Source organism: Fodinibius salsisoli, assembly GCF_026229185.1.
GTDB classification, from domain to species: domain Bacteria; phylum Bacteroidota; class Rhodothermia; order Balneolales; family Balneolaceae; genus Fodinibius; species Fodinibius salsisoli.
In genome coordinates, this window is record NZ_JAGGJA010000017.1 from 1 (window position 1) to 57,671 (window position 57,671).

Annotated in this window: 54 protein-coding genes (1 of these 54 running past the window's edge); 35 read left to right on the forward strand and 19 right to left on the reverse strand. The window is 44.2% G+C overall.

Going from position 1 to position 57,671, the window contains the following annotated elements; translation table 11 throughout:
• Window positions 1–204: 204 nt before the first annotated feature.
• Both scpA and J6I44_RS17970 read right to left on the reverse strand, forming a co-directional pair.
• Window positions 205–2,349 (reverse strand): methylmalonyl-CoA mutase, encoded by a 2,145-nt coding sequence (gene scpA, locus J6I44_RS17965; RefSeq protein WP_265767574.1) that lies wholly within the window; start codon window positions 2,347–2,349, stop codon window positions 205–207.
• 57 nt (window positions 2,350–2,406) lie between these two features.
• Window positions 2,407–4,407 carry a methylmalonyl-CoA mutase family protein gene (locus J6I44_RS17970; protein ID WP_265767575.1) on the reverse strand — a complete coding sequence of 667 codons (2,001 nt, stop codon included), beginning with the start codon at window positions 4,405–4,407 and terminating at the stop codon, window positions 2,407–2,409.
• Between the two features lie 164 nt (window positions 4,408–4,571).
• Here J6I44_RS17970 and J6I44_RS17975 point away from each other — a divergent pair, with 164 nt between their 5' ends.
• The 4 genes from J6I44_RS17975 to J6I44_RS17990 all read left to right on the forward strand — a co-directional run bounded on the left by J6I44_RS17975 (window position 4,572) and on the right by J6I44_RS17990 (window position 7,933).
• On the forward strand, window positions 4,572–5,735 hold the full coding sequence (locus J6I44_RS17975) for an acyl-CoA dehydrogenase (RefSeq protein ID WP_265767576.1): 1,164 nt from the start codon (window positions 4,572–4,574) through the stop codon (window positions 5,733–5,735).
• 203 nt (window positions 5,736–5,938) lie between these two features.
• Window positions 5,939–6,868, forward strand: a complete 930-nt coding sequence (locus tag J6I44_RS17980) for a PAS domain-containing protein (protein ID WP_265767577.1) — start codon at window positions 5,939–5,941, stop codon at window positions 6,866–6,868.
• A 151-nt stretch (window positions 6,869–7,019) separates the two neighbouring features.
• A complete protein-coding gene (locus J6I44_RS17985; protein WP_265767578.1) occupies window positions 7,020–7,304 on the forward strand; it encodes a hypothetical protein in 285 nt (94 codons plus the stop codon).
• 185 nt (window positions 7,305–7,489) lie between these two features.
• Window positions 7,490–7,933, forward strand: a complete 444-nt coding sequence (locus tag J6I44_RS17990; protein WP_265767579.1) for a SufE family protein — start codon at window positions 7,490–7,492, stop codon at window positions 7,931–7,933.
• 67 nt (window positions 7,934–8,000) lie between these two features.
• On the opposite strand, the gene J6I44_RS17995 is transcribed toward J6I44_RS17990, so the two are convergent.
• From J6I44_RS17995 to J6I44_RS18010, 4 genes are all read right to left on the reverse strand, one after another.
• On the reverse strand, window positions 8,001–8,210 hold the full coding sequence (locus J6I44_RS17995) for a cold-shock protein (protein WP_073059899.1): 210 nt from the start codon (window positions 8,208–8,210) through the stop codon (window positions 8,001–8,003).
• A 126-nt stretch (window positions 8,211–8,336) separates the two neighbouring features.
• A complete protein-coding gene (locus J6I44_RS18000; protein ID WP_265767580.1) occupies window positions 8,337–8,804 on the reverse strand; it encodes a cupredoxin domain-containing protein in 468 nt (155 codons plus the stop codon).
• An 87-nt stretch (window positions 8,805–8,891) separates the two neighbouring features.
• On the reverse strand, window positions 8,892–9,866 hold the full coding sequence (locus J6I44_RS18005; protein ID WP_265767581.1) for a hypothetical protein: 975 nt from the start codon (window positions 9,864–9,866) through the stop codon (window positions 8,892–8,894).
• A gap of 45 nt (window positions 9,867–9,911) precedes the next feature.
• Complete coding sequence (locus J6I44_RS18010) at window positions 9,912–10,268, reverse strand: DsrE family protein (RefSeq protein WP_265767582.1); 357 nt, start codon at window positions 10,266–10,268, stop codon at window positions 9,912–9,914.
• Between the two features lie 252 nt (window positions 10,269–10,520).
• On the opposite strand from J6I44_RS18010, the gene J6I44_RS18015 reads away from it, so the two are divergent.
• From J6I44_RS18015 to J6I44_RS18025, 3 genes are all read left to right on the forward strand, one after another.
• Window positions 10,521–11,024 carry a thioredoxin family protein gene (locus J6I44_RS18015; protein ID WP_265767583.1) on the forward strand — a complete coding sequence of 168 codons (504 nt, stop codon included), beginning with the start codon at window positions 10,521–10,523 and terminating at the stop codon, window positions 11,022–11,024.
• A gap of 157 nt (window positions 11,025–11,181) precedes the next feature.
• The gene (locus J6I44_RS18020) at window positions 11,182–11,607 is read left to right on the forward strand and encodes a DoxX family protein (RefSeq protein WP_265767584.1); all 426 of its coding nucleotides are present in this window, start codon (window positions 11,182–11,184) and stop codon (window positions 11,605–11,607) included.
• Between the two features lie 148 nt (window positions 11,608–11,755).
• Window positions 11,756–12,523 (forward strand): YiiX/YebB-like N1pC/P60 family cysteine hydrolase, encoded by a 768-nt coding sequence (locus J6I44_RS18025; protein WP_265767585.1) that lies wholly within the window; start codon window positions 11,756–11,758, stop codon window positions 12,521–12,523.
• Window positions 12,524–12,550: 27 nt separating this feature from the next.
• Here the strand turns inward: J6I44_RS18025 and J6I44_RS18030 are convergent, their stop codons facing one another.
• The 9 genes from J6I44_RS18030 to J6I44_RS18070 form a co-directional block, all read right to left on the reverse strand.
• On the reverse strand, window positions 12,551–13,303 hold the full coding sequence (locus J6I44_RS18030) for a flavodoxin family protein (protein ID WP_265767586.1): 753 nt from the start codon (window positions 13,301–13,303) through the stop codon (window positions 12,551–12,553).
• A 50-nt stretch (window positions 13,304–13,353) separates the two neighbouring features.
• Window positions 13,354–13,914 carry a peroxidase-related enzyme gene (locus tag J6I44_RS18035; protein ID WP_265767587.1) on the reverse strand — a complete coding sequence of 187 codons (561 nt, stop codon included), beginning with the start codon at window positions 13,912–13,914 and terminating at the stop codon, window positions 13,354–13,356.
• Window positions 13,915–14,003: 89 nt separating this feature from the next.
• Window positions 14,004–15,053, reverse strand: a complete 1,050-nt coding sequence (gene arsS, locus J6I44_RS18040; RefSeq protein WP_434084240.1) for an arsenosugar biosynthesis radical SAM (seleno)protein ArsS — start codon at window positions 15,051–15,053, stop codon at window positions 14,004–14,006.
• A 155-nt stretch (window positions 15,054–15,208) separates the two neighbouring features.
• The gene (locus J6I44_RS18045) at window positions 15,209–15,544 is read right to left on the reverse strand and encodes an arsenosugar biosynthesis-associated peroxidase-like protein (protein ID WP_265767558.1); all 336 of its coding nucleotides are present in this window, start codon (window positions 15,542–15,544) and stop codon (window positions 15,209–15,211) included.
• A gap of 66 nt (window positions 15,545–15,610) precedes the next feature.
• Window positions 15,611–16,600, reverse strand: a complete 990-nt coding sequence (locus J6I44_RS18050) for a DUF3179 domain-containing protein (protein WP_265767589.1) — start codon at window positions 16,598–16,600, stop codon at window positions 15,611–15,613.
• Between the two features lie 131 nt (window positions 16,601–16,731).
• Window positions 16,732–17,703, reverse strand: coding sequence for a hypothetical protein (locus tag J6I44_RS18055; RefSeq protein ID WP_265767590.1), 972 nt, complete (start codon window positions 17,701–17,703; stop codon window positions 16,732–16,734).
• An 84-nt stretch (window positions 17,704–17,787) separates the two neighbouring features.
• Entirely contained in the window at window positions 17,788–18,894 is a 1,107-nt protein-coding gene (locus J6I44_RS18060; protein ID WP_265767591.1) for a DUF3179 domain-containing protein, read from the reverse strand.
• 80 nt (window positions 18,895–18,974) lie between these two features.
• Window positions 18,975–19,178 (reverse strand): anti-sigma factor, encoded by a 204-nt coding sequence (locus J6I44_RS18065; RefSeq protein ID WP_265767592.1) that lies wholly within the window; start codon window positions 19,176–19,178, stop codon window positions 18,975–18,977.
• Window positions 19,179–19,268: 90 nt separating this feature from the next.
• Window positions 19,269–19,865 carry an RNA polymerase sigma factor gene (locus J6I44_RS18070; protein ID WP_265767593.1) on the reverse strand — a complete coding sequence of 199 codons (597 nt, stop codon included), beginning with the start codon at window positions 19,863–19,865 and terminating at the stop codon, window positions 19,269–19,271.
• Between the two features lie 174 nt (window positions 19,866–20,039).
• Here J6I44_RS18070 and J6I44_RS18075 point away from each other — a divergent pair, with 174 nt between their 5' ends.
• Complete coding sequence (locus J6I44_RS18075) at window positions 20,040–21,107, forward strand: DUF3179 domain-containing protein (RefSeq protein ID WP_265767594.1); 1,068 nt, start codon at window positions 20,040–20,042, stop codon at window positions 21,105–21,107.
• A gap of 25 nt (window positions 21,108–21,132) precedes the next feature.
• Here the strand turns inward: J6I44_RS18075 and J6I44_RS18080 are convergent, their stop codons facing one another.
• Window positions 21,133–23,793, reverse strand: a complete 2,661-nt coding sequence (locus J6I44_RS18080; protein WP_265767595.1) for a UvrD-helicase domain-containing protein — start codon at window positions 23,791–23,793, stop codon at window positions 21,133–21,135.
• Window positions 23,794–23,861: 68 nt separating this feature from the next.
• On the opposite strand from J6I44_RS18080, the gene J6I44_RS18085 reads away from it, so the two are divergent.
• The 27 genes from J6I44_RS18085 (at window position 23,862) to J6I44_RS18215 (ending at window position 54,881) form a co-directional block, all read left to right on the forward strand.
• Window positions 23,862–24,221, forward strand: coding sequence for a hypothetical protein (locus J6I44_RS18085; RefSeq protein ID WP_265767596.1), 360 nt, complete (start codon window positions 23,862–23,864; stop codon window positions 24,219–24,221).
• Between the two features lie 18 nt (window positions 24,222–24,239).
• Window positions 24,240–24,473: a hypothetical protein gene (locus J6I44_RS18090; RefSeq protein WP_265767597.1), complete on the forward strand. Its 234-nt coding sequence runs from the start codon at window positions 24,240–24,242 to the stop codon at window positions 24,471–24,473.
• Window positions 24,474–24,763: 290 nt separating this feature from the next.
• Window positions 24,764–26,983 (forward strand): carbohydrate binding family 9 domain-containing protein, encoded by a 2,220-nt coding sequence (locus J6I44_RS18095; RefSeq protein WP_265767598.1) that lies wholly within the window; start codon window positions 24,764–24,766, stop codon window positions 26,981–26,983.
• A 110-nt stretch (window positions 26,984–27,093) separates the two neighbouring features.
• On the forward strand, window positions 27,094–27,813 hold the full coding sequence (locus tag J6I44_RS18100) for a hypothetical protein (RefSeq protein WP_265767599.1): 720 nt from the start codon (window positions 27,094–27,096) through the stop codon (window positions 27,811–27,813).
• A gap of 86 nt (window positions 27,814–27,899) precedes the next feature.
• Window positions 27,900–28,496: a hypothetical protein gene (locus J6I44_RS18105; protein WP_265767600.1), complete on the forward strand. Its 597-nt coding sequence runs from the start codon at window positions 27,900–27,902 to the stop codon at window positions 28,494–28,496.
• A gap of 47 nt (window positions 28,497–28,543) precedes the next feature.
• Window positions 28,544–28,966 (forward strand): putative signal transducing protein, encoded by a 423-nt coding sequence (locus J6I44_RS18110; protein ID WP_265767601.1) that lies wholly within the window; start codon window positions 28,544–28,546, stop codon window positions 28,964–28,966.
• A gap of 214 nt (window positions 28,967–29,180) precedes the next feature.
• Window positions 29,181–29,438 carry a hypothetical protein gene (locus tag J6I44_RS18115; protein WP_265767602.1) on the forward strand — a complete coding sequence of 86 codons (258 nt, stop codon included), beginning with the start codon at window positions 29,181–29,183 and terminating at the stop codon, window positions 29,436–29,438.
• A gap of 1,140 nt (window positions 29,439–30,578) precedes the next feature.
• Complete coding sequence (locus J6I44_RS18120; RefSeq protein ID WP_265767603.1) at window positions 30,579–30,908, forward strand: PRC-barrel domain-containing protein; 330 nt, start codon at window positions 30,579–30,581, stop codon at window positions 30,906–30,908.
• Window positions 30,909–31,073: 165 nt separating this feature from the next.
• On the forward strand, window positions 31,074–31,481 hold the full coding sequence (locus J6I44_RS18125; protein WP_265767604.1) for a TraR/DksA family transcriptional regulator: 408 nt from the start codon (window positions 31,074–31,076) through the stop codon (window positions 31,479–31,481).
• Between the two features lie 607 nt (window positions 31,482–32,088).
• Entirely contained in the window at window positions 32,089–33,567 is a 1,479-nt protein-coding gene (locus J6I44_RS18130; RefSeq protein ID WP_265767606.1) for a sensor histidine kinase, read from the forward strand.
• 198 nt (window positions 33,568–33,765) lie between these two features.
• Window positions 33,766–34,278: an RNA polymerase sigma factor gene (locus J6I44_RS18135; RefSeq protein WP_265767607.1), complete on the forward strand. Its 513-nt coding sequence runs from the start codon at window positions 33,766–33,768 to the stop codon at window positions 34,276–34,278.
• A gap of 123 nt (window positions 34,279–34,401) precedes the next feature.
• Complete coding sequence (locus tag J6I44_RS18140) at window positions 34,402–35,427, forward strand: FecR family protein (protein ID WP_265767608.1); 1,026 nt, start codon at window positions 34,402–34,404, stop codon at window positions 35,425–35,427.
• A 120-nt stretch (window positions 35,428–35,547) separates the two neighbouring features.
• Window positions 35,548–39,183 carry a SusC/RagA family TonB-linked outer membrane protein gene (locus J6I44_RS18145; protein WP_265767609.1) on the forward strand — a complete coding sequence of 1,212 codons (3,636 nt, stop codon included), beginning with the start codon at window positions 35,548–35,550 and terminating at the stop codon, window positions 39,181–39,183.
• A gap of 14 nt (window positions 39,184–39,197) precedes the next feature.
• Window positions 39,198–40,874 carry a SusD/RagB family nutrient-binding outer membrane lipoprotein gene (locus J6I44_RS18150; RefSeq protein WP_265767610.1) on the forward strand — a complete coding sequence of 559 codons (1,677 nt, stop codon included), beginning with the start codon at window positions 39,198–39,200 and terminating at the stop codon, window positions 40,872–40,874.
• 215 nt (window positions 40,875–41,089) lie between these two features.
• Window positions 41,090–42,358 (forward strand): purple acid phosphatase family protein, encoded by a 1,269-nt coding sequence (locus J6I44_RS18155; protein ID WP_265767611.1) that lies wholly within the window; start codon window positions 41,090–41,092, stop codon window positions 42,356–42,358.
• Window positions 42,359–42,425: 67 nt separating this feature from the next.
• Entirely contained in the window at window positions 42,426–44,363 is a 1,938-nt protein-coding gene (locus tag J6I44_RS18160; protein ID WP_265767612.1) for a metallophosphoesterase family protein, read from the forward strand.
• Between the two features lie 457 nt (window positions 44,364–44,820).
• Window positions 44,821–45,795: a winged helix-turn-helix domain-containing protein gene (locus J6I44_RS18165; protein ID WP_265767613.1), complete on the forward strand. Its 975-nt coding sequence runs from the start codon at window positions 44,821–44,823 to the stop codon at window positions 45,793–45,795.
• Window positions 45,792–46,328 carry a DUF6036 family nucleotidyltransferase gene (locus J6I44_RS18170; RefSeq protein ID WP_265767614.1) on the forward strand — a complete coding sequence of 179 codons (537 nt, stop codon included), beginning with the start codon at window positions 45,792–45,794 and terminating at the stop codon, window positions 46,326–46,328. The genes J6I44_RS18165 and J6I44_RS18170 overlap by 4 nt, the downstream gene beginning before the upstream one ends.
• Window positions 46,329–46,754: 426 nt before the next feature.
• Window positions 46,755–48,017 carry a tyrosine-type recombinase/integrase gene (locus J6I44_RS18175; protein ID WP_265767615.1) on the forward strand — a complete coding sequence of 421 codons (1,263 nt, stop codon included), beginning with the start codon at window positions 46,755–46,757 and terminating at the stop codon, window positions 48,015–48,017.
• Window positions 48,018–48,021: 4 nt separating this feature from the next.
• On the forward strand, window positions 48,022–48,876 hold the full coding sequence (locus J6I44_RS18180; RefSeq protein WP_265767616.1) for a hypothetical protein: 855 nt from the start codon (window positions 48,022–48,024) through the stop codon (window positions 48,874–48,876).
• A gap of 137 nt (window positions 48,877–49,013) precedes the next feature.
• Window positions 49,014–49,202, forward strand: coding sequence for a helix-turn-helix transcriptional regulator (locus J6I44_RS18185; protein ID WP_265767617.1), 189 nt, complete (start codon window positions 49,014–49,016; stop codon window positions 49,200–49,202).
• A gap of 55 nt (window positions 49,203–49,257) precedes the next feature.
• Complete coding sequence (locus J6I44_RS18190) at window positions 49,258–50,157, forward strand: replication protein RepA (RefSeq protein ID WP_265767618.1); 900 nt, start codon at window positions 49,258–49,260, stop codon at window positions 50,155–50,157.
• Between the two features lie 486 nt (window positions 50,158–50,643).
• Window positions 50,644–51,018 (forward strand): plasmid mobilization protein, encoded by a 375-nt coding sequence (locus J6I44_RS18195; RefSeq protein WP_265767619.1) that lies wholly within the window; start codon window positions 50,644–50,646, stop codon window positions 51,016–51,018.
• A gap of 4 nt (window positions 51,019–51,022) precedes the next feature.
• On the forward strand, window positions 51,023–53,209 hold the full coding sequence (locus J6I44_RS18200) for a relaxase/mobilization nuclease domain-containing protein (protein WP_265767620.1): 2,187 nt from the start codon (window positions 51,023–51,025) through the stop codon (window positions 53,207–53,209).
• 109 nt (window positions 53,210–53,318) lie between these two features.
• Complete coding sequence (locus J6I44_RS18205) at window positions 53,319–54,095, forward strand: ParA family protein (protein ID WP_265767621.1); 777 nt, start codon at window positions 53,319–53,321, stop codon at window positions 54,093–54,095.
• Complete coding sequence (locus tag J6I44_RS18210; RefSeq protein ID WP_265767622.1) at window positions 54,082–54,396, forward strand: hypothetical protein; 315 nt, start codon at window positions 54,082–54,084, stop codon at window positions 54,394–54,396. The genes J6I44_RS18205 and J6I44_RS18210 overlap by 14 nt, the downstream gene beginning before the upstream one ends.
• A gap of 77 nt (window positions 54,397–54,473) precedes the next feature.
• Window positions 54,474–54,881, forward strand: coding sequence for a hypothetical protein (locus J6I44_RS18215; protein WP_265767623.1), 408 nt, complete (start codon window positions 54,474–54,476; stop codon window positions 54,879–54,881).
• Between the two features lie 168 nt (window positions 54,882–55,049).
• Here the strand turns inward: J6I44_RS18215 and J6I44_RS18220 are convergent, their stop codons facing one another.
• The 3 genes in view from J6I44_RS18220 to J6I44_RS18230 are tightly spaced (at most 59 nt apart) and all read right to left on the reverse strand, a layout consistent with a single transcriptional unit that may run on beyond the window.
• On the reverse strand, window positions 55,050–55,901 hold the full coding sequence (locus tag J6I44_RS18220) for an AraC family transcriptional regulator (protein ID WP_265767624.1): 852 nt from the start codon (window positions 55,899–55,901) through the stop codon (window positions 55,050–55,052).
• Between the two features lie 59 nt (window positions 55,902–55,960).
• A complete protein-coding gene (locus J6I44_RS18225) occupies window positions 55,961–57,157 on the reverse strand; it encodes a n-acyl-d-glucosamine 2-epimerase (RefSeq protein ID WP_265767625.1) in 1,197 nt (398 codons plus the stop codon).
• A gap of 13 nt (window positions 57,158–57,170) precedes the next feature.
• A protein-coding gene (locus tag J6I44_RS18230) for a sodium:solute symporter family protein (RefSeq protein ID WP_265767626.1) crosses the window boundary here: on the reverse strand, window positions 57,171–57,671 show its 3' end. The gene runs 2,241 nt beyond the window's last position; only the last 501 of its 2,742 coding nucleotides appear in the window; its start codon lies beyond the right edge, outside the window — the gene reads right to left on this strand; its stop codon occupies window positions 57,171–57,173.

Below are 57,671 nucleotides of genomic sequence, written 5' to 3' on the forward strand. Positions count from 1 at the left end.
GAACAAACTTATCACCATTAGTTGTGCCATCTGGAACAGTGGGGAATTTTATGACCCGGATCATACCTCCCGGTTTGACCGGGAGAAAAAAGTGGCCTAAGACTTGATAAAGTCATAGCATTCCCTCAAGGGAAGATTAAGAAACTATCCCTCCTTGAGGAGGGTGCCTAAATTCTGTGGTTTTGCAGAGTTTGGGCGGAGGTGTTAGTTGTTTGAATTCGTTCTGGCATCTATCAAAATTTCCAGGATTTGCTGGGCAGCCAGCGAAATAACGGTACCGGGACCAAAGATGCCCAGCACACCTTTTTGATAAAGAAATTCATAATCCTGTTGTGGAACTACGCCGCCTACAATGACCATGATATCCGGTCGCCCGAGCTTTTCAAGCTCTTCAATGACTTTAGGGACGAGTGTTTTATGACTCCCGGCCAGACTGGAGACCCCCAGGATATGCACATCATTTTCAACGGCCTGGCGAGCGGCTTCTTCCGGCGTCTGGAACAGCGGGCCGATGTCCACATCAAAGCCAAGATCAGCAAAGCTGGTGGAGATGACTTTGGCCCCGCGATCATGACCATCCTGACCCATTTTAGCGACCATGATCCGGGGGCGCCGTCCTTCCAGTTCCGCAAATCGATCGGCCAATTTCTGGGCTTTCTTAAAATTTTGATCGTCATCTATTTCTGAAGAATACACGCCGGATATTGATCTTACGGTTGCTTTATATCGTCCAAAAACTTGTTCCATGGCGTCGGAAATTTCACCCAACGATGCTCGTTTTCGGGTGGCCTCCACAGCCGCCTCCAGCAGGTTGCCATCGCCGGATTCGGCTACCTTGCTAATGCGTTGAAGGGCAGTCCGGACTTCCTGCTCATTACGTTCATTACGCAGTTGTTGCAGTCGTTCAATCTGCGTTTTTCGAACTTTCTCATTGTCTACTTCAAGAATGTCAATCGGCTCTTCTTTGTCAAGCTGATATTTATTAACGCCTACAATGGTATCTTTGCCTGAATCGATGCGTGCCTGTTTTTTGGCTGCGGCTTCTTCAATGCGCATCTTGGGCAGGCCTGTTTCAATCGCTTTGGCCATGCCGCCCAACTCTTCAACCTCCTGGATAAGCTCCCAGGCACGTCGAGCAATGCGATCGGTCAGGTACTCTACATAATAGGAGCCGGCCCAGGGATCCACGGCGTGGGTAATGCCGGTTTCTTCCTGCAGGTAGATTTGTGTATTGCGTGCGATGCGGGCCGTAGCATCGGTGGGCAAGGCAATGGCTTCATCCAGCGCATTGGTATGCAGCGATTGAGTGTGGCCCAGTGCAGCAGCCATCGCCTCGATAGTCGTACGGCTAACATTGTTATAGGGATCCTGTTTGGTAAGACTCCAGCCAGAGGTTTGGCAGTGAGTACGCAGCGACATGGATTTAGGGTTCTGTGGATTAAACTGCTTGACCAGCTTGGCCCAGAGCAATCGTCCGGCGCGCATTTTGGCAATTTCCATAAAGTGATTCATCCCAATGCCCCAGAAAAAAGAGATGCGCGGGGCAAAATCGTCCACGTCCAATCCCGCCTCAATGCCGGTACGCAGGTATTCGAGTCCATCGGCCAGGGTGTAGGCCAGCTCCAGGTCGCAGGTAGCACCCGCCTCCTGCATGTGATAACCGCTCACGCTGATGGAGTTAAACTTGGGCATATGCTCGGAGGTATACTCGAAAATATCTCCGATAATGCGCATGGACGGTTTGGGCGGATAGATATAGGTGTTGCGCACCATAAATTCTTTGAGGATATCGTTCTGGATGGTGCCGCTCAGCTGCTTTTTAGAGACGCCCTGTTCTTCCGCCGTAACAATATAAAACGCCATAATAGGAATGACGGCGCCGTTCATGGTCATTGACACCGACATTTGGTCCAGCGGAATCTGGTCGAATAGTACTTTCATATCCAGTATAGAGTCGATAGCTACGCCCGCTTTACCCACATCACCGGTCACGCGTGGATGGTCAGAGTCGTAGCCACGGTGTGTGGCCAGGTCAAAGGCAACGGAAAGCCCTTTTTGTCCCTGTGCCAGGTTTCTTCGATAAAAAGCGTTGGATTCCTCCGCCGTCGAAAAGCCCGCATACTGTCGAATCGTCCACGGACGCAGGGCATACATGGTAGCATACGGTCCGCGAAGGAAGGGAGGAATACCGGCAGCATAGTCAAGATGGCCGAGCTCTTCAATATCCGAGGCATCAAAACGAGGCTGCACCGGAATTTGCTCTGGCGTTTGCCAAGGTTCGCCGTTCTTGCTACTGTTTTCGGAAGTAGTGGGCGGATCAAAATCTATTTCAGAAAAATTCGGTCTCATATTTCAATGAAAAATTGAGAGTGAAAAATTAAAAATGTTGGGTCTGCTCATAATTTTTCATTGACCATTTTTAATTATGTTAAGTTTCTGTTGTACCTCTTTCAATATTTCCAGAACGTTGCACCCGGAGTAGACAAATAGGTCGATCCCAGCCTGCTTGTAGGAGTCTACTTGTTCCTTTGGATATCCTGCCAATACCAAGAGGGGGCGATGGCTTGCTTGGTTGAGTTTGTGGCACAACTCCGGAACCAGCTGCTTGTATGCTTTGTCGGAGCTACAGAGGACCGCAACTTCTGGTTGTTCTCGTTCTATAGCCCGAATCGCTTCCGTTGTATCTTCAAATCCAATGGGATCTTCAATGTGGTAGCCAATGCATCCGAATAGATTATTGCTGAAACTGGATCGTGCTTTACGGATTTGTGGATCTCCGATGGGAAGGTTCAGCACGGTTGGCGTAGTATCATGTTGCTCCGTTGCCCGCCTGAGTGTTTCAAATGCCTGAGGTCCGCGGTATGGTTTCAGCAGCTGTATATCTGTTTTGGAGGCAGAGATATACTGAGGAATTACATCTCCCAAGGTAGCTCCATTAGCAAAACAATCACTTAATTCAGTGATAGAAAATGGATCTGTAATGTTAAATTCACGACCGGTAGTATTCAAGGCAATCCGCTTTTGGGCAGCAGCCTTACCCTTTTTGGGAGGCCGTTTGGTATTTGGATACTGATTGGTGCCCACAAAAACGCGATGGCGTGTGGCAATATCCTGATCTCGTTGCTGCCTAGACTGTTCGATGGCGGACTGCACAAAACCTTTTTCAATAGCCTCACGCATGCCGCCCTGTTCTTCTATATCCTGGAACAACTGCCAGGCTTCACGAGCTAAGCCATGGGTTATTTGTTCAATATAGTATGATCCGGCTGATGGATCCTGGACCTTGTGTAGGTAAGCCTCTTCGCGCATGATGGTCTGTGAGTTACGGGCCATGCGCAAGGAAAAATTATCAGGCTGCTGGAAGAGTTCGTCAAAAGGAAGAATAGTCAGCGCATCACAGCCTCCGATTACCGCTGACATGCCCTCCGTAGAAGTTCGGAGCATATTGGTATAGGGATCATACACCGTTTTGTTATACAGAGAAGTTGCCGCATGGATGTAAGCAGGTGTTTGTTCAGCATTTCCATGAAAAGCCTCCAACAAATTATCCCAGAGGAGTCGCAAAGCGCGAATTTTGGATATCTCCAGAAAATATTTAGAGCCAATGGCAACATTAAAGTGCAACATATCGGCTGCTTCTTCTACTGACAAGCCGTGTTCTGTTAAGGCTGCCAGATATCCTGTTGCAGAAGCCAGTGCAAAGGCCAACTCCTGAACGATGGTAGCACCACTATGATGATACAGCCGAGCATCAACACCAAGAGGGCGAATATTAGACAGATGTTGCTGGGTAAAAGAAGCTATTTCAGTAATGCTTTTTGATAGCTCATCTGATTTCAAGGCTTGTTTACTTTGCAACAGGTTTGCAATAGGATCATAGCAGATTGTTCCCGTAATATCGTCCGCTGATAGTGATTGCTGCCTGACCTCTTGCCATAACATGGCCAAGAGGCCGGGACTCAATATGCCTGCGTCAATGTGCAGGGGTGTTTGTTCAAGTGATATGCCTGTTGTTAGGGTTGAAAAATCAGCCTGGTTTTGGATAGGCAGTCCTGTGATACGGATTTCTTTTGTTGAATAACAGCTTGCTTTCACAGAAAGCTGTACCGCGTCGGCACCACTTTGTAAGGCTTCCCGGACAGCGGTATTGGCATCTGCAGCTGTAAGACCCGTAATGTGTGCGCGTGCTTCCCACGGATGATGTACGGTATTTATGATCGGCGTTGCAGTCTCCAGCTCTTGCAAATCTTCCTGACGGTAAAAGGGAAGGACAGAGAGGCCCTCTCCTGTATCCCAGCGAAGCTTTTTTTTATAATCAGCCCCATCTAAATCTTTTGTTATCCGGGCTTCCCATTCATCCGTAGCGACCGGTGGAAAGGCATCAAAGAAGGTGGTAGAATTACTCATAATCACAATCCTGGTTGTTTTGGAATATTCCAAGATAAAGAGCTTACCATAACTTTACTAATGGCTGAAGAGCGATGGAAGGGTAAATCGAATCCGGATATTTTATCTGTAATGCCTATATTTCTTTACCTAATTGTACTTCTAACCATGAAAAGACTGATCTTATGGCACAAGCTACTGCAACAGTACCCGCTTTAACCCAACTTACCGAAGATGAAAAGATGCTCCGCGATGCTGCAAGAGATTTTGCTGAAACCTATATTAAGCCAAAGGTTCAGGAAATGGATGAAGCAGCAAAATTGGACAAAGATCTGATTCAGCAGTTTTTTGACATGGGATTAATGGGCATTGAGATTCCCGAAACATACAGCGGGGGCGGGGGATCCTTTTTTATGTCTATTGTAGCTATTGAGCAGATCTCAAGGGTGGATGCCTCTACGGGTGTTTTTATGGATGTACAAAATACACTGGTTAATAATGCCTTTTTGAATTGGGCCAGTGATGATGTTAAGGAACGTTATTTGCCACAGCTGGCTACGGAAAAGGTGGGAGCGTACTGTCTGTCGGAGCCGGGGGCCGGAAGCGATGCCTTTTCTCTGAAGACCAAAGCCAAAGAGGATGGAGAGGACTATATTCTGAACGGTTCCAAAATGTGGATTACCAATGCCCATGAAGCCGATATTTTTCTTGTTTTTGCTAATGTTAACCCGGAAGCGGGATATAAAGGGATCACTGCTTTTATCGTAGAACGTGACTTTGAGGGCTTCTCCGTATCCAAAAAGGAAAATAAACTGGGTATCCGGGCTAGCTCTACCTGCGAGATTCTGCTAGAAGACTGTCGTGTGCCTAAAGAAAATGTGTTGGGCGAAGTGGGTAAAGGATACAAGGTAGCGATAGAGACACTCAATGAAGGACGGATTGGCATCGGGGCACAGATGGTGGGCGTTGCCCAGGGATCTCTGGATGCAGCACTGGATTATACACAGGAGCGAGAGCAGTTCGACCAGCCCATATCAGATTTTCAGGGGGTGCAGTTTCAGCTGGCAAAGATGGCAACCGATATCGAAACCGCCCGTCTGCTGGTTTATAATGCAGCACGCCTTAAAGAAAACGGAGAGACGTTTCTCAAAGAAGCCGCAATGGCTAAATATCATGCTTCCGAAGTTGCTGAGCGTGTCAGTTCAACAGCTGTAGACCTATTTGGCGGTTATGGCTATGTAAAAGAATATCCTGTAGAGAAGTATTACCGAGATGCCAAAATTGGAAAAATTTATGAAGGAACTTCCAATATGCAGCTGAATACAATTGCTAAATTGTTATTAAAATAAGGAAGGGATTGGTTTGAAGTTTAAACACTTATAAAATAGGTATTCAAGCTGATTAGGCAGATAATTTGGGAGCGATTCGAAAAAAAACTTATTTTAGGGAATGATTTGCTTTTCCTATTGTGTTGAAAGTGAGTGATTAGAGGGCATTGCCTTCTCACAAGTTCAGTAAAGTCCCAAAAATACAAATTACACCATTTTAAGCTATGTCATTGGATAACGTAGATAATCTCAAAGATCTTTGTAAAGATGAGGACTGTTTCAAAGAACTCAAAGAAATTATCGGCGAGATTGTTGATGAAAAAGATCAGAAGGCCACATGCCTGTCATTACTGGAGTCAGCTATAAGTAATGATTATGATTCTATCCTAATTACCGAGCTAAGCCTGGAGAAGCCCGGTCCTAAAATTGTATATGTAAATGACGGATTTTGCGAGATGACCGGATATTCCAAGGAAGAGGTTATTGGCAAGACTCCTCGTATTTTACAGGGACCTAAAACCGATCCCAAGGTGTTGGAAAAGCTAAAGAGCCGTCTAAAAAATGGACAATGTTTTTTTGGGCAGACTATTAATTACCGTAAAGATGGCAGCGAGTTTGTTAACCAGTGGGATATACATCCCATTACGGATAAGGAAGGAAATCCCACGCATTGGGTATCCTACCAGCACGATATTTCTGAACGCAAGCGTGTTGAGAAACAGCTGATAGATACCAAGATTGAGTTTGATGATCTGCGTGAAGAAGTACACTGTACGACTATTGACGTTAATCTGGAGGGAGTTATAATTTCAGCGAACCAAGCCTTTTGTGCACTCACCGGATATAAAAAAGAGGAGCTGCGGCAGAAAAAAGTTTGGGCCCTGTTTCCTGAAAAGTATGCACAATCATTGAAAAACCGATTTGAGCAGCCTGTTTCAGAGCAAACCCTTACCGGGCTGGATCTTAAGGGGGTGATAAAGCATAAATCCGGTGTCCCTATTCAGATAAAGGGCAAAACTCAATTGCTTAATTTACGGGATAAAAAGGTTGTGCGGGCCGAAATCCAGAATATCTCCCTGCAGAAAAAGATTGTAGATTCGTTGCAGAAATGTAAGAACGAGTTGGGCCAGAAGCTCGACATAGAGACGAGCTAACAGTAAGGGAGGGTTAAGTTTATTGTTCTTTAATTTGTGTTTCTACCTAAAGCTTCTATTTTGCCTTTAAATTAGGGATATAGAAAATAACCTAATACAGATTAGGGATTCTGTATTCAAATCATAGAAAACATAATGAAAGAGGATTATTATGGGAAGTATTTTACCTTTAATTATTCAATTAGTTAGCGGAGCGGTAGGAGGTAACATCGCGGGATCAGTGATGAAAGAATCATCATTGGGGACACTCGGCAATTCCATCGTAGGTATTCTAGGAGGCGGACTTGGCGGTCAAATTTTAGGGGCCCTCGGTATCGCTGCCAGTGGAGGAGACATGGACATCGGCAGCATCATAGCTGATATAGCCGGTGGAGGCGTAGGAGGCGGTGTCTTGATGGCCATTATTGGCGTTGTTCGCAAAGCAATGGCGAAGTAAGACGTAACCGCGTTTTATTATTAATAGTATCGTGGGATATATCTTCAGTTCGGCTTTTTAAATGTCGAATTTGACAGGTATATCCCTTCCATAGTTTATGGATGAGGGTAAGCAGTCCTTAAATTCTTTGTAATTATTCTTATTTTCCAGTGTACACAGCAATGATATTTTAGCATTTTACTTTTATGCCCGATATTTTGGACACACAGCAACAGATTATAAAGGAGTTTGAATCATTAAGCGACTGGACTGAGCGATATAAGCATATCATAAAACAGGGCCGTAACCTTGATCCACTGGATGAACAATATAAGGTGGATGAAAACCTGGTACGCGGATGCCAGTCGCAGGTATGGCTACATACCCGCCTTGAAGATGGGAAAGTTATTTTTGAGGCCGACAGCGATGCAGCAATTACGAAAGGGTTGGTTGCACTAATGGTCCGGTTTTATTCAGACCAAACGCCAAAGGATATTATTGCAACAAGTCCTACCTTTATTAAAAAAATAGGGATGCAAGAACATCTGTCGCCGACGAGATCCAATGGATTGGCTTCCATGGTTAAGCAGATGAAGATCTATGCAATGGCGTATCAATCCAAAATGGCTGAACAAGCGGCCGACAGCTAAAATATGGCTATTAAAAAAGCACCATTGATGTAAAAATGGTGCTTTTATTCTGTATTTCTACAGCCCATTAAACAGGTATCACCTCTTGGGCCTGAAGTCCTTTCTCTCCCTCAGCAACAGTAAATTCGACTTCTTGGCCTTCTTCTAATTTTTTATAGCCTTCCATCTCAATTTCACTGTAGTGAACGAAAATGTCTTCGCCTTCTTCTCGTGTGATGAATCCATAACCTTTGCCATTATGGAACCATTTTACCGTACCTACTTCGCGTTCTGCCATTGTTAATTCTCCAAAATATTTTACTTCTTGTGCTACTTTAATGTTCAAAAACGCCCTGCTAATGCAGTATAAAGCGCTTGAACACCTAAGTATAGTATATTTTTTTTGGATTACCTACTTTGAGTATTATTTAATTATGATTTTTGAAGTGTGGTTATTTTTTGACAATTCTTCCACAATTATCCACCCATACATTTTAGCCCCTTCATGTGGAATACAAAAATATTGATAAGTTCCCGGTAGGCTAAAGGTATGCTGATAGGTTTGGTCGGGATCCATCATACCGGAGTCAAATGAATCGGCGCCCTTTGGCAATGTGGCACTTCCCTTAATGGTGGCCTGCGAAGGATCACCGGTAACTGAATGTGCCAGCAATGAGGAATTCTTCCACTGCACGGTTTGCCCGTTTTTGATAATGACAGTATCTGGATTAAACTTCATGGTGTTTGTCATTTCTACGGTTGCTGCAATTTCGGTACTATCTATTTGCTGGGTGTTGATGGCAGATCCTGCATGATAATGAAGAGTGAATGCCAGTAATAGAAATGAAAGAACGAAAAGCAGGGAAATTATATAGGGATTATATTTCTGCATTTCCGATGAAACTTTAAATTTAACAGAAAATTTAATTCTCTCCCGCCTAAAGATGGAGATACTGGCGGGAGAGATTAGGGCTAATGATTACCTTCGGTCAGCATCGATTTCCAGATTCTCGAACATAACGTGCCAGAAAGGTAACTCCATACCATTAGGCAGTTTAAAACCTGTTTTAACATCCTCATGGACAAACTTCTGCTCTTTCATTTCCGGCCTCATAGGTGGTACCATAAGATGAAAGTGTTTACGGGTAGGGGTGACCTCATCGTCAAAGGCCAATTCATAGTCTTTTTTCCGTACATATTCGGTAAGCATACCGTGGACCAGTCGGGGTTTGTCGAGCACATCGCCATTCTTACGAATTTCGCCCATGCCCCAGAAGGCAAAATAGGTGTACATCGTGGGCATGAGAGCTGTGCCAATGCGGCTGGAGCCATGCATCACAGTATTAGTCACGACCCCTCCAAAAGTTGGATACTCCACTCCGTGAGCAGCCAGCATACCACAACAGCGGACCTCATACGTATTACCCTGTTTATCCTGCCAGCTGGCCATGAACTTTATCTCATCATTGGTTTTCCCAGCATCCGTTGCGGTAGCGTCCACGGCTTTGATATCTAGTTTGCCATTGCCCATAACAATATTTTTATCGCCAAAGGGAGACGGTTTTTCCATCTCCGTGTACTGACCGTTGTTTATGCCCCGTACTCCGGGAGGGAGCCCGTTGATACCGGGAGTGCCTGCCAATGCCCGAGGTACCTGGGGAGTGCCAAAAACATAAGGATCGAGTTTTCTCTTCGAAGGAAGAATAACGAAAACACCCCCACTTTTCTGCGTTATTTCTACCTCTAGTGGCCCTCCAAGTAATTCCTGGGGCGGAATATTCATATGAGCTTTCAGATATCCTTTGTAGGGGGCCATCTCTTGAAGCATTTTCATTTTTTGTGCTTCATCAGGATTTCCTTGTGCCTGGGCCGGCTGCGCCCAGCCTATAATTCCCAGTATAATAAGGAGAGATGTCATTATACCTGGAATGAATGTGTTCTTGATTTTATTCATAACTGTATCCTCCGTTTTGAGTTTGTTCTATATTTTTCATTTTTACTAAAATGTTACAATCTGATATCCATTGGTGATATAATTTCTAAGACTTGGATGCTGTTCATATTCATCCAGCAGCGTTACTCCGGAGCTTTTTACCTCCTTGAAAACTCCAAAAGCTTTTGAGCAGAACCGGCATGCGCCATGAATATTCTCTTTTACTGCATTATATAGTGGGTGGGCATCATGCTCGCTATCTTCCAGCTTGGGAATCCATTTTGTTCCTGCACCATCAAAAATAATCTTAACCTCGTCATTATGCTCGGTTAGTTCTTTGGCAAGCTCCAGGGCATTAACAACTCGTCCCAGAGACTCGTGGCTTTCAGTATCCGCTAATACAATAACTGCTACTTTATTCATAGTTGAGAAAAGTTTAGTAGAGGTTCCTCTTTACTCTAGTATGACCACACAACGACAAGGTTTCTTACCTAAAAGATAAGACGAGCTCTGAGATACGTGATTGGTTCTGGCTCTCTTTTATTATGCGGTCCTCAAAGATTAAGAAAGGGCAAAACAGGTAAGAAACTCCCGACTGAGATAGTCTCAAAAGAGAAGAACGCTAAATTGAGGAACAGGATTGGCCAACACGATTTTAACCATACAGGCAAAAAGATGGCATATACAAACAGAATCATAGTTGTTGCTCTGGTTACTCTCCTGGGTATTACGATGACGACTTCTGCTCAGAATTCAGATATAGATATAGACTGGTACGAGATGGAAGAAGCACAAAAATTAGCAAGGGCGAACGACAAAAAGGTGCTGGTCTTTGCAGAGGCGAGCTGGTGTACGATCTGTAAAAAGGTAAAAAGGGAAATTTTCCCCAATAAGGATATCCGGCAGACGATGTCAGCTTATTACTATCCGGTAAAAATAGATATAGAATCTGACGAATTGCTGCGCTTTAACGGAGAGGAGATGACCCAAGAGCAGTTCGGCCGGCAGATGAGGGTCACGGGCACTCCAACGTTTCTGTTTATTGATAAGGAAGGTTCGGTTATTGGGGCACAGCCTGGCTTTATACCCCGGGATGTATATAAATCCCTAATGATCTACGTTGGCACCGATGCCCATCACGAAATGGAGTTTGAGCAGTATCTGGATAATAATCAATAGGAGATATTGGTCAGAATAAAGGTAAAGGAATAAGCATTTACCGATACAAATTTCAGTAATTTGCATAAATTGTTGTATGGGGCGTAAGAATTTCCCGAGCTGTGTAATCTATCTAAGGTAGGGTTTATTTAAATATTAAAATTAAACAAGGAGACCTATGAATCGATTAAATGAATTTTCGGGAATAGCACATTGGTTGCCACGACTTTCTTTGGCAGCTATCTTTCTTTACCATGCTTTTCCAAAAGTTGTCATGACGGGAGCCGTATCCCAGATGATGGGTATGCCAGCCGCAATGGTTTTTATGCTGGGACTTGTCGAAATTGTCGGATCGCTATTTATCTTATGGGGAGGTTTTGGTCCGGATTGGGCCACGCGGGCAGGAGGAATTCTGTTTTCGATTGTGATGGTCGGGGCTATCTTTATGGTTCACTGGCAGCACGGATGGAACTCCATCAATATGGGAACGGGTAATGAGGGGCGTGGCATGGAATTCCAGGTCCTTATTTTGGCCGTCTCATTATTATTCGTGTTTAAGGGAAATGCCCTGAATACGGGAGTTAGTGGAGAGGTAGAAGGATAATGGCCTGTATTTTTTATACAGAATGAGAACAGAAGGGGGCTATGTTGCCCCCTTTTTAATTTGTAAATTTATTACTTAATACCCATCGTAAGAAAGTGTTCCAGCAAGGCATCAATAGGTACGTATAAATCCAGGGTGGAGGATAAATATGGATAGCCTGTTACATAGGATTGGATATAAACTGGCCCGTTATCTTTCCGAGACGGATAAGGATGTGGAACATGTTACAACCTGTTCCAGGGAAGCTCTTAAGGCAGCAATCAGGCCTGGAGATATTTTATTGATAGATGGCAATAGCAAAATCAGTATGGCCATTAAATATATTACACAATCCACTTGGTCTCATGCTGCACTATTTATTGGAAGGGCATCGGATATTATGGAAACTGATAATACCGAATCCTTGCTTATAGAGGCTGATGTAAAGGAGGGGGTGCGGACGGTATCTCTCGATCATTATTGTCATAAACATGTACGTATTTGTCGTCCTGTTGGCTTGTCATCGGCCGAGATTGATCAGGTTATCAATTTCATGGTTGACAAGGTTGGGTATACATATGATTTGAAAAATATATTTGACCTGGCCCGCTATTTAATTCAAACGCCACCGGTTGGGCCCAAGCACAGGCGTCGCTTGTTAGCTTTGGGAAGTGGAGATCCTACGAAAGCAATATGTACTTCCCTCATTGCCCAGGCATTCCAACTAGTAAACTATCCTATATTGCCATCCATAGAGATTGATGAGTCAAGTAGTAAGGCCGTCGTCGAATATCATAAAGAGATATTACACATTCGTCACCATAGTTTGTTTGCGCCTCGTGATTTCGATGTATCTCCATATTTTCAAATCATTAAGCCGACGATTGAAGCAGGATTCGACCCTCACAGTTTAAGTTGGGCAGAGCAACGAGAATAGAAGAGGGGCATGACCTGTTATTGCCTGCTACCGATGCTCAGGATTCGGATGGTCAAACCGGCAGCCTGCTTCCCATTCAGAACGCTGATTCCCGTGGGCAGGCATACCGCCGGCCTGGTCCATCATCAGGGCCATATGCATCAGGTTCCATGTCATAAAGGTGATATTTCGCTGGGTGAACTCATTATCGAAACCGACCGGTCCGTCCTTGCTCTCATCACCATAACTGGGACCCGGGCCGGCTTCGCCAATCCAGCCTGCATCGGCCTGGGGTGGAATCACAAATCCGAGGTGCTGCAGTCCATATAAAATGCTCATTGAGCAGTGTTTGATGCCATCTTCGTTGCCCGTAATAACACAGCCGCCCACCCGGCCATAATAGGCATACTGCCCTTTATCATTCAGGTTGCCGGAATAGCCATAAAGGCGTTCAATAACTTTGCTGCAAACCGAAGATTTTTCGCCCAGCCAGATCGGGGAACCAATAATCAGGATATTGGCATACATCACTTTTTCCTGGATTATCGGCCAGTCGTCGTTTTCAAAACCGTGTTCGGTCATATCCGGATAGACACCGGGGGCGATATCATAGTCCACCGGACGCAACATTTCGGTGGAAACATCATTTTTTTCCAGGATCGATTTCGATACATTGATCAGGGTTTCGGTATGAGATTTTTGGGGACTGGGCTTGAGCGTACAATTTAGGAACAAAGCCGTCAGACCGGAAAAATCCCATGTGCTTTCGTTGCAAAGTGTTTCCTGCTTGTTAGTGAGCATATTGAGTGGATTTGTTATTTGTGGTTCCTCTGTTGTAAGCGTATTTCCATTCAGTATTTATATCCTTGTACCTCTTGTTCATCTGTTTCTACGCCTAATCCCTGTACCATACGGTTAACAAAATTAAAATAGCTGATGACCAAAACGGCATCCAGTATAGCCCGATCCGAAAGACCTGTATTCTTGAGCGGTTTGATATCCTGTTCTTTATCTATTTCATCCGGATTTAATGTTAGTTTTTGAGCCAATTGGCAGAGGAGGGAATCTGTTTTGTCAAGGTCTGCCTGGTTATAATCCGTACGCAATTGTCGAACTCTCCCCCCTTCTTTCCAGTAATGATTCAACGCTTCTCCGTGGTGCCGCTGACAATATTCACACTCGTTGGTTGCCGAAACCACAACCGCCATCATTTCGCGCTGGGCCCGACTTAACGGCGATCTGCTGAACATGATGGACAAATACAGCTCCATATGGGCAACAATTGTTTCGGGGTGCAAGCTCTGCACTTTATGGATCCGGGCCAGCTTGCGCCGCTTTTTTTCAAGTTCTTCGTAAATCTTTTTTAAGGAGCCAGTTGCTTCTTCAGGCTCAATGATGTTGATATAGGCCATGACAGATTTATATAGGTAATAAGGCTATAGAACTTCTTCAATTCTGTTGTTGATTAGGAGGGGTATAAGCAATGTTTATCTTAATCCGCTCATGTAGTTGCCCCGCCACAGCTACTCCCCGCACCCGCCGTACATCCAAAGCAGTGCTGATTTATTTTAATCTCACGATTATTGAGCTTCAACTCATTCCATTCGCTGATATGCCGGGGGGCTTGCTCTTCTACGGGCATCTCCAGCATCTGATTAAAGTCACAGTCATATAAGGTGCCGTCCCACCCCACAGAAATCGTATTTCGGCACATCACTCCTTGAGCTGCAGCTGGATTGAAAGAAGTAATCAGCCGATCCATATATTCCTCCAGGTTGCCGGACTCCAGCAAAAAGTTAAGATATCGACTGATCGGGAGATTCGTGATCGTAAACAGGTTGTTAAACGTTATTCCGTGCTTACGCTTAAGCTGACGTTTGAAATCCTTTTCGAGGGATTCCTGTCCTCCGGGTAAAAAAGCACCTGCCGGATTATACACCAGGTTCAGCTCCAGGTCGCTTCCTTCCTTTCCGTAGCCGATGGCATTTAGTTTTTTCAACGCCTCCACCGACCGATCGTAGGTCCCTTCTCCCCGTTGTCGGTCGGTTCTGGATTTATTATAAAAGGGCAGCGAACAGGTCACTTCTACCCCGTGCTCAGCAAAAAATTTGGGCATCGCCTGGTATTTGGGGGCGGTCGTCAGAATCGTCAGGTTGGAGCGGACAATGATATGTTTCCCCAACGCAGAGACTTTTTCCACAAACCACCGAAAATGCGGATTCATCTCCGGGGCTCCGCCCGTTAGATCTACCGTTTCTGCCTTAGAGTTTCGTAGTGCTTCCAGGCATTGCTTGAACGTCTCTTTGCTCATAACCTCTGTGCGATCCGGTCCCGCATCAACATGGCAATGCTTGCACGTCATATTGCACATGTAGCCCACATTCATCTGGAAAATTTCAATCCCCGTAGGCTTTAATGGATAAAGGTTGATCTCTTCCAGTTTCTCACGAAATTTAGGCTGATTACGCAACGACTCAGAATGGTCATTCAGCACGTGAAGCTGATAGGCCGGGTCTGAAAGTTTATGGTGCTGTGTCTTCAGGGATTTGATCATGGTTTGGGAGTTGTGAGTTTTGAGTAATGAGCAGTGAGTTTTGAGTAATAAGTGGCGGATAATGGGATCTGTGGTCCTGTCCAGCTATCAGCACTCGATGAATTCTGGATTCTGAGTTCTGAATACTTACTCCCCATATCCTTCATCCTGCATTACATGCTTAAATCTTTGGTTTTATTCATCATCTGCACCCCGTGTACCAGTGAAGATCCCCCGCGTATAGCAGAGGCTACATGCACCGCCTCCATCATCTGTTCTTCACTGGCGCCCTTTTCGAGGCTATCGGTTGTATAAGCATCAATACAATAGGGGCACTGCACCGTATGCGATACCGCCAGGGCAATCAGTGCTTTTTCGCGGGCACTTAGGGCCCCTTCCTCAAATACGGCTCCATAATAGTCAAAAAACTTTTCCGCCAGTTCAGGACCAAACTCGCCGACATCTTCAAACTTTTTAAGATCTTCGGGCTTGTAATAGGTTTCTCTCATTTTATAGTGAATTATATTAGATTTTATAATGTAGGTTCTTTCATTTCTACTATTGGAATATTAATTCTATTGATAAATTTCCAAATCGGGGAAAAAGTCGCCCCATCCAAACCAATAGCCGGTATACGAAAGGGTGGGGGTAAGGCGCTCCCCTTGCCGAGGTCCTTCCACAGCATAGCCGAATATATCCCAACGATTGCCTTCTTGATCTTTCATTACAACAGGCAGACTATTTTGGACAGGCACAAAGGTAAATTGCGTGCCATCTTCCAACGTAGTTCTAAAAGAGGCAGCAAAATCATGGATCGCACTTCCTACAACGATGATCTCCCGTGGGCCGACTTGATCAGTTATAACCCTAATTTGGTCTCCAAAGCCGTTGATAGGATATGCTTTAGCAATAGTCCCATGCCCCGCGGGCGGCTGGGCAAGAACCCCGTGCACCCGGTCTTTGTTGGGGAGCCTATTGTCAGGGTTTTGGACCGGGAATAAAATATTGGAATTGCTGGTTGAATAATTTTTCCCATAAGCAAACCCTTCGTAGTTACGGCTAAATCCTGTTTCTCTGGTCAATACGTCCGATTGGGGATACATATGTTTCCAGGTTGCCCAGCTGGTTTCAATGAGGTCAATGGTTTCGATAGTTGTTCCCGATAAAACGCCTGCTACACTTCGCAGTTGCATCTGTGACCAGCGACTGTCACTATTACGATCGTAAGGAATAAGATTATTCCGAAATAGAAGCCCGGAGACTCCAAACTCTGTGACCGTTCCACCAACTGCCCGATTCCATCCTATAGCCGTGCCGGTTAATGGGCAGAAGGTAATGGCAACCGCCTCATCTCCAACCTGATCATTGACTATTTCGTGCCAATCCAGTATCTGATGGGGATACGCTTTGATACTGTTCCCAATTTTGATGCCAATGACTCTCCGATCATTGGGTATGTAATTAATTTCTGACGCAGGAGCGAATTTAGGGTTGTCAATAGAGGGAATACCATCTTTGCCGGGCCCGCCACTTACGACTTGTTCCTGAGGTATTAACCAGTCCAAACTGTTATTCGAGCCATTGGTCGTAGTAATATTATCATCACTACAGCTAGTTATAAGTAGAGGAAGGAAAAGAAACCCCAAAATACATTTTGATATTGTTCTCTCAGTTTCCATGATGTTACCATTTTAATTTAGAAGATAGTCTTGCTTCCGAAGTTGTAGAATACGGAAGCCGACAAGGTAAAAGCCGTAGTAGGCTGCGTTCCATTTAAATGTTGATAAACAGGTAATTGGCCGGAAAAGCGCAATGACAGCTGATCCGTAAGTCCGTAGCTGAAGGCTGGTTTAAAATTAATCCATTTACCGCCCGTATTGGGCAGTGGATTACCATTTCGTTGGTCGGAGGCTGTTGAACGATAACGTACCATCATGATATAGGAAAGGTCGCCAATAATTTTATTTGTCACACCCAAAGTCGAAACAACTTCATTACCAAAGCGATAAATATCGTTGCTCCCAAACCGGTTATCGGAACCCGTCAGCCTAAATGAATTGTACCAAAAAAGATTGATCGTGGTGGCCGGTGCAAACGTCTTTGAAAAATAGGACCATGCAATCCCGTCCCAAGCCCCCGTTCCCGGTTGCATGTCGGCATTTAGCGCCAACCCACCCTGAGTAATATCACTTGCGCCGAAGGGTACTTTGACGCCGCCCCCTATGGCCAGCTGATATTGTTTCCGGATGGTATTTTGATGCAGTACGTACTTGAGCATAAACAGCCCGTCACCAATACCGCGAGTTGTTAACGTTTCCTCAGCACCTGAGGTTTGGAGGCCGGTTCTCCTGAATTTTTGGACATAGGTAACAGTTCCGGAAAAAGTTAACCGTCTTGTTATACCATAATTAAGTTCCAATAGTGTGGACTGCGTATTCCGTGCGGTGGATAGATTATTTAATTGCGAGCTGCCACTGTAGAGATTGGAAATATCATTGTATTGGTAGGTTACACCCAGCAAAAGATTGCCTTTGGCAGCGGAGCTTATACTTTGAGAACTAATCAGGGGAGCGCCGGCGCAACTGCAGGTTTGGGCTTGTATTTCCATTGCACCCATTAGCAGGGCAAGTAAACCGAAAAATAGTATTTCCTTAATAGATGTCTTCATGATCTGAAACTGCCGTACAAATATGCAAGGCTTGCTTAGCATTAAAAAGAATACTGATCAATCATGTTTTACCTTTATTTGTCTCTAGGGGTATATGATTTTGGGAACTTTGGGCCCCCGACCAAAAAAATCGGCCCAGGCAAACCAGTAGGCGTTATAGGAGCTTACCCGGGGCAACTTTTGACCTTCCCGTGATCCGCTAACAGCTTCTCCGAATACGTTCCATTTAGTACCTTCCTCATCTTGCAGTATTACTGGAAATTCATTGTGGACAGCCTGCAAGTTCAGGCGGGTTCCATCCTCAAGTATAGGTGAATAAGAAACCGCTAGCTTATGCTTTAAGCTGCCAGCTACTATTATTTCCTTACCATTGATGTACATAGTTAGTAAATCGATCTGCTGAGAAAATCCTTCCATAGGAATGACATGAAGGGATGAATTATATGAGACCCCATGGCCATAATCTTTTCGTTCCATTCGGTCATCTTCATCTTCAATTGGGAATAAAATATTCTCATTATTGTTTGCATAGTTCCCATAGGCAGGAACCTCATAAGTGCTTTCAAAACCTGCCATGCCCGATAGTACCTTCGAATTTGGAAAAGCAGCTTGCCAGGAAGACCATTTCATTTCAATCAGTTGATATGACCGGACATATGTTCCCTTAAACTCACCATAAATGCTTTGAAGCATCATCTGACTCCAGTAGCTGTTTGTGGTTCTATCGTAAGCAATGAGATTATTCTTATGGATAAGGCCTGAAACGCCAAATGTGGTTGTTTCTCCTCCCATTTTCCTATTCCATGCTATGCCAGACCCAGTTAAGGGACAATAACTTATGGCTATTGGGATATCGCCAATCCTGTCATTGACAATTTCATGATAATCTAAGATGCGATGCGGATAGGCCTTGACTTGATCGCCAATTTTGATGCCCAAAACTAGATCATCAGCACGAAGGAAGTTTACTTCAGAAGTTTTTACAAAACTCGGATCATCTATAGAAGGAATACCATCCCTACCTGTACCTACGTAAACTTGATCCGAAGGAATTAACCAGTCTGCGTCTTCTTCTGTATTGTTATTACTGTTTGTAGCCTGATTCCGTTGTATGGCAGAAGTGCAGGCTGAAAACAATAGAAGAATCGAGACATGAGCAAAAAGAATATTATTGAATCTACTGGCTTTCATAATTCTATCTGGCTAATATCAAGTTAATTAAACAGCTAAATTATTAGACTACAGATAGGTTACATTTCTTACCCGGTTATCTATGCAAATCTTTGGGTGGCTTTTAAAGCCTCCAGCAAAGCCTCATATTCTTCTCTGCAATCTCCACATCGTTTAAGATGGTCTTCAACCAACGGCATGGCTTCCTCGGGAGATTTTCCCTTCAGCTTCATCTCTGCGAATCTGTGAAGCTGTTCAAAACAGTCGTCACATCCAATCTCATCGGGACGAGAATTGGATGCCATTCGAATAAAATTCTTTATAAAATTATTTGTGATCTTCATACGCTTAAATTACTATATTTCTCTATTTTGACAACGAAAGGTGGTCCAATCTTACTTATTATTAAATAATTGCTCTGGATCGATGCCCTCTAATTCAAGTTGGTTCTTAATTTTTAAGCGAGCATCATGAACCAGTTTGTAAAGCGCGTTACGATTCGTATTCATTTGTTTAGCAACGACAGAAATCGAATGTCCTTCAATCATTAGGGATCTTATAGCATGGCGCTGTTTATCTGTTAGTTCATTGTTGATGATATCGATGACTTTTTTAAGGACGAGTTGTTCATGGGTTGCTTCATCGGGGGCGGGTACATCGGTTGCAAAGGTAAGAGAGCTTAACTCATTTCTTCCGGCATTACCGGGATATTTAAAATCTTCAATATATGAGTCGTCATATTTCTTACGGCGCAATTCAGTAAGACCTTCTCGTACGGCAATTTTCATGGCCCAGGTCATAAACTTGCTTTCTCCGCGGAAGGTGTCAATATTATCCAGGATTTTCAGCAGGGCATCCTGGGCAACATCTTCTACAAACTGATCCAGCTCAAAATCAACGTATTTGTATAGTGCCGGTTTTAGGCCTTTGACAAGATTTTGACGAAGTTTTGTAACAGCCTGTTCATCAACCGGATCAGATAATCCTTGCACCCAATCTTTATTGCTTTTGTAAGATTTAGCCTTTTCGCTACGTCTTTTAAACCAGTTAAGCACGTTGAAAATGGTTAGAGATTTATTAGAAGATAGATTATATAGATAGGAAGAGAAATGTATGCATTCAAGTTAGAATATTTAATTTTTATACCGGTATTGTTGTGTGGATGTATGATATCAGGGGCCGCGGCCCAGAAGAATGTGCAAGAGTGGAAGACGAATACCGATAAAAAGATAATAAATTTGGGAGAGTTGAAGGCCGGTGGCCCGCCCAAAGATGGCATCCCTTCTATTGATAATCCGAAATTTGTTTCTCAGCCGGAAGCAGCTGAGTGGCTGAAGGGCCGGGAACCTGTTATTGCTCTTGAGGTAAACGGAAGGGCCCGCGCCTATCCGCTGCAGATACTTATCTGGCACGAAATTGTAAGTGACCGTATGGGTGGTAAGCCCGTGTTGGTTACTTTTTGTCCGCTCTGTTACTCGGCCATCGTGTTTGAGCGTACGGTAGAAGGAAAGACGCTGGAATTCGGAGTATCGGGATTCCTGCGTCATTCTGATTTGGTCATGTTCGACCGGAAGACCGAAACACTTTGGCAGCAGTTTACGGGCAAGGCTATTGTTGGAGACTATGTGGGAACGACGTTAAAACAATTGCCCAGCCAAATTATCTCATTCGAACAATTTCGTACCTCTTATCCCGACGGAGAGGTGCTCTCGCGCCAAACGGGCTATTCCCGGCGTTACGGAACCAATCCCTATACCGGCTATGATGATATCAATAACACTCCGTTGTTTAGTTCCGGTGGTGAGGATGCCCGATTACCCCCTATGGAGAAAGTGGTCGGCGTTAAAATAGGAGACAAGACGAAAACTTACCCTTACTCCGTTACGAAAAAACAGCATGTGATTAATGATGAGTTAGAGGATACAGCGATCGTAGTCTTCCATCTGGAGGGAGCCCGCTCGGCACTGGATGCCCGCCAGATCTCCGACTCCAGAGAAGATGGCTCGACCGGGGTGTTTCGGCGCAAGGTGGGAGAACGGGTGCTGACCTTTGAATATCGTTCCTCCAAGACCATTACAGACAAGCAAACCGGCTCCACATGGAATGTTACGGGTAAAGCGGTTGCAGGAAAGCTGAAGGGCAAACATTTACAGCCAGTTACTGCGGGAGACTATTTTGCCTTTGCCTGGCTGGTATTCTGGCCGGATACGGAGATTTACGGGAGTAAAGAATGAGCTTAAAAAACATAAATTATATCTGCTAAAACAACCCCAGTTGTTCATTCTGGGTATCTGATTGGTCGGACCCAGAGGTAAACTCTTCAATTTCTCTTTCAATCAGCAGCTGGGGTAGTTCTGCGATAAAGCGCGAGGGCGCTGGTTGTTCTTTTTCACCATAGTGAAATCGTTCGCGGCAGTGTGTAATTTGAAGTTCTTCCTCAGCGCGGGTCATGGCAACATAGAACAAGCGTCGCTCTTCTGCTATATCTGCTCCCTCGCGCAGGATGGGCGTGATGCCTTCTTCCGCTGCGGCAATAAATACCACCGGAAATTCCAGTCCCTTTGCCGCATGGAAAGTAAGTAGATGAACAGCCTGTCGTTTTAATCGTCCGGCATCAGTATAGGGATTGAGCTGCATCTGTTCTAAAAACTTTTCAGGGTTGCCATTGGATTCCCCGGCCAATTCGAGGATTGTTTCTTTTTTCAGCAACTGGGACCGGCTCAGCTGTTCATCTTTCAGGAACTGGTCAAAAACAGCCGTTACCACCTTGAAAAGGTCGCCCTGTTCGGTGAGTTCCAAAAGGTCGTGATAGAACTCGCGCAGATGATCAAGATCTTTCTGCAGGGATTCACCAATGGATTTCAGCTGTTTTTCACCCAGGATAGGCGTCTGATTTTCCTCCAAAGATTGCAGCAGGGAGCTAATTTGAGCCGGAGACCAACCGTAGGCCTCTTCCATCAGGTTACTGAGGATAATCCGGTCTTTCGGCTGTTGCAGGAAACGCAGCCAATGCGCTACAATGGTAAACGACGGTTCATTTAGAAAGGGCGTACCGTCTCCAAAATGAACGGGAATCCCGGCCTTTGTGAGCGCCTTGAACAGCGCTTCACCCACCGAATTAGTCCGAAAAAGGATGGTAATATCTCCAAAGCCGTAGTCGTATTCGCTGTCGGTATGAGTGCCGGTCGTAAGACTTTCCACGCCGCCCACATAACGGTTGATTTCCTCTAAAATATAGTCGGCTTCCCCGAAAGGATGCTCTGCTTCAAAGATCTTGATCGGTCTGTCCGACTGGCGTTGTGCTGCCAGTTCGGCCCCGCTGTGCAGCTGGTTATTCTGGATGAGCGAAGCAGCGGCCTTTAGGATACGATCCGTTGAGCGGTAGTTCTGTTTCAGTGTAATCTTTTGAGCCTCAAAATCATCGGCGAACTGGAAAAAGAGCGATACCTCCGAGCCCCGGAAGCCGTAGATCGCCTGATCGGCATCCCCGATGGCCAACACGTTTTGATTGCGTCCCAAAAGTTGTACCAGCTCATACTGTATCGGGTTAATATCCTGCAGTTCATCCACGGCCAGCACGCTGCAGCGTTGTCGAAGCTCCGAAAGCCACTGCTCATCAGTCTTTAGTTCTTCGACGGTACAGTAGATCAGGTCGGAGAGATCGATTGCGCCCTGCTCCCATAGATGCCTGCGATAAGTTTGAAGCTGTTTCTCAAAAGAAGTAGGATCATGAGTTCCAATCTGTTCGTGCAGCTCCTTGCGGTCCGAGGCGGACATATCAGGGAAAAGCATTCGGAGTGTCATCCGTCGGCTGGCGACGTCATAGATGGTGGATAAATGATCGAAGCGTTCCTGTAGCCACTGCCAACAGAGCGAGTGAAAGGTACCGATAGTGATATTTTTAGCAGACTCGCCTACCCGATCTCGCAGTCGCTGCCTGATCTCTTCCGCGGCCTTACGAGTAAAGGTGACGGCCACAATATTTGAGGATTCGTTGGGCCCGGCCTCTACCTGCCGCACCAGCCATTCGATGAGGGTATGAGTCTTACCAGTGCCGGGCCCTGCCTTCACCAGCGTTGCCCCTTGGATAGCTTCGATCACTGACTGCTGTTCGGCATTCAATACGGGTGCTTCATCCACGGAGACGGTTTCTTCTTCCTCTCCGCGGAAAGATACTTCCGGTTCTGCAGCTCTATCCGGGGATTTGTTCCCTTCTTGAGACGGCATGAAAAAGCCAAGTTGTCCTCGGATACGATCGATCTCGCCCGGTTCGAAGACTTTAATCACTCCAAAGACGCCGTCGTAACCCGCCTTTGGGTGCACTTCGTTCGTGCGGATGCGACTGACGGCCTCGGCCAGCACATCACCGTTATTTTTCCGGATGTCTTCGATAGGCACCTGGTGCAGCAGCGAAAACTCATTGCCGAAATTTGAAATAATACGCCGAAATTTCTTGCGAACGGTCTTCGTCTTTGGACCTACTTCTTCAATTTCACCGAGCACTTCCGGCAGTGGAATGATGTACTGATAATCGGCTGTTCCATCAGGCTGTTTTGACTTCTCCCGATCGGCCAGTGCTTCCACGCGATGCAGTACGCCCACGGTCAGTGGTTTGCCGCACTCGGGACAGATGTTGTCATATTCTAGGCTCTGCCGAGGCTCGAAAGATACATCACACTTGCGATGTCCATCGTGGTGATATTTACCTTCCTGCGGATAAAATTCGTAGGTGCCGCGAAAGCCTTTGCCCGTTTTGAAGGCTTCAAACATAGCATCATAGCTGAGCTCCGTATCCAATAGGTTAGCTTCGCGTCCCAGTTTGGAGGGCGAATGGGCATCCGAGTTGGAAATCAGGGTGAAGCGATCGAGGGCGCTCAGCTTCCAGTTCATGCGGGGATCCGAAGAGAGTCCCGTTTCCACGGCAAAGAGATGGTCCGACAGGTCGCGGAAACAGGCATCGATACTGTCGTAGCCGGCTTTGGAACCCAGTGTGGAAAACCAGGGCTCCAGATGTGGGCGGGCACCAGGTGGGCGCGGTCGGAGGTCTCCAGTACAATCTCCAGCAGGTCACGCGAGGGCAGTCCCAGGATGGGCCGACCGTCCGCCTCCAGGTTCCCTATGGAAGAAAGTTTATGGTTGATATGCGCTACGGTATCCAGGTCGGGGGCATACACCAGGTTATGGTTCTTGCGGACGCGGTCGCCATGTTTATAGATAGAACTGATCTCCGAAGTCAGGCAGAAGCGCACATCGATGTCAGTCGTTTTGATACCGGGAATGCCTGGATCGGCTGGTGGATCCTTCAGCGTAAAAAAGCCGTTGCCATCGGGCTGCAACTTTTCTTTTAGCTCGGCAAACCACTCCGGATGCGTAAAGTCGCCCGTGCCCACCACATTGATGCCCTTGATCTTGGCCCACTGGTACAGCGACTCCAGGTTCAGGTCTTTGCTGGTGGCGCGGGAATAGTGAGAGTGGACGTGAAGATCCGAAATGTATCGCATCGGCGTAGAAAAAGATTTGGAATTCAGAGACTAATACCCGAAGATCAAAAATGGAGGTATCAAATACAACTTGTTGACCAATTGGTTGTAAATATTTAAAACCCGGCTTAAGAATGAGTAATATTCACGCGTTGAACGGTTAATTATGAATGAGAAACAACATATTGAATGGATAATAATTGACCCACTCCTATCCTCTGCCTAATGAATCAGGGAGAGGGACGTTTTTACCTGCTCAGTCCCAAATAAAGCCGTCTTTTCCCCTGCTTGTAGGGGAAAACCAAAAAGGGGTCAACCCAAGGCCACGGAAGCTAACTTATCTTTTTAATATTATTATATATTAACTGCATAAGCAGGTTAAAAATATGGTGTGGATGCTGAATAGGATTATGAAATATATCGGAGCGATGATGACACTGTGGATTCTGTCTTGCGTGTCGGCTCCACTGGTTGCCCAGGATACTCAGTCACCTAAACAACTTAGGGCCTATCAACTTGATTCTTCGGAAGAAATTATATTTGATGGGAGCGTGGATGAAAATTTCTGGGATCAGATTGAACCCGCTACCGATTTTCGCCAACAAGAACCGAATGAAGGAGCCAGGGCCACCGAGAAGACAGAGGTTCGTATTGCATACGATGAGGAATATCTCTATTTGGGCGTGATTTTATATGATAGTGAGCCCTCCAAAATAAAAGCCAATCAGAAGCGTCGGGATGTTCGTATTGTGGCTGATGAGCGTTTTACCTGGATTTTTGACACCTTCAACGATCAGCGAAACGCCTACTTTCTGGAAATTAATCCCAACGGACTTCGAACGGATGGGCTGATCAGTACCGGTCAAGGCAATAGCATTAATCTCAATTGGGATGGCATCTGGGACGCCCGCACTATAATTGGTGACTTCGGATGGTCAGCTGAAATAAAAATCCCGTTCAGAACGCTGAACTTTAATATAGAAAGTGACCGCTGGGGTGCCAATTTTATGCGGGTGATCCGCCGGAAGAGCGAGACAGCACTTTGGACCGGCTACCACCGTAACCAGGGCATCGATCGTCCACAGGACGCCGGATTGCTTACCGGACTTACGGGCATGTCGCAGGGCTTGGGGCTGGAGGTCGTTCCTTTTGGCATCCTGCAGGGTTCCGAGCAGCGAGATACGGCCGGCGACGATACCGATACCCATACAAATATTGACGGCGGTTTTGACGTCAACTATAGCATTACGCCCAGTCTTAAAGCCTCACTGACGGTTAACACTGATTTTGCTGAGGCGGAGGTTGATCAGCGACAGGTCAATTTAACACGGTTTCCGCTTTTTTTTCCAGAGCAACGCGACTTTTTCCTGGAGGGCGCTAATATCTATGAATTTGCTCCCAGTAGCGGGGTGAATCCCTATTTTAGCCGGCGGATTGGCTTACAGGGTGGGAGTCCCATACCCATTTCTTATGGGGCCCGCTTACTTGGCAATTCCGGAGATTATAATCTGGCACTGTTGCATGTTCGAACCGGTGAAAAAGGAGCGGTAGATCCGGAAAACTTTTCGGTGGCCCGGATTAAACGAAATATCGGCTCTGAAAGCACGGTGGGTGTGATCTATACCCGGCGATCTACCCAAAATGATGGCAGCCAGTCGCCGACATTGCAAAACCGACACACTTTTGGAGGCGATTTGGAGCTGGGAACCTCCAATTTTATGGGGAACAATAATTTGCAGTTTCAGGCTTTCTTTGTGTTCCATAATTCTCCTTATGCTTCAGATGATACCAGCGATGTTTGGGATCGGTCGTCGCGGGGTATACGTCTGAATTTTCCAAACCAGCCGTGGTCGGGACATGTTTCGTATCGGGAATTTGGCAATGCCTTTGATCCCGCGGTTGGATTTACCCCGCGCAATGCTTTTCGTCGCCTCCAGCCTTCGATCGGCTATACCCCTCAGTTTTCCGGAAGTAATGTCATCCAGCAAGTAGGCTGGGGCATCCGGTTTGAACACCTGACAGATCTTGATTTTAAATTACTCACTCAGGATTTGACCTTTACGTTTTTTGATATCGGGTTAATGAGTGGCGACAGGTTGGCGCTACATCTCAGGCGAAACTATGAACGCCTGGAACGTCCCTTTGATCTTAAGAGAGACGGCTCAATCATATTGCCGGTCGATGAGTATGTGAACTGGATAGCCAGAGCTAATTTGCAAACGGCCTCTTACCGAAAGGTATCGGTTGAAGCAAACTTTGAAAGTGGTGGTTTCTGGTCTGGTAATCGTACCGAATACGGGGCGGAGGTCACGTTGCGGCCTTTTCCAGGTATAGAACTCTCGCCCGAATACATTCGGACCGATGTAAAGCTGCCCGAGGGCCATTTTTCAGCTGACTTGGTACGGTTTGAGGCCAATATCGATTTAACGACTTCACTTTTCCTGACTTCCAATATACAGTTTGACAACCTCAGCGACCTGCTGGCCATGAATAATCGCCTGCGGTGGATCGTCGTGCCGGGTTCCGACCTGTACCTGGTCTATAACCACAACTGGATAGACAGGGCCGTCGGATTCCGGACTATTCAGCGATCTGGTGCTTTGAAAGTAAGCTATACCCACCGGTTTTAGTGTTATTAACGTCATTAAGTAGTCTTTTTGAAAGTTGGCAATTCTATATGTACCATGAAATATTCAGATGGATGTTGATTTGAATTTAACTTCAAAGAAAAAATAAGATCATGGAGAAAAAGATTGCGAGGGATGTGAGATTTTTAAAGATCTATTCGGCCATACTCACCTTAGGAATAATATCATTCTTCCTTATGTCTTACGTTGAGGGAGACAAGAAAAAACATTTTGAAGAGATTGATGTTGAGAGAATAAATATCGTTGAAAGTAACGGTGATTTAAAAATGGTTATCAGTAACCAAGAAAAGCAGCATCCGGGTATGTTTAATGGAGAAGTTCTTGTAGAACGTGAGCGACCACCGGGCATCATTTTCTTTAATGAAGAACAAGATGAAGTCGGAGGCCTAATTTATCAGGGTAATAAAGAAGAGGGTGCACTAATGGTTCTCTCTTTTGATCAATATAAAAACGATCAGGTAATGCAGTTGCGGTATTTAGAATCGGAAAAAAGCCGAACATACGGCCTGCAACTCTGGGATAGAGATCAGAGTTTTACCCTACCCAAACTGGTCAATGTAATGGATTCTTTGAAAAAGTTGGATTATAGCCGAGGAGAGGTCAGGAGAGAAATGAGGAAAATGAATGATGGGGAACCCATTTCGGCTCCCAGGCTTTTTGCTGGAAAAAAGCGAGATAAAAGTGTGGGGTTATTTATTCAGGACCAGTATGGTAATGACAGGATAAGAATCTATGTCGATGAGCAAAATGAACCACAGATAGAATTTATAAATGAACAAGGCGAAGAAATGCCATTTGATAGCTTGAGATAGGAGTTTGCATTACGTCATATAATAAATGTCCATATACTTACAGGCTAAGATTAACTTTCAGGTAAATATATATATATAATTTAACCATGTTCAGTTCTAAAAAAAATTTTACCAAACTACCATGGAAACTTCTTAGTATTGAGGCTGCCTTGGTAGTTTTTAGTGTACTACTTGCTCTTGCTATTAACAGTTGGCGGCAGTCTCGCTCCCATCAGCAATTAGCGCAACGAGCATTAAAAGGCATCGTTGAAGAGGTTGAACGTAATTGTGCACGCATGCAAAGTGTACATCCCTATTACCAAAAGGTTGTAAATGGTCAGCGTCAGCCCGGAGGTTTGCGAATTGGATTTATTCGCAACCAGGCATGGGATGCCGCCAAGACTATTGGTGCAGGTCCTTATATTGATTACGAAATTGTAGCTAAAGTGGAAGATATTTATTCTTGGCAAAGCGATCATCGTTCAATCGTCAAATCCTATGTGACGGCTTTATTTACAGGCATCCTACAAAAAGAAGAGGCAGAACAAGGTAAAAAAGAAAATCCGGAAGGAGAGAAAGCAGCAATGAAAGAGCTTGTTACCATACAAGAAGTATTGCTTGAAGATTACCAAGAGTTATCGACCCAAGTCGAAGAACGTTATGGTATGTCAATTGATGCCAGTAATATATGTAAGGAGAATTAGTAGATAAGAATCGTAACCCGTAACAATTTGTCTAAGTCAATAATGTGATGTCTTCCTCCTATAAGCTTTTAAAAACATACGAGTTTTTGCACAAAGCCGATCTGGATCTGATGAAGCTGAAGGATGAGGGGATTGAAGCGTATATGGCTGATCAGAATACCGTTAGCCTGGCCCCGTACTATGCACAGGCGGTGGGAGGCATAAAAATATATGTGCCGCAGAACGATATTGAACAGGCCTGTACTATTATATCCAACGACGAGGTAGCGGATGAACAGTTAGAGGAGCTTTTTGAAGGCAAAGAGTTCGAACCCGCTCGGCGATGCCCTAACTGCAGTAGTCCCAATATTTATCGGGAGCAATCCATCTTATTGGGATTGTTTTTCCTCCTTGCTTTCTTTCTGCCCGTCTCTATGTCTAAAGAAAGCTATCGGTGTGTAAAGTGCAATCATCAATGGAAGCCGGAATAGCTTTTGGGTATAAGACGTGATAGTCAGGGATTTGTGGCAGGTAATAACTCTTTGACTGTTATCCATGCTATGTGTACAATGAATATTCAATAAAGAGGTTTTGATATAGTAATTTATCCATATGAGATAGACAAAAAGGAATGATAATGAAGTAGTGGGATCAGTATTTAATCAATTACACTGATTGTCAGTCAATTGAGGGAATCATTAAATTATGAAGATTAATAAGCTATCGTTCAGGCTGGATGCGCTCTGCATAGCTTCTATCTACTTTGTGTTGTCCATCGCATGGATTTTGTGCTCCGATCAAATTCTGGAGTTTACCTTGGGCAGCCAAGAGCTGATCAATGACTATCAGACGTTTAAAGGACTGTTCTTTGTTACCCTTACGGCCTTTGAAATTTATGCTCTTGTTAGGGGATCAGTCAGAACAGGCTGTGCCATCTGCGCTATTTTTAAACGAGTCGCTTAATTTTATACATAGCGATGTTAATAACTAACCTTGAAGAAAGCGTCTTAAAGATCGGCCGTATAAAAAAGAGGAAGAGGCCTGCGTTATTTCTGTCATTCTTGATACTCAAAAGGATGGACCTATAACAATCGATGAAGGGAGTCAAGAACTTGGCTTCCAATTAATAGAGCTGATAGGTCAGCAACTAAAAGGGGAGGTTGCCATTGAAACGGATAATGGATTGCGTATTACGTTAGCATTTGATCCCCAGGAAAAAATGAACGGCTCGGCAGCTACAATGAGTGTATTATAAATAAGAGGTTGCTTTCAGTATTCACGAATAAAACTGCTTGCGTTTTAGCTAATCTGGCAGTTGTATTTAGCTGTGAAGGCTGCCTCAAAGAGTTTCCAAGCAGCTCTTTGCTAAAAGAGTCATCTATATATCCGGATAATAATATTCCAGGTCTCCCATTACATCGTGGAGTTGCAGATGCCAGTTTGAACTAATAGGGGGGCGGATGAAAGTCGGGTTGATGCTTCCCTGATAACTCCGTAATAATTTCTTTGTGGGGCTGGAATTTGAAATAAACGCTTCGGGGATTGTACCAACTTATAATCAGCTTCGAAATGATACTTTATCTGTTCTAACAGCGCTTTGTTTTTTCTTTCTCTGGTCTTGTAGATGCTTTCTTATCACTGATAATACTCATTAGATTTGTAATGTTATCCTTATACCCCAAGCCCCCGTTTTCTACCGGATGATTTAACCAGATACAGTTATTTTTCAATAAAAATCCTTATTGAACAGGTCGGTGGTTAGGTGTAGGAGGACATAAAGGTAATTTTGATATTCAAGTCTCTCTGCCAATCACATGAAGAGGCTGGATGTCTTTACTGGAAAGTATTTTTTGGAGTAGTCCTTCCAACAAGGAGCAGCAGTTTTGTAGGTGTAAGCATTACAGGCGTATTATAGCAATTCCCCCTTTAGGTAGTGGTCCACGGGTACTAAATTCATAGCGTTGCTTAACAATGCTTTAAAACAGATAAAGCCAAAACGTTAAGAAAACGATGAATTTATCAAGGGAGGGGCCGCTTGAGCATATTTTTTGATAATTCTCAATTTTAAATAAACGATTAAAGATAATAATAGGGAAAAGTTTAATGAAACCAGTTACACCACTTGTCACCGAACTTATGGGCACAAAGTTAAGATCCCCCAAGGGCGAAGAAATAGGAGTTGTTCAAAATATGATGGTCAACCCATCCGAAGGTACAATTATATTTATTTTCCTCTGCTACGCTAATTTTATCGGAAAGGTGCATCGTCACTTTGCTATTCCACGCGAGCATTTGCATTTCAAGCAGGATGGACACGCCCGGTATTTTGAAATCGACGAACAACAGTTGATGAATATTATCCAATGTTATGATACCACCGGAACCGAGTATCTACACACCGAATATATGTATCAGCCTCGATTAGCAGTCTAATAGAGCTAACAAAATAAAGGTAGGTAACGAGGCTATTTTAACAAATACAAAAGAGAGAGCAAGAAAACAGACCGGGCTGTGACAAGGCACGTCGCGTTGCAGCCCGGCTTTTCTTGTAATCCAAGGTTAGCAATTTTCAACACCACCTTAAAAAGGATTCTTACGATGACAAAGCAACAAAAGACAAAGATGCCAGGGGACCATATTTCGCCCTATAATGATCAGGAACTCGAATACTTCCGGCAAATTATAGTTAATAAACGAGAAAAGGCCGCCCGGGAAATGAAAACTCTTAAGAAAGCCTTAGAAGAAGAAAGGGATCATACGAGAATTAAAGTGACCAGTACATCGCATATGGGCGATGTTGGGACGGATGCCAGGGAGCAGGAGAAAAGATACATTCTGCATAACCGAACACGGAAGTTTATCAATTACCTGAATGCGGCCCTTGAGCGTATCAATAACAAAACCTATGGGATTTGCAAGGTAACCGGCAAAAAGATAGCCAAAGGCCGCTTAGAAGCCGTACCTCATACACAGCTAAGTATTGAGGCTAAAAGAAAGCAGCGGTGACATGATTCTTATCGGACCCAGCCGGCTTAAGGGACCGATTATGGATGAATACCTTACTGGTAAATCAATAGGTTTTGTAGAGAGGCCTGTATGATTGTGGGGACAGGCCTCTTATAAAGAAGCCCCTTCGCTAATCAGGCGAAGGGGCTTTTGTATGATTATTATCTAACACCACTCCTCACGAGTCACCAGCTTATGAGGATACAATCGCTTCATAGGTAAGTACCTTTTAGAAGACAATCCTTACAAAATAATTTTATTTTTTTTGAGACAGGGTGTTGATATAAGTTGTATATAAGAACACAGTTGTTATCCATTATTCATAAACCTAGCTTCCTTAAAGACAGAATTTAAAAATTCGAGGTTCATAAAGTGGCTTCAATGGACAACGGAAGCGCTAAAAAGTTAAATAATAAAAGATTTAAGTATTTAAAATTGCTTACATCTCTTTATTTAGCCTCACCAACCGAAGCCTTCTTATATTAAATTAGAATATTTAAATACTTGGTTTGCCTGCTGCATTTATAAAGCTAAATAAATAGATTGACATTAAATAAAACAGTTAGGCACATTTGTTCAGGGACAGTAACACTTCATCTATAATTTTATGGGCGCTTTACCATGTTCATTTGCATCATTGCGGTCGGCTATTATCGTAATCGTGCTATTTATTTTAACCACTCTTGCAGGCATCACCATGCCGGCCCAGGGCCAAGGTGTCGTCGACTCCACATGGACATTAGGTGTCATACTATTTGATACGAATAAGGATGATACCCTGGATTATAACGGTCAAACGGTAACTGTAGGAGGCATTGCCAACACGGGCTTCCCCCAGGTTCATACCACGCGCCTGGCTTCCTTCATTCAGGGTGATACCTATGGTCTTCCATTCTTTTCTAAAGCCATGGGCGATTCTTTTGCGGTTGGGGACAGCCTGGTATTAACAGGACGCCTTCAAAAATATTACGGACAGAATGAAATGTACGTCGAGTCATATGAGGTATATCCGGAGGTCAACAGATCGCTTACTGCCCAGTCGTTTTCGGAGGTAGCTTCATCTCCCGATCAGTTTGTGGGTATGTTGGTAAAGGGGACGGCTAAAGTCACGCATAAAGGCACCATCAATAATGGTATCTATCTATCCGTCTCTTATGGTGACAGCGTAGCGTTTGAGCCCAAAGTATTTGTGTCGAACTTCCACAAATCATTTAATGAGTTTAACTTCGATGTACTTAGTATTGGCGATGAAATTGCTGTCACCGGCGTGCTTTCGGAGTTTGAAGATGCTCCGACGGGCCACAGCTACCTAATCTATCTGCGTACACCGGATGATCTGGAATATGCCGGGTTTCCCCAATACTATATTTATGGTATAGCCGGACTTTTATTACTATTTGTCATTGGGGCCGCCATCTGGATTCTGAGTCTGCGCAGGAAGATGGAGCAGAAGACGAAGAAAATTAAGCAATCATTAGAAGAAAAGGAGATCCTCCTGCGTGAAATACACCACCGGGTTAAAAACAACCTCTCTATTATCTCAGGTCTTCTGGAGCTCCAGAAAGATACGTCTACCGAACCCACAACCAAGGTAGCACTGCAAAACAGCCAGGCACGTATTCGTTCTATGGCCCTCATACACGACAAGCTTTATCAAACCGATTCACTTTCAGATATCGAGCTTAATGTGTACCTCAGGGAGCTGGTGGAAGGGATTAGTGCCACTTTGGACAATAACCATCAACGGGTAGCACTTAACTTTGACCTGGACCAAACCGAAATCGATATCGACAAGGTGGTACCCTGTGGACTGTTAGTTAACGAACTTGTTGTGAATGCCTATAAGCATGCCTTCAGTACTGTTGAAGAGGGAGAGTTAACTTTGAAACTGAAGAACCACAATCATAAAGTGGTATTGACCATCGCTGATAACGGTCCGGGCTTGCCGGAAGACTTTGCTTTGGGAACGGGAGACTCCCTTGGCTCCATGCTGATACAAACTTTTGCCAATCAGCTGGATGCAGACCTGCACATTGATAGAAGTCATGAGGGCGTGGCCTTTGTCTTTACCTTCCCGGCAAATTAAGACTTAATGGACGCGAGAGTATTATTGAGACAGTGCAATTTTTCAGATCTGTTCTTTGCTCAGGAAGATTATTTCTAACCAGATTAAAAAATTAATCTAATCTTAACAACGAGGTAATAAAATCGTGGGCTAAAATTGTAACATTAGGATCCGCTTTCAGGGAATACCCATACTATCTAAAAAAAGTAAGAAAGTGCGATGCTTAGCATTTATGAATTAGAAGAACTTTATGAGCAGTATGCCGATTCTGTAGCCTACATTCTTTCCTTTTATACCTCTCATACCGCACAGCTGGAAGATTGGACTCAGGATGTCTTTGTAAAAGTTTGGGAAGCCAGAGATCATATCGATCCCGAGCATCCCGGCCTGAAAGGTTATATCCTGACCATTGCCCACAACCACGCGCGGTATGAGGCCAACAAAACCAGCCAGTCGCATCATTTGGATAACCAGGAGCTGGCTGAACCCTTACCCTCCCGGCATCCGTCAACAAGCCAACGAGTGCAGGCCAATGACTTAACCCAAGCCTACCAGCAGGCCCTGGCGAAGGTGTCCCCACGGGCGCGACAGACTTTTAAGCTGAGCAGAGACAATGGCTTTAGCTACCGGGAAATTGCCCGAAGTATGGGGATATCTTCCAAAACAGTGGAAGCGCAGGTAAGCAAAACCTTGCGCATCCTTCGAGGCGAATTAGAGGAGTATCGCCTCTGAGGCCCACCTTTTAGTCTATCCAGCCCTTCGCAAACGAACGAGCTATATTTTTTTCAAAAATCCATAAGGGTAGCAACCCCTGGCTCTTATATATATACATAGAAGGCAAAGCAATAAAACCAGATGACAGACGAAAAGTTACTCAAATACTTCAAAAATGCTTGCACTGAAGGCGAAAGGCAGGAAGTGGAATCCTGGCTTCAGGCAAACGATCATAATGCCCAATATTATCTGGACTTCGTGCAGGCCAGGCATCCTGCAGCCGAGCCTGAATACGACAAAGAAAAGGTAAAGGCAAGATTATTAGATGAAGTACAATATGCTATGCATTCTAATACGCAATCAGGTACTGACTTCGTGCGTAGAATTGTTGATCAAAATATTCAGTGGCTGAAAGCCGCTGCTGCTATATTAGTGATTTTGATCGGTGGCATGGGCGGATATGTTTGGTTCGGTGGTACGTTGTCTGATCATTCAGAAATTGGCTATAGAGAATTTACGGTTCCGGCCGGCAAAATCGATTCATTAATGCTGGGTGACGGCACAAAAGTTACGTTGAATGCCGGTACTACCTTAAAGTATCCGGAGCAGTTCATAGGAGGTAGCCGGAAGGTCTACTTGGTCGGTGAAGCGTATTTCGATGTTGCCCATAATAAAGCAAAGCCTTTCAAGGTGCAGGCGGGAGCACTTACTACTACCGTTTTGGGGACAGCGTTTAATGTAACAGCCTACCGGGAAGATCAACAAGTAAGTGTAGCTGTTACTGAAGGTAAGGTTCGGGTGGCGGATAGTGGTACTCAAAGGGATCAACCTCAAGAACTGACGCTTACGCCTAACCAATCCCTGGCATATGATAAACAAACAAAAAGAGTGGCTAAGCAGGAAGGAGTGGTAAGTGATTTTATTTCATGGAAGGAGGGTATCCTGATTTTTAATGAGGAGCCGCTGCCAGAAACAGTAAGAAAACTTGAACGCTGGTATGATGTGAATATAAGCATACCGTCTTCAGGGCTTGCCGGATGTATTATTCACGGCAAGCATAAGGGAGAGAGTTTGGATAACGTATTGAAGACTATCTCTTTTGCAACAGGTATTAGCTATGAATTTACTGAACAAGGGGTCGCCATAACAGGCGGGAGGTGTCAATAAAAATATATATACGATTCGGCTTTTAAATAAAAAAGGCCCACTTAACCTAATGTTGGAGCATGCGGATTAAGTGAGCCACTATGTTAACGAGCATTTAAAACCCATTAACTCTTATAAAGTATGAAAAAAGCAATTAGAAAGGCAATTCTATATATGTCTATTCGTGGCCTGATAGGATGTATGCTTATCTGTGTTACAGCCAACATTTTATTGGCCCATGAAGGAGCAGCTCAGGATATTGAGGATGTAATAATAGATATCAGTATTACAGATGCTTCCGTAGAAGGGCTGTTCACCCATATCGAAGACAAAACAACCTTTTTATTCTTGTATGATAAACGTAAAGTAGATAAAAATAGGCAACGGTTTAGCCTGCACCAGGATCAGATTTCAGTAGCTGAAATCTTAGAGAAGATTACCGCTAAAACCGGTTTTTCATTTCAGCAGGTAAATAAATCTATTGCCGTAAATACCGGTTCATCCTCCGATTCAATAAGTGAAAGCCCTCAGCTCGCTTCGAAAACGATACGGGGAACCGTGACGGATGCAGAAACAGGGGAGCCGCTGCCGGGAGTGAATATTACCGTTCCCCAAACGTCCATTGGAACCAGCAGTAATTCCAGTGGAGAATATGAACTTACGGTCCCCGATGAGACGACAAGCCTGAAGTTTTCTTTTATCGGATTTGTTGAGCAGGAAGTGAAATTGGAAGGACGTACCACCATAGATATAGCCCTGCAGCCTGATGTTTCTCAACTTTCGGAAGTAGTTGTGACGGCCTTGGGAATCTCCAGGGAGACGAGATCCCTTGGATATTCTGTGGGCGAAGTATCAGGAGAAGATGTAGCAACCACATCCCTCGAAAATGTAACCAGTGGACTGGCCGGCCGGGTTGCCGGGGTAACGATGAACCAGACCAGCGGAGTAGGTTCGTCCGTAAGTGTTGTTATTCGCGGATTAACCTCCCTGACTACTGACAATCAGCCTCTGTATGTGATCGACGGGGTGCCCATGTCAAGTGGATTGAACAATATATCCGGCATGGGAGACGGCAATGAAGTTGATTATGGAAACGCCATCAGTGATTTGAATCCAGCTGATATTGAGGATATGACGGTTCTAAAGGGTCCGAGTGCTGCGGCCCTGTATGGGTCTCGTGCGGCCAATGGAGTGGTATTGATTACCACAAAACAGGGAAAAGAGGGGGAGCCCCTGAGCGTTTCTTTTAGCAGTAGCAATGTCTTTGAAAGGTCGGTTAAATTCCTTGATTTCCATTACCAGTATGCTACCGGTAGCAGGACAGGTATTTTGGATGAAAGTTCAAATTATTGGGCTGGTCCTGAGCTGGATGCGGGCAACACGGCCGTGCAGTGGAATAGCCCCCTGGATGAAAACGGTAATCCCATGCCGATGGAGTTGCAGTCTCATCCGGATAATATGAAGAACTTTCTGGAGACCGGTTTTACAACTTCCAATAACATTTCTCTAAGCGGATCCACAGACGATGCTGTTTACCGGTTCTCATTTAATAATATGCTGCATAATGGCATGATCCCTAATTCCAACCTGAAAAGGAATACCTTCTCTTCAGACTATAAGAGAAGTATCCTGCCAAATGTAAGCCTGGATGTGAATGTAAATTATTCCCGCTCGAGCTCCGATGACCGACCATCCACGGCAAGCAGAGATGCCAACCCATTAGAGGCAGTCTACACCATACCGCACTCTAATATTACCGACATGGAGCAGTACTGGCAAGAAGGGCGCCAAGGCATCCAGCAGCGGTCATTTGATCCGGGTAAAGACAATCCATACTTCCTGGCCTATGGCATCAACAACCGATTTAATCGCGATAGGATATATGGCAATGTTAGGTTAGACTGGCAGATGTTAGACGGACTAAGTGCTTTTGGTCGCCTTTCATTGAACTCCAGAGACGAAACCAGGGAAACGAAGATACCCTGGAGTTATACCGGAATGGAGCAAGGGGGATACTTTTATAATGAGCTCGGTGGAGAAGAGGTAAACACCGATTTCCTTGTGACGTATGAGACACGCGTGGATGATTTTGATTTCAGTGTCTCAGGCGGGGGGAACTACATGGTACGAACATCAGAAAGTGTGAACAGCGGCACCAACAATGATGACAGAGGATTAGAAGTGCCGAACCTATATCGCATATCCAATATCCCTTCAGAGGTGTTGTCGGTGAATAACTATTCATCCAAAAAGAAGATATATAGTTTATATAGCACGGCCTCTATTGGATTTAAAGATCAACTTTATCTTGATTTGACAGCACGCAACGATTGGTCCAGTACCTTGCCCGCTGATAATCGATCCTACTTCTATCCATCGGCTTCCATTAGCTGGCTGGCCCAGGAAACACTGCAGCTGCCAAGCGCCGTATCGATGTTGAAGTTAAGAGGCGGTTGGGCACAGGTAGGAAATGATGCCAATCCCTACCAGCTGGAACCTTCTTTAGGGGTGGGCAATTTGCCAGGCTTTGGTTTGCCCTCTATATCAACGCCGAGCACATTGTTAAACCCCAATTTAAAGCCTGAGATTGCAACATCCATTGAAGGGGGACTGGATCTTGCTCTATTTGATAATCGACTGAGGTTTGAAGGAACCTATTATCAAGTAGAGAATAAGAATCAGATTCTCAATATCAATACCCCGGCTTCTTCAGGGGCAACCAGCAGGTTAATTAACGCGGGGATCCTCGAAAGCAAAGGATTGGAGCTTAGTTTGGGGGCAACACCCATTCAAACGAAAGACTGGATGTGGGATTTCCAGGTTAACTTTAGCCGGAACCGGACGACCTTAGTTGAACTTGATGACGAGCTTGATCGCCTGCAGCTGTGGGGCGAAAACGGCGGAGGGGCCTACACCGAAGTGGGTGAAGAAATTGGTAACCTGTATAGTAGCGGTTATGCAAGAGTGGAAGATCCTTCCTCAGAGTATTACAACTGGCCCATCCTTGATAGCAATGGCTACTGGCAGGAGTTATCGGATCCTGATGACCGGGTTAAAGTGGGTAATTTTAATCCCCGGGGTATAGTAGGAGCACAAACGACGGTCTCGTACAAACGATTTACGCTGAGTGCCAACATCGACTGGCGAATTGGCGGTGAGTTTATGTCCTTTACTTACCGCTATGGAGAGTCCGACTGGAAGTCGCAGCGGCAGATCGACAATTTAATCCCCGGAGGCCTTCGTGACCCTGAAGCATTGGCTGAACTGTTGAAGTCTGATCCCGAACGCTATATCATCCCTCGAAACGGCAACTTCCCACGAGTGGGAGGATATACCGAAGAGACAGGCGGTTATTATGTCGATGAGGGCGCCCCGGGTTACGACGGAGGCTTTATTCCGGGAGTACAGCTAGTGGATGGCGAATATGTAGAACACCTTGGGGGTGAGGAAACAAATTTTCGACCTATATCAACGCTTTATCCCTGGGACTTTAATCAGCAGGTCACTTTTGATGCTTCATTTATCAAGTTGAGAGACATAACGTTGGGCTACGATATCCCTTCCGTACCTGCGGTAGAAAGCCTAAGAGTCTCCGTTTATGCCCGAAACTTGTTGCTATGGACGGCTGCTGGTATTGGTATTGACCCCGAGAGAGCATTTACGGCTGAAACTTCTACACGGGGCGATACAAATATGATGTTTAGCCAAGGCCTGGAGTGGCAAAATGTAATGCCACACTCGGTTTCGTTCGGATTTAACCTGGATATTAACTTTTAAAAGGAGCCAAAATTATGAAATTGACAATGAAATACAGTAAGTGTATAGCACTGATAGTCGTAATTTTCTTTTTGGGTAGTTGTGACGAGGATCTGACGAAAACGAACATCAATCCAAATGGCGTAAGTCCGGAATCGGCAAATCCAAGCCTGTTGCTTCCCAACTTGATGCGCGACTTTGCTCGTGAATACACCTATCTCGGTGAGGGACATATCGCGGGAGTTGTTCAACATATGCAGGAAGACGCTTTTAAAGATGATTACAACGACTATAATTGGCAGCCCAGAGACTGGGGCAGTTACTATAACATGCTTCGCAATAATAAATTTGTGCATGATAAATCGATAGAAGGAAATCAGGAGGCTCTGCAGGCTATTTCTTTAACAATGAAAAGCCTGATTTATGGCCATATAACCGACCTGTGGGGCGCCGCACCTTATACGAATGCACTGAAAGCAAATGATAACGATGCGGTTTTAACCCCTGCATTTGACAGCCAGGAAAATATCTATCTTGGAGTGATAGAAGATCTCAAAGAGGCCGCAGCCTTGTTTGACTCTGGCGTTAGGTTGGGTAACACCGAGGCAGATCTCTTTTATAATGGGGATATGGAAAGGTGGCACAAGTTTGCAAATTCTCTGATTCTCCGATATTCCATGCGGGTTTCAGAGAAGCTCCCGGAAGTGGCGCGTGAAAATATCCAGGCGGTCTATCAAAGTGGGATATACCTGCAAAACGGCGATGACGAAGTGAGTGTGCCGTATAATGAGGCAGATCCTTGGATTACGGCCGCTATTGGCACGGACGCGACGGACTTCAGAAGGAGGAGGCCGGCTAATACGCTTTTAAATAAGCTGATGGACTACAATGATCCCCGGTTAGAGGTATGGTTTGCCCCGGTTCATGTACAATGGGTGGAAGATACCTCTCTGGATGTAGCAGAAGAACCTACGATTCGAAGAAATGGGGAGCGAACGGAGATTGTATCGCTAACGGAGCAAGAGTATTACGCTGAAGTGAGTGCCGGTGCTGAGTTTACAAGGCGGTTTAATCCCGAACTTTCAGATACCGACTACGATACTCGCGAATATGTGGGCTTGCCGACCAGCCTGGTGGAGCCCACGGCGTATAATGGCAATCCTACTCCGGGACAGCAAGTCCAGAACCAGCATGTATCCCAACTGGGCGAAATTTTCAGAGAGCCAAGTAATGAGTTAGTTCAGTCAAGAGTGATGACAGCATCAGAAGTTCACTTTATTCTTGCTGAAGCTGCATTTTATGGCTGGATTAGTGCCAATCCGGAGAGCCTTTATGGTGATGCCATTCAACAATCACTTAATACGTGGGAGGTAGGAGACCGCTACGCCGAATACATTGCTAATGAGGCGGTTTCATATAATGGTACCCTGCAGCAGATTATCGAACAGAAGTGGATTAGTTCTTTTACCATGGCGACCGAATCTTGGTTCGACTGGCGAAGAACCGGGTATCCCGACTTAGAAGCAGGTCCTGCCGCTGTTCAGCCTGTACTCCCTCTACGGTTTATGTACGGCAATAATGAATTGGATACCAACAGTTCCAATGCCAATGATGCCGTTGAACAACTGGAGGAAACCGCCTATTCAACATCCGGCCAGAATAGTTCGTGGTCCAAGCCCTGGCTTTTACAGGGAACTGACAATCCTTGGTAGTCGATGTAAAATAGGCAGGACTTCTTAGCTCCTCGAGAGCTGAGATTATGCTTGTTCACAATAAGCCGGGGGGATAATGAAATGTTCCGTTTCCCCCGGCTCATGTTTTGAGGAATGGCACTTTAACTATCAATGTGCGCTTCCAGCCTCTCATGCATCCTTGAAGCCAAGAATGGAATACAATCAGAATTTTGCATTTAATGAACCCATCAATAATGAAACGTTTACTCATACTTACAGCAACCTTGGTTGCTTTTATATTGATTCCCGCAACTGTGCTTTTTGCTCAACAAAATTCATACCCTGATAGAATCGTATTAAATCCGCTGGAAGACGGAGTACGAGGGGTGGCCATTACCTGGAAGTCGCCGGTCTTCGCGGATGAAGGAATGGTCCAGTGGAAAAAGGCACAAGCCCATCCGGTAACGGATATTTCTTCTTTCCATGAAAAAGCGGCGAAGACAAAGTTGGATACCGCTGATTTTGAAGGGACCCTGACCCCATACCGCAGCTTCCGGGTAAAACTGGATGGATTGAACCCTGCTACCGAATATATGTACAGGGTGGGTCATGAGGACACCGGATGGAGCGAGTGGATTCAATTTCAACTCCCTGCCAGCAACCCTGATTCTACCCTCACCTTTATCTATATGGGCGATGCCCAAAATGATGTTCGGAGTCAATGGTCGCGCAGTATTCGAAAGGCCTATTCAGCAGCCCCTGAAGCCTCTTTTATTTTATATGCCGGCGACTTAGTGAATCGTGGCTACAACGACCGGGAGTGGAATGACTGGTACCAGGCCGGCGACTTCATACACCGAATGATTCCCATGATACCAACTCCGGGGAACCACGAGTATGGGCATGATGATAAAGGGATCTACCTGTCTCCGCTTTGGCGCTCACACTTTACGCTTCCTCATAATGGGCCCCAAGATCAGGAAGAATTAGCGGGTACAAGCTATTACGTCGACTATCCGTCGGTACGAATTATTTCTCTTGACGCCGATCAAATTCATGAGGTTGAAGAAATGAGAGCGGCTCAAGCCCGGTGGTTGGATAGGGTACTGGAAGAGAATACAAAGCCATGGACCATTGTAACGCTGCATTATCCTTTCTACAGCACCGAGCCAGATCGAGATAATCCCAAACTGCGGAAAAGATTTAAGTCCATATTGGACCGCCACCAAGTGGATCTGGTGCTACAGGGGCACGATCATGCCTATGGTCGGGGAATGATTGACAGGGAGGGGGCTACAGACAATAACGGGACGATGTATGTTGTTTCCGTGAGTGGACCCAAAATGTACGACCTGGCCTCCGAGCCATGGATGCAAAAAAGTGCCGACAACATACAGCTTTACCAAGTGATAAACATTGAGCAAGATCAGTTGAAGTACAAGTCTTACAAGATTACTGGTGAGTTATTTGATTCGTTCACGCTCCAAAAGCTGTCGAAAGATCACATCATATTGGAAGATTAATGGCGCGGGAAGTGTAAACTGTAGCACATATATAAGGACTTAATTAACCAAATTTGACCCATAAAACGTGTTTTTAACTAAGGAATTAAATCACCTGTTTCTTTTTTTGCTAAGCATCTTTTGCCTCACCTCCTGTCAATCCGTTCCAGATGAGGCGGAAGGTCAATCTTATAGTAAAAGCGATGAGGCCTTACATATCGGCTTGCTGCCTGACACTCAGGGAGACGGAGATTCTGTATCCCTACATCCTATGGAAGCAGTATTGGATAAGCTACAGGCTTTGGATGCCGATATTGTCATCCCGGTCGGTGATCTCACGAATCACGGCACGACCTATGAGTTTGAGCAATGGACCGGCGTCGCCCAAAAATACCGGGAAGCGGGCATAGAGTTTCTTCCTTTGATGGGCAATCATGAAACCAGCCACGCCTATACCGTGGAATGGATTGAATACATGAAAGAATATATTCCGGAGGATGCCGTCCATATGTCCGGCGCGGAATACCAGAACTATTATGTAGTGCGAGACAATGTGATGATTATTTTATTGCGGTACTATAATCTGCCCATCGCTTTTAAATGGATCAAAGAGGTGGTGGATAGGCAGGCAAACAATGTAGAGCATATTGTGATCGCCAGCCACGATGGACTGATCGGGGCAAAATACGGCGAGACCCGGGAACTGATTGTGGAGGGCACCAAGGGCGATAATCTTTTGATGGACCAGTGGGATGAAATCAGGTCCTTTTTCTCCAAGCACGATGTGATATGGGTACAGGGACATGAGCACATGTACCAACGGTCGGTTATTGCAGCACCCATCCATGTTGATCCCAGGTCCTGGGAGGCCTCGGACAGGAATTACCGCTTACCGCAATATACCCAGATCATTGCCGGTAATGCATCCTATAAGGGGTATGAATTTCGGTATGGGGAGCGCGAAAAGGTACAGGCGATCATCCAGCAAAAGATGAATACGATGGAAAACGGTTCGGAAGCATTCGACGCCAACGCCTCCATGTTGTCATTTGAGGGAGACAGGGTCAACTACCAATCTTATTTTACCTCTCATACCATCCATAGCAACGAAGAGGGAAGCAAGGAACTTAATGATCCGAACTGGACCTTGCTGGACCAGTTTTCCAGGACAACCGATCGGTGTGAACGCATCGTGTATCCCAATTCAATACCGGGCGATACGCGTCCCGTTTTATCGCATGATGGTTTCTATCGTACCAATGAATGCTTTGCACCGGATGGTTCTATTGCCAAAATTCTGGATGGCATCAACAATACCTTTAACCGTGTCGAGAGTACTGCAGAGACTCTAAGCTGGCGGCTGGGCTTCAGTCGTGCCGAAAGCCAGATGGGACTGGCGCGATTAGCGTATCAGTACCTGTTCCAGTACCATGAGCCCTGGACGCCCAACCTGAATAGCAGCAAAAGACTGGTTCCCTCCGAGGAGAAACAGCTTATGGAGATTCCCAAAACGACCATTGATTTGAAAGAACATCTGACGCTTAGCTGGGCCTCTGGAACCGAAGCAACGTTGTCTGATATCCTGATAGTGAGCGGAACGCAGGTACAGACCGGCATCTATAGCAATGCTTACGGCATGGAAAAGGATATTGAAGAAGAGGTCGGTCATCCTAAAAGTCAGCCGGATGGCTCGGCCAAACAGCCGCATCCGTTGCCCGAGTCAGCGAGTCAAGACTGGGATATTGCCTCAGCCGCAGCTGATCGTTATGTATTACAATTTACCAATGCTGCTGTTGACTCTGATGAAGCAAGGCTGGCCTATCATGAAGATGGTCGCTGGAAACCCTTTACCAGCGAAGAGTGTGTGATCAATGAAGCCTTTAGCCCCAAGCTACTTCAGGATTCCTCAACCAGTCGGAGTGATCAATGTGAAGGTGAGCCCATCGTTGGTTTCAATAATAGCGATACGAATCGATGGTGGGTCATACTAACCTCAGATGTTAGGATTGCTTTGATTGAAAAATGATATAAGTAATTTCCATACTTATAGAAATGACGATTAGTTTTTGCTTCTGATTTTGGCTGTTAGTTATAAAAAATCGTGCTGACTTATCTTTTATCAGTCGTACTGTAGCGCTACCTTCCTTTTGCAAATGGGGAGGGCTCACAGCGGATAGTCATCTACGTTTAAAGGGTCAAAAAAACGAGGTAGCTTACAATACCCTGGCATATAGCTTTTTGCGGTGGAAAGTAAGTTTCATAGGCTACAATGTGATAAATTGAATAACGGGGAGTATGTACCAAGGTAGATTAATTAGTAAAGTACCTTAAGTTTAGTTTAAAAACGTGAAAATAAGTCAATCTTTTTTTGGCGTATCATAAATAAAATGAGTACCCACTTGGAAATTACATTTGTCAAGTTTAGTTGACTTTTGTCAATTTAACTTTACATTTGTCAAGTAAAGTTGATAAATTAATTTGTTATGAATAAGTCAAGTAATAAAAATAGTGCACTTGAAACCCCCCTTGATGCGATTCTGGGTTCAAAAGGGCATGTTATGGTGCTTCGAAGGCTCACGGAGTCTGACAGTCCCATGAGCCCCTCAGAGCTTATTAAACGGACGAGCCTGTCGAGGCAAGGGGTATATAATGTAATACAGCGGTTGGCTGAAACAGGTATTCTTAGATATGTAGGTAGTGGTAAGCATCAGCAAATAACGATAAGAGAGGAGTATCCTCTGGCTGATATTATCTCAGCATTATTTAAAAGAGAGAGAGACCAATATGATAATTTTATTAAACGCCTAAAGGAGCTAATTAAAAGTTTAGAAATAAAGCCGAAATCCGCATGGATATTTGGGAAAATAGCTCAAGGTACTGATGACTATGGAGACCCGGTACGCATAGCCTTACTGGGTGATCTAAAAACTATTGATGAGCTTACAGAGAGCTTTAGAAATAGGATTTATGAAAATGCTATTGAAAACGAATTTGATGTAACTATTGATGTAAGGGGAGTAACAGTAGCAGATATTGAATCAAGGCCAATAATAAATTCCAATAAGCCACTCATGCTCTGGGGGATGGATCCTCAACATTATTTAGTAAGCTGGAAGGATGAAAGAGAAGGTAGGAGAAGCCACCAGGATTTAGACCACCAATCTCATACTGATGCCCAAGTCTGGAGCGAGTTGCTCAAAATGTATCCGGATATTATTAAGCGAACTATCAGTAATTTAGAAAATCGTATAACTCAGACGAGTTCCGGAGAGAAAAAAGAGCTGCAGGAGTGGAAACGCATCCTTGAAAGCATGTCATTCCAGCGACTTAAAAAGTTTTTAGAATCAGATTCCGAACGTGCTACTCGACTAAGGCAATCACTTCCTTTTTGGGAAATCCTAAATGAGCAAGAACGGCACGAATTTGAAAAACTAAAAATTGAAGAAAGCTTAAAATGAATAGGGAACAGTTAGAACATGCTATTAGAGCAGCCTGTGATGTTTCAGGGGATAGAGAACTTTTTGTGTTTGGCTCCCAGGCTATACTCGGACAGTTCCCCGATGCAGATGAACAGCTTCGGAGATCGATAGAAGTTGATTTAAGTCCTAAAAATAAACCAGAAACTATTGATAGGATTGATGGAGCACTTGGAGAGAATTCAGTTTTTCATCAAACGCATGGTTTTTATGTACATGGCGTTTCTGTAGAAACAGCAGCACTTCCGGAAGGTTGGAAAGGGAGAACCAATAAAGTTCAAGATTATATGGACGAACAGAAGGTTGGTTGGTGTGTGGAGGCGCATGATTTGGCCGCCAGCAAGCTTATCGCTTTTCGGGAAAAAGATACCAGCTTTGTTAGAAGGCTTATTCTGGGAGATTTAATTAATGTTGAAGAATTATTTAGTCGTCTACAATTGATCAATACTGATAAGGAGTTAGAAGAGAGAGCAAGAAATTGGCTGAAACGGATAGCTGAGGAATTAGATAGGTAGGAAATTGAATTTTTAAGGGAAGCTGTGTTCAAATGGTTATGCAGGAAACAATCCATACACAAAATCCAACCTATTGAACGAGAAAAAATAAGAAGGATTGTAACTCCAATTCTTGTACCATTCTGATACCGGAATAAAAACAGTGACCTTTCCTGAGGTGAAGATGGGGATGTATGTAACAGATTGGTGATCAACAACTTAGAAAAGAGTACGCCTGAGAGGATTCGAACCCCTAACCTCCTGATCCGTAATCAGTTCTCACCCTTTTATCAACCATTCTTATTTGTTATTATTATTCCTTTAACTCCATGATATACTTGAGATTAGCATTTATTATGCTATCTTGTCTTTTCTCATTCACTGTCACATTGTGTGACCCAAAAGTGACCCAAATTTAGTTTCTCCATCAAAGTTGAAGATTGTACTATGCCAAAAGAGAAGTTAGACCATCAGAAGATTTCAAGCTTAGGGATACCAGAAAAAGCAACTTCATATTATGATACGATTGAAACAGGATTAATGCTAAGACACTCTGCAGCTGGTAGCAAAACTTTTTGCTATCGTTACAGGTTTAATGGTAAAAAGAGGCGTTATACTATTGGGCAATTTCCTGGGATCAGTCTAAGGAAAGCAAGAGAGAAAGTCAGAGAACTCAAGGTAGAAGTTAATAATGGATTCGATCCCCAGGTTGAAAAACGAAAAAAGAGATACCAACCTGAATCTAAAGATTTCCAAGAACTCGTCGATATTTATAAGAAACGTTATTTACCGACTCTTCGTGAATCTACCCAGGCCGAATATAACCGGATCTTGGATAATGAATTATTGCCTGAGCTAAAAGGTTTGCCGGTAACTGAGATATCTGAGCATCACATAAGAAGTATTTTAGAAACAAAAGCGATTAAAGATGGATCGCCCACGATGGCCAATCGAATTAGAGCAGTGCTCTCAAGTCTATTTAAGTTTGCCATTAAAAAACTTGGAATTAAAATTTCTAATAATCCTGTCAAAGCTACATCTCCATACAAATCAGGTGAAAATAAAAGGAATAGAGTTTACGATGAAGAAGAAATTAGAAACCTGTGGAGCTTTTTTGAAAAGCAGAATCCAGCTATAGAGGCAATCTTTAAGATGCTTTTGCTAACCGGCCAGCGTAAAACAGAAACTATGCGAATGAAGTGGTCGGATATCGAAATGGAGAAACCCTATAAACGTACTAGGTTTGACGATGAAGGCAACGAATACTCAGAGGCATTTTTAGCTAATGTATGGACAATTCCAGCAGAAAATGCAAAAAATAAGAGGTCTCATGAAATACCATTATCTAAAATGCCAATGGATATAATTAAAGAGATGCAATCAATATCAGAAGGAGGGGAGTATGTATTCAAATCTCCAAGGAAAGATAAAAAGCCAGTTGTGTCTTTGAGGTCAGCAGTTCAGAGAATTCAAAAATATTCGAAAGTTTCGGATTTCAGACTACATGATCTGCGACGCACGGTTGCTACTTATATGGCTGAGAGTGGTACCAGTCCCATGGTCATTGGAAAAGTCTTAAACCATAAAGGATTGGCTAAAGAAAATAGCATTACGGCCAGATATAACAGACATGATTATATGGATCAGAAAAGGCAGGCTTTGAATCGATGGAATAGCCGATTAAAAATAATTCTTAATAAAAGGAAATAAATTTATGGAATATTCTATAGGTCCAGTTGAAAAAAAGTATCGAAAATGTAAACGTTATTTTGAGTTCTACAAGTCTTCTGATGATAAAATTGAAGCACTTGAAACTTTAAGTAATGTTCAATCTAAGTTCGAACAAAGAAGAGATGACTTAGAAGAGATAATAAATTTTTTGGTTGACGATTTAACTTTTTTTGTGGAGTCTTTTATTGAGAAACATTCCAAAAATGAGGTCACAGATTCTTCAAGAGAAAACCTGTTAGAACGAAAAAGAAGACAATTTATAAAAAGATTTCAGCAAGATATACTTCAAGCAAATTCAATTCATCGGTTAGAATCAATTAAAGAGTATACTCAGAAAGATCTCTATGAGCATCTGTTAGAGTATACTGATGAAGTTGCTAAAAATGTATTTCAAAGTTCTATTAAAAATGTAATAGAAAAGGGTAGGTTGTACTTAAATGCTAAATATCATTTAATGACTATAGATTATATCGTCAAGAAAATAATTGACAAAAATTATCCAGATCAAGTGATTCCAAATTCACTTTGGGGTCAACTATATCAAAAAGAAAAGCTAAATAGGTCTTCAAACTATTTAACTAAAACCCAGAAAAATAAACAGAAGACGATAAATAGGCATTATCTGAGTAAGATAATCAAAGAAGCCGAGAAGTTGTTGAAAGAAGATCATTTGAGATGTATTACTGAAGGTGGAAATGCTACAAGGTTTTTTTATAAAACGGTTCATAGCAAATTATCGGAAGTTGAGGTTGATGGCGAAACGATAGGTGTTCCTTCAGATGAGACGGTTCGAAATCGACTTAATGACTATTTAAAAGAGATTTTCGAAACTAGTTAGTAGTGGGTTAGTAATGGCTTAGTAACACAATATAGTGATTTTCATTACCTGTTAAGTGTTTATTTCATATGGATATATAATAATTCATAGATAGCTTTATGAGTGAATGAGAACAAAAAATAACTCATAAAGCTACTATGAAAGACTTACAACTTATACGCCCCTCTGAGCTGTGTGACATTTTATCTATCAGTATCGCGACCTTGTACCGTTGGGAAGCACAAGGGAAACTGCCAATAAAAAAAGTCAAACTAGGGCCAGGGGCAGTAGGTTTTAAAAAATCCGATGTCGAAGCCTGGATTGAAGAGAGTACTGATTCAGATTGATGTAAAATAGCACCTCTTTCTCTGAATTTAGAACTTGACTCTTATTTAAACACTGATGAATAGTAAATCTACCTCTATGTCATATCCAGGAAAAATTGATATTCCTTATGATAGATTATATGCCCCAGCAATATTTGGAAGGGTGTCTTTTCCTCATCGAGATCCTAAAGCAAAAACGTATTTGCGAGCAGATAATGAATATATTTTTTCAATAGAATCTGGCCATAAATACATGGATAAAAGTGCTTCACTTGAACCTTATGGAATACCATTTGGGATCTATCCACGATTACTTCTCCTGTTAATTACTTCTTATGCAAAGCATGAAGCAACGCGGGAGATTATTCTATCTGAGAGTATCACAAAGTTTATGAGGTCTATTGGGTATGATCTTACTGGAGGAAAAACTGGAACACTCGCCCAGTTAAATAATCAATTAGATCGACTCTTAAATTGCAGGCTCTGTTTTAGAAGAAATAAGAAGTCAAAAACGGGGCAAATTAAAAAAAGTAAGGATTATTTAAATCAAATTACCAGAATTGAGCTCTGGGAAAGTGGGGAGGGAACCGAAACTAATAGGCAAGTAAAAGCGGTTATTTCTGAATCTTTTTATAGATGGATTCAAGAAACCGCTTATCCAGTCAATCGCAAAACTGTTGAAGCATTGAGATCTTCGCTTTTGACCTTAGACCTTTACTTGTTCTTATGTAGCAGAACTTATCGCATTAATCCCAGAAAATATGAGACTTATATAAGTTGGTCTTCATTGGAAAAACAACTTGGTACAAATTATAAAGAAACCAAAGAGTTTGCTCGTAAAGCAAGAAAGTCAATTACTAAGATTATTGATTGGTATCCAGAATTAAATGTACGATTTGAAAGAGGATGTTTGGTAATCGTTTCAACATCCCAACCACACATTAAAAGTTATCCACAAAAACAAGTTAATAAATGAAGTTGTCCACGCATACTAAGTACACTAACCCACGCATATTAAGTACACTTTGGCACGCATACTAAGTACACCACCCTATAGTATTACCTATAGTAAATCCTGTAGTAATACTGAGGGTCATGTGGAAAACTTATTGAACTGTTATTACGCAGGATCGAGAGGTAAAGGAAGGCTTGAAATAATTGGTGGTTTAAGTGAAAAGCGATTTCTAACTATTTATGGATGATTGCGCTTCCAACCTTGGAGAAAGAAAAAACCTATAGGAGTGTATGGTTGAAGTAAGCATTTATTTCGGAATTGCGAGTGATATAGCTGGGTGATAGGTATGCAAGCCATTGGGTACGTGGCACATATCATTTTCGCTAACGCTCATAGATATGGCTACCTACCCGGCTTGCCTATTCACAGCTCGGCTAACGCCGACTGCTCAAAGGCCCGTATGATGGGGCAAAATTTAAAGACTAATACAAGAATTACGTTGGTACAATGAATGATAAAATGCGACATACGCCTTCGGTATCGTTACAAACAGATGAAAAGGAATGGCTGAAAACCCAGGCAGACAAAGCAGGTATTACCTATACCAATTATATGCGGAAGGTTGCGCTTTGCCAACTGCCTCAGGCTGAGATTCCTTTTCGGAAAGAGGACCGCCGGTTACCGTTTAAAAACGGGATTTCCCAGCGAGATATGGAGCGGGTTATCGATTACGATTTGGCCAAGGTTGGCAACAACATGAATCAGATTGCCCGGAAGCTAAATGAAGGTGCCTCGGCTGATGAAAAAATGATTGAGCAGATGGACGAGATCTGGAAAGATATTGATCAAATAACCAATACCATTTTAACCGCACTGGGATAGTATCATGATTGGAAAAAAAGTTTCCGCAGGCGATCATTTTTATCAGTGTTTAACCTATAACGCCCGGGAAAAAAACAGGGCAGGGGAGAAGAAGTGTGAGTGGGTGGAGTACCGAAATGTATCGACTAACGATGCTCGTATTGCCGCCAAGCAAATGAGCAGAACAGCTGAACGAAAATACCGGTCCGATGCCAAAGATCCGTTATACCATTACATGATCAGTTGGGACCAGGAAGACAACCCGACAAAAGAGCAGATGATCGAAGTGGCCGACCGGTGGATAGTGCACATGGGATTGGAGGACCGGCAGTTACAGATTGCATCTCATGTTGACAAACCATACTCGCATATCCACATAGCGTTTAACCGGGTTCATCCCCAACACCATCGGTCTTGGGATGATACTAATGATTATAAGCGAGGGGAGACGGTACTCAAAGAATTAGAGCGGGAGTTTGGCTGGACAATCGTGCCGGGCAAGCACCACCCGGAGTTAGGGATTGCAATTGAGGGGCGAGCCCCTGAAGCCTGGGAGATACATGCAGAAAAGCGCCTCACCGAAATTGCAGCCGGGATGGGCGTGGACCCCGACAGCGTAGACGGGCGGAATATTATGGGCAAGTGCGAGGAACTCAAAGATGAGCTTTGGGCCGTTTACGACAAGGGCAAGGAAGGCTCCTTTAAGGCCTTTGATCAGGTGCTGGACCAGAAAGGGCTATGGGTGGATATGGCTCGCAACAAGAAAGGCATGGTTATTTTTGACGGACGCTACCACGTGAAGGCCAGTGATGTTCAACGCCAATTTTCAGGCCCCAGCCTGGAAGGGCAGTTTGGGGAGTCCCTGGAAGATTATATCAACGAGCGGGAGCAGGACATGAGCCCGGAGGGCGGTATTACCCTGGCAACCGACTGGAAGAAGGCCCTGGACATCGAAGAGCAAAAGGTCGTAGAGCAGGTGCTCACCAGCCGGCTCCCCCGGATGAAAAAACGGTACCGGGAGCTTGTTGAGCTGGATAAGGCCTATACAAGGCGGGTAAGGGAAATTGAAAAAGAGATCACCGAAGAAGTGGAATATGCGTTTGGGATGGGCAAGGAGCCCCAGCAGCGGATACAGGCGTTCTTAGATGAGACGGCTCCTGAGGAGCGAGTGGACAGGATGGTAGAGGCGCTTCATGCGGATCCGGAACAATTTGGCCGGGTAAGGGACGAGCAGGCGGTCCAATACCTTATTGAATCCTTTGAGAAGGTTACAGAGGCCGATGGCGAGTTCGGGCACTATTTTGAGGGGCGAACCCAAGAAGAACGAAAAAAAGAGCTGCAGCGGATGAGAGAAGGTCTGACCGACCGGCACGCCCAGCTAACCCGTATTAAAGGGCAGCTGGCCCGCAGGGGCCGCCGGGTGGTCGCTAAACACAGTGAGGCGGGGCAGGCGCTTGCGGCGACCTATAACAAGTCGCTTAGCCTATACCGGGCAGTGGGGATGATTCACAACTATTTTATTAAAGAGGTCCCTGTGGGCCGGAATAAGGAGTTAGATCGGCAGATGTCCAAGGCGTTACAACAGATAAACGCCTCATTTAACCGGGCCTACCAGAACCCGGCCGAAGCCAAGCAATACTTCAGCGAAATCGCCTGGAATGATTATAAGAATGAAAAAGAGGGCATCGATTTAGTGAGGGATATTTTCCGGGAGCCCCAAAAGTTTGGAGAGGTCAAAGATATAGGTGAGCTGGAATTGCTGGAAGATGTGCTCCGGATGCCCGAGGAGATCAGAGAACGACATGCAGACTTTTTAACTAACCTGGAAAAGGCCGCAGAGGACAGGCCGGGAGCAGCCAAGGATCCGGTCACCTATTTCAAACAGCTGCCGGACGTCTATGAGCGTAATCATAGTCTGGTAGGCGGGCTTTCGGTGGCCCAGGAACTCAACCGATGGGTTGGCCGCGTGGCCAGCACCACCCCGGCGGGCCGGGCGATTGTTCAGGCCGGGGCTGTAGGTATCAAACTATCCAAGAGCCTGGCCCGTATGCTTTCATCGCCCGGCCAAGGGGGCATGAATGCCATACGGACCGTGATTAAGGATAGCGTAAGCATAACCAAGGTTACAGGCATAGCAAAAGGATTTGAGCAAACGAAGAGACGATCCCGGGATTGGGGCCAGGAGCGCGGGGATGAAGGCCTCGGGCGCTAACCCCATCCCTTCCGCCTTGACGAAAGAAAAACCTGGGGGAGCTGGCTCCCCCACTGCATGAAGGTAGTGCAGCGGAATACACGTAATACATAACCAAAACCAACAACGAATGATGAACTGCATAGCTATTACCAATCAAAAAGGTGGGGTAGCCAAAACCACCACCGCCGTGAATCTTGCCGGAGGGCTGCAGCGGCTGGGGAAATCCGTGCTGCTTGTTGACTCGGATCCCCAAGCCAATGCGACCTCGCATTTGGGAATTGACCGCAAGCGACTTAAGAAGACTTTGGACAACCTGTACTATGAATCGGATCTGGATATTTCGGAGGTACTCATCTCGCGCAACGGATTTACTGGACTGGACGTGCTTCCCGCCGGGGAGCCACTGGCCTACGCCGAGCAGAAACTCAGCGGGGTGCCGGTCAAAGAGACCCTGCTTTCGGAGCGACTAGCTCAAGTGGAGGAGGATTACGACTATATCATCATCGATTGTCCGCCCAATTTGGGCTTTCTGACGATGAACGCCTTCGTGGCAGCCACGGATATGCTTGTAGTCATCAAACCGGAGTATTTCGCCTTGGAGGGGCTGGTGCACATTTCCAGGAAAGCGAACATGATCAAAGAGCGAATAAATCCCGACCTGAACCTGTCCGGTTATCTGCTGGCCAACTACGACGGCCGCAAAAACCAGCATAAAGCTATTCGAAAAGCGGTCACCGAAAAATTTCCGGAGAAGGTCTTCCAGACCATTATCCGGACCAACGCGAGGCTGAGCAATGCCACCTCCCAGGGACAAACGATCTTTGAGTATGACCCCAAATCCCATGGAGCAACTGACTATATGAACCTATCCAAAGAAGTGGAGGAGCGCTATGGCCGACGATGAATTTAATATTGAGGAGTTGATCTCCGGCCAACATGGATCCGGGAATGATGTACCCCAATCCAATACACGCACTACAAGTAATACATCTAATACTGATGCTACATCCACTACAGCTAATACGGATTCCACCCCGCATCCTTTTTCAGTGCGGCTGAACCAGGAATATGTAGAGATTATTAAGGCCTTGGCCTGGTGGAAGCGGATCAGCCAGCGTGCGTTTATTGAGCAGTGTATTACCTATGCCTTAGAAGAAATGAACGACGAGCGCCTAACGGAAATAATTGATAGGTATAACGAATAAACCAAACGAGGTTCATTATAAATAGAGCAGTAGAAGAAAAATTATATCATAGTAGTCACCAATCTTTTGGTTATTACATGTTACATGTAATAGACCACTACCAAGAAGCTTATAAAAAAAATAAAGCGTTTTATAACCAACAAGGTAAGAAAGCTAATCCTATTGAACTGGCAAAATATGGTATTCGAACACATCATAGAATATTTAAAAAGCAGGGAGAATGGATGAGTTTACTTGAATTGCAACAATGTAATGATCCTCTTCAAACAATTGAATATATTCGTTTTAGCGGTAAATTTGGGTATGATAAAAGTGAGAAAGCCTATCGACCATTGTGGGAATCTGTAGAAGGGACAAAGGTAATGAAAAGCATCTATGACAAGATTGAAGATAAACGAATAAGAAGGACCTGGGAGGAAGCAAAAAAATATTTAACCATGTATGAAGAGGGAGAGCTTAAATTATACTATGAGCCTGATGGTTAAAAGCTTGAACTTACACATTTCAACAGCTTTTTACTTTTTGGAACGTATATAGTGTCTCAAAAAGTGTGTCTTGGAGGTTTTGTTCCATGTTATACATTTTAACGTCGAGAGAGGTGCTTTTGATTATTCCACTTTCGAGAGCCAAAAAGAGCATAATTTAAAGCTCTTTCAGTTGTTAAACCGCTTACGATAATTGGAAGGGTTCGTATCCATTACTTTTTTAAACTGCTTATTGAAGTTTGAGATGCTATTAAATCCACATTTATAGCTCACTTCCGTTACGTTCAGGTTTGTTTCCATTAATAACTTGCATGCCTGGCCAATCCTATATTCATTGATATACGTAAAAAAAGTTTTGCCTGTTACTTTTTTGAAATGACGGCAAAAAGCAGCTTTGGTGAGTCCAATTATATCCACGATATCATCCAACGCAATATCTTTTTGGTAGTTTCGCATTACATATTTGCATGCTTTATTTATCCTCTGGAAGTCCTTCTTACTGTAAGTTGACGTATAGCCATCACTCGCTAAAGTCTGAGCATTAAAAGTGGTGGATAAACTATTCAGAACTGAAAGGATTTCCAGCATACAATTCGTTCTATCAAGCTCAAACATTGTTAGCATACGGTTAGCAATTTGCTTAGTATCCCCCTTGAACTCAATACCGGATTTTGATTGTTGAATAAGTTCATAAATAGATTTGAGCTCTGAATAATTAAAGAAACTTTCGTTTAAAAAATTATCATCGAGGTGGATAACAAGTGAGCCAGTCTTGTCCATCCCAGCACAATTTTGGTTGCAGCTGAATAAATGCGGCAGTTCTGCTCCAAGAAATAATAGATCTCCTTTGTTTAAGGTAGATACATGGTCACCTATAATTTTTTCTCCCTCACCTTCCCAAATGTAGATCAACTCATATTCTTCGTGAAAATGCCATAATCCGTCAAAGGATTGTCCAATTGTATTTTTGAGCTTAAATGAGTGATGGGCATCAACATTTTTCTTGAAAATAGGGTCCATAATACACCTCTATTAATCGTTAAGGAAACTCTTCATAATAATTTATTATATAACAAAAGCTATGTCTGTTTACTTTTTTGAAGTTTAGTTAATTCTTCAAATGTTTGCCAGCATTCATACAGTGCCCGGGGTACATGAAAGCACCCTTTCCATTTGCTTCCTTTTAATGGAGTATATCGCTCTCCCCGTCGATTGAGGTATCCAAACCATTCTCCATTATCAGGATCGGGGAATCGAGACCAACTATAGTCATGAACTTTCTGATACCACTTCCAACACTTTTCATTATCCGTTAAACGGAATCCTTTGGAAAGTGCTATTAACGTTTCTAAGTGGACCCACCACAACTTTTGGTTCCATTCAAGCTGGAGTGGAGGGTGCCCCTTGGCATCCAAAAAATAAAAAATACCTCCATACTCTTCGTCCCAACCGTAGTTTAGCAGATCGAGCACAATTTGTACAGCTTTTTCGATGAGCTCCTGATCATTTCGATTTCGTGCAATTTCCATAATAAACCACATAGCCTCAATTCCATGACCGGGGTTTACCAGCCGCCCTTCATAGCTGTTAGAGTAGCTGCCATCTTGCAACACGTATTCATGGATGATCTTTTTTTTGCTATCCCAGAAAACATCCGTGATTTCCTGAATGCAGTGGTCTATGGATTGTTGTACCTGATTTGTATCCAGCACTTCTTCCAATTCAAGGTTTAGCATGCTCAAGATCATGGGAAGGGCAAACCCTTTAAGTGGACGAGTACCGGGAACTGATTTTTCATACTGTCCTTTTGGGTTATCTTGGCGGGCGAGGATATTTTGGTAGGTAGCAATGGCAATATCACGGGCTTCTTTATTGTCTGTAGCCAAACTATACTGGTAAAAGCCAAGGGCAGCGAAGCAGTCAGAAAAAATATTATACGGCTGTATGAGTGGTTCGCCCTGCTGGTTTAGCGAAAAGTACCAGTTTCCTTCCTTATTTCGCCCATATTGTTTTAAGAATTGATATCCATGGGTTGCTATTTCGAGCCATTGATCCCGTTTTTCTACCCGATTATAGAGCATTGAAAATGTCCACACCTGGCGTGCCTGCAGCCAGATGAATTTGTCGGTATCGTAAATACTTCCATCCCGTTCAAGGCATGTAAAATATCCGCCTTCCTCCTCATCAATGGAATATTTCTCCCAGAATGGGATAACATCATCTAAGAGTGCATTTTTATATAAATTAGCAAGATATTCTGGTGAACTATTCTTCATAGATGCTGTTTCTTTATCTATTTGATTTAACTAACGTCCGATAGGTTAACCCTTCTAATGCTTTGCCATGGTCCGGCAGCAAAAGGCTTACAAGGTAGCCTGCAATAACACAGATAGGTATGCCAATAAGTGGATAGATATAGAAGTGAATAGGAGTATGAAATTTTATCAAATATAGGGCCACAATGCTTAAGAGTGCTCCAACGAGAGCACCCGTACCATGCGTTCGTTGTGTGAAAATACCCAGTATAAACACTCCTGCGAGTGAACTGCTGAGTAAACCTATCACCTCCTGAAAGAAGAAATAAAGTGACTGAATAGGCAAGGTTGCAAGTAGACAGGCAATGAGGGTTCCCAGTGTTCCAATGATAATGGTCACCCAACGAGCTAACTTAAGTCGCGTGTGGTCAGATGAGTATGGTACAAATCGTTCATAGAAATCCACGGTAACTACCGTAGCAATACTATGCATGCTGCTGTCTAAGCTGGACATGGAGGCTGAAAAAATACCAGC

Coding starts and splice junctions, on each gene's coding strand:
- scpA (WP_265767574.1), bottom strand. CDS start 2,349: ATGAGACCGAATTTTTCTGAAATAGATTTTGATCCGCCCACTACTTCC.
- J6I44_RS17970 (WP_265767575.1), bottom strand. CDS start 4,407: ATGAGTAATTCTACCACCTTCTTTGATGCCTTTCCACCGGTCGCTACG.
- J6I44_RS17975 (WP_265767576.1), top strand. CDS start 4,572: ATGGCACAAGCTACTGCAACAGTACCCGCTTTAACCCAACTTACCGAA.
- J6I44_RS17980 (WP_265767577.1), top strand. CDS start 5,939: ATGTCATTGGATAACGTAGATAATCTCAAAGATCTTTGTAAAGATGAG.
- J6I44_RS17985 (WP_265767578.1), top strand. CDS start 7,020: ATGGGAAGTATTTTACCTTTAATTATTCAATTAGTTAGCGGAGCGGTA.
- J6I44_RS17990 (WP_265767579.1), top strand. CDS start 7,490: ATGCCCGATATTTTGGACACACAGCAACAGATTATAAAGGAGTTTGAA.
- J6I44_RS17995 (WP_073059899.1), bottom strand. CDS start 8,210: ATGGCAGAACGCGAAGTAGGTACGGTAAAATGGTTCCATAATGGCAAA.
- J6I44_RS18000 (WP_265767580.1), bottom strand. CDS start 8,804: ATGCAGAAATATAATCCCTATATAATTTCCCTGCTTTTCGTTCTTTCA.
- J6I44_RS18005 (WP_265767581.1), bottom strand. CDS start 9,866: ATGAATAAAATCAAGAACACATTCATTCCAGGTATAATGACATCTCTC.
- J6I44_RS18010 (WP_265767582.1), bottom strand. CDS start 10,268: ATGAATAAAGTAGCAGTTATTGTATTAGCGGATACTGAAAGCCACGAG.
- J6I44_RS18015 (WP_265767583.1), top strand. CDS start 10,521: ATGGCATATACAAACAGAATCATAGTTGTTGCTCTGGTTACTCTCCTG.
- J6I44_RS18020 (WP_265767584.1), top strand. CDS start 11,182: ATGAATCGATTAAATGAATTTTCGGGAATAGCACATTGGTTGCCACGA.
- J6I44_RS18025 (WP_265767585.1), top strand. CDS start 11,756: ATGGATAGCCTGTTACATAGGATTGGATATAAACTGGCCCGTTATCTT.
- J6I44_RS18030 (WP_265767586.1), bottom strand. CDS start 13,303: ATGCTCACTAACAAGCAGGAAACACTTTGCAACGAAAGCACATGGGAT.
- J6I44_RS18035 (WP_265767587.1), bottom strand. CDS start 13,914: ATGGCCTATATCAACATCATTGAGCCTGAAGAAGCAACTGGCTCCTTA.
- J6I44_RS18045 (WP_265767558.1), bottom strand. CDS start 15,544: ATGAGAGAAACCTATTACAAGCCCGAAGATCTTAAAAAGTTTGAAGAT.
- J6I44_RS18055 (WP_265767590.1), bottom strand. CDS start 17,703: ATGAAGACATCTATTAAGGAAATACTATTTTTCGGTTTACTTGCCCTG.
- J6I44_RS18060 (WP_265767591.1), bottom strand. CDS start 18,894: ATGAAAGCCAGTAGATTCAATAATATTCTTTTTGCTCATGTCTCGATT.
- J6I44_RS18065 (WP_265767592.1), bottom strand. CDS start 19,178: ATGGCATCCAATTCTCGTCCCGATGAGATTGGATGTGACGACTGTTTT.
- J6I44_RS18075 (WP_265767594.1), top strand. CDS start 20,040: ATGATATCAGGGGCCGCGGCCCAGAAGAATGTGCAAGAGTGGAAGACG.
- J6I44_RS18090 (WP_265767597.1), top strand. CDS start 24,240: ATGCGTAAAGTCGCCCGTGCCCACCACATTGATGCCCTTGATCTTGGC.
- J6I44_RS18095 (WP_265767598.1), top strand. CDS start 24,764: ATGAAATATATCGGAGCGATGATGACACTGTGGATTCTGTCTTGCGTG.
- J6I44_RS18100 (WP_265767599.1), top strand. CDS start 27,094: ATGGAGAAAAAGATTGCGAGGGATGTGAGATTTTTAAAGATCTATTCG.
- J6I44_RS18105 (WP_265767600.1), top strand. CDS start 27,900: ATGTTCAGTTCTAAAAAAAATTTTACCAAACTACCATGGAAACTTCTT.
- J6I44_RS18110 (WP_265767601.1), top strand. CDS start 28,544: ATGTCTTCCTCCTATAAGCTTTTAAAAACATACGAGTTTTTGCACAAA.
- J6I44_RS18115 (WP_265767602.1), top strand. CDS start 29,181: ATGAAGATTAATAAGCTATCGTTCAGGCTGGATGCGCTCTGCATAGCT.
- J6I44_RS18120 (WP_265767603.1), top strand. CDS start 30,579: ATGAAACCAGTTACACCACTTGTCACCGAACTTATGGGCACAAAGTTA.
- J6I44_RS18125 (WP_265767604.1), top strand. CDS start 31,074: ATGACAAAGCAACAAAAGACAAAGATGCCAGGGGACCATATTTCGCCC.
- J6I44_RS18130 (WP_265767606.1), top strand. CDS start 32,089: ATGGGCGCTTTACCATGTTCATTTGCATCATTGCGGTCGGCTATTATC.
- J6I44_RS18135 (WP_265767607.1), top strand. CDS start 33,766: ATGCTTAGCATTTATGAATTAGAAGAACTTTATGAGCAGTATGCCGAT.
- J6I44_RS18140 (WP_265767608.1), top strand. CDS start 34,402: ATGACAGACGAAAAGTTACTCAAATACTTCAAAAATGCTTGCACTGAA.
- J6I44_RS18145 (WP_265767609.1), top strand. CDS start 35,548: ATGAAAAAAGCAATTAGAAAGGCAATTCTATATATGTCTATTCGTGGC.
- J6I44_RS18150 (WP_265767610.1), top strand. CDS start 39,198: ATGAAATTGACAATGAAATACAGTAAGTGTATAGCACTGATAGTCGTA.
- J6I44_RS18155 (WP_265767611.1), top strand. CDS start 41,090: ATGAAACGTTTACTCATACTTACAGCAACCTTGGTTGCTTTTATATTG.
- J6I44_RS18165 (WP_265767613.1), top strand. CDS start 44,821: ATGAATAAGTCAAGTAATAAAAATAGTGCACTTGAAACCCCCCTTGAT.
- J6I44_RS18170 (WP_265767614.1), top strand. CDS start 45,792: ATGAATAGGGAACAGTTAGAACATGCTATTAGAGCAGCCTGTGATGTT.
- J6I44_RS18175 (WP_265767615.1), top strand. CDS start 46,755: ATGCCAAAAGAGAAGTTAGACCATCAGAAGATTTCAAGCTTAGGGATA.
- J6I44_RS18180 (WP_265767616.1), top strand. CDS start 48,022: ATGGAATATTCTATAGGTCCAGTTGAAAAAAAGTATCGAAAATGTAAA.
- J6I44_RS18185 (WP_265767617.1), top strand. CDS start 49,014: ATGAAAGACTTACAACTTATACGCCCCTCTGAGCTGTGTGACATTTTA.
- J6I44_RS18190 (WP_265767618.1), top strand. CDS start 49,258: ATGAATAGTAAATCTACCTCTATGTCATATCCAGGAAAAATTGATATT.
- J6I44_RS18195 (WP_265767619.1), top strand. CDS start 50,644: ATGAATGATAAAATGCGACATACGCCTTCGGTATCGTTACAAACAGAT.
- J6I44_RS18200 (WP_265767620.1), top strand. CDS start 51,023: ATGATTGGAAAAAAAGTTTCCGCAGGCGATCATTTTTATCAGTGTTTA.
- J6I44_RS18205 (WP_265767621.1), top strand. CDS start 53,319: ATGATGAACTGCATAGCTATTACCAATCAAAAAGGTGGGGTAGCCAAA.
- J6I44_RS18210 (WP_265767622.1), top strand. CDS start 54,082: ATGGCCGACGATGAATTTAATATTGAGGAGTTGATCTCCGGCCAACAT.
- J6I44_RS18215 (WP_265767623.1), top strand. CDS start 54,474: ATGTTACATGTAATAGACCACTACCAAGAAGCTTATAAAAAAAATAAA.
- J6I44_RS18220 (WP_265767624.1), bottom strand. CDS start 55,901: ATGGACCCTATTTTCAAGAAAAATGTTGATGCCCATCACTCATTTAAG.
- J6I44_RS18225 (WP_265767625.1), bottom strand. CDS start 57,157: ATGAAGAATAGTTCACCAGAATATCTTGCTAATTTATATAAAAATGCA.